This is a genomic window from Colwellia maritima (assembly GCF_022669015.1).
In the GTDB taxonomy this organism is placed as follows: domain Bacteria; phylum Pseudomonadota; class Gammaproteobacteria; order Enterobacterales; family Alteromonadaceae; genus Colwellia; species Colwellia maritima.
Genome location: NZ_JAKKSL010000004.1, coordinates 56,101 through 113,771, shown reverse-complemented (window position 1 = coordinate 113,771; position 57,671 = coordinate 56,101). Strand labels below are relative to the sequence as shown.

Annotated in this window: 39 protein-coding genes, 2 tRNA genes, 3 rRNA genes, 1 other RNA gene and 13 pseudogenes (1 of these 58 running past the window's edge); 23 read left to right on the top strand and 35 right to left on the bottom strand. The window is 38.1% G+C overall.

From position 1 onward, the window contains the following. Positions 1–64: 64 nt before the first annotated feature. The 7 genes and pseudogenes from hscB to trmJ form a co-directional block, all read right to left on the bottom strand. On the bottom strand, positions 65–592 hold the full coding sequence (gene hscB / locus L3081_RS19100) for a co-chaperone HscB (protein ID WP_242287796.1): 528 nt from the start codon (positions 590–592) through the stop codon (positions 65–67). A gap of 154 nt (positions 593–746) precedes the next feature. After that, a pseudogene (gene iscA, locus L3081_RS19095) lies at positions 747–1,071 on the bottom strand (iron-sulfur cluster assembly protein IscA). Between the two features lie 51 nt (positions 1,072–1,122). Continuing rightward, positions 1,123–1,503 carry a Fe-S cluster assembly scaffold IscU gene (gene iscU / locus L3081_RS19090; RefSeq protein ID WP_242287792.1) on the bottom strand — a complete coding sequence of 127 codons (381 nt, stop codon included), beginning with the start codon at positions 1,501–1,503 and terminating at the stop codon, positions 1,123–1,125. 54 nt (positions 1,504–1,557) lie between these two features. Next, positions 1,558–2,772, bottom strand: coding sequence for an IscS subfamily cysteine desulfurase (locus L3081_RS19085; protein ID WP_242287790.1), 1,215 nt, complete (start codon positions 2,770–2,772; stop codon positions 1,558–1,560). 78 nt (positions 2,773–2,850) lie between these two features. After that, positions 2,851–3,342 (bottom strand): Fe-S cluster assembly transcriptional regulator IscR, encoded by a 492-nt coding sequence (iscR, locus tag L3081_RS19080; RefSeq protein ID WP_242287788.1) that lies wholly within the window; start codon positions 3,340–3,342, stop codon positions 2,851–2,853. 282 nt (positions 3,343–3,624) lie between these two features. Beyond that, positions 3,625–4,479, bottom strand: coding sequence for a serine O-acetyltransferase (gene cysE / locus L3081_RS19075; protein WP_242287786.1), 855 nt, complete (start codon positions 4,477–4,479; stop codon positions 3,625–3,627). A 27-nt stretch (positions 4,480–4,506) separates the two neighbouring features. Next, complete coding sequence (gene trmJ / locus L3081_RS19070; RefSeq protein WP_420839769.1) at positions 4,507–5,349, bottom strand: tRNA (cytosine(32)/uridine(32)-2'-O)-methyltransferase TrmJ; 843 nt, start codon at positions 5,347–5,349, stop codon at positions 4,507–4,509. 346 nt (positions 5,350–5,695) lie between these two features. On the opposite strand from trmJ, the pseudogene suhB reads away from it, so the two are divergent. From suhB to L3081_RS19055, 3 genes and pseudogenes are all read left to right on the top strand, one after another. Then, a pseudogene (gene suhB / locus L3081_RS19065) lies at positions 5,696–6,496 on the top strand (inositol-1-monophosphatase). Between the two features lie 191 nt (positions 6,497–6,687). Further along, a complete protein-coding gene (cobA, locus tag L3081_RS19060) occupies positions 6,688–7,140 on the top strand; it encodes a uroporphyrinogen-III C-methyltransferase (RefSeq protein WP_242287783.1) in 453 nt (150 codons plus the stop codon). A gap of 34 nt (positions 7,141–7,174) precedes the next feature. Then, complete coding sequence (locus tag L3081_RS19055; RefSeq protein ID WP_420839766.1) at positions 7,175–7,507, top strand: uroporphyrinogen-III C-methyltransferase; 333 nt, start codon at positions 7,175–7,177, stop codon at positions 7,505–7,507. 10 nt (positions 7,508–7,517) lie between these two features. Here L3081_RS19055 and L3081_RS19050 read toward each other — a convergent pair whose 3' ends face one another. The 9 genes and pseudogenes from L3081_RS19050 to queA all read right to left on the bottom strand — a co-directional run bounded on the left by L3081_RS19050 (position 7,518) and on the right by queA (position 18,377). Continuing rightward, positions 7,518–9,665 carry a GumC family protein gene (locus L3081_RS19050; protein WP_242287781.1) on the bottom strand — a complete coding sequence of 716 codons (2,148 nt, stop codon included), beginning with the start codon at positions 9,663–9,665 and terminating at the stop codon, positions 7,518–7,520. After that, positions 9,662–10,180 (bottom strand): polysaccharide biosynthesis/export family protein, encoded by a 519-nt coding sequence (locus tag L3081_RS19045; protein WP_242287779.1) that lies wholly within the window; start codon positions 10,178–10,180, stop codon positions 9,662–9,664. The genes L3081_RS19050 and L3081_RS19045 overlap by 4 nt, the downstream gene beginning before the upstream one ends. Before the next feature lie 14 nt (positions 10,181–10,194). Continuing rightward, positions 10,195–10,701 carry a hypothetical protein gene (locus tag L3081_RS19040; RefSeq protein ID WP_242287777.1) on the bottom strand — a complete coding sequence of 169 codons (507 nt, stop codon included), beginning with the start codon at positions 10,699–10,701 and terminating at the stop codon, positions 10,195–10,197. 234 nt (positions 10,702–10,935) lie between these two features. After that, positions 10,936–12,280 (bottom strand): annotated as a pseudogene (locus L3081_RS19035) (DEAD/DEAH box helicase). Positions 12,281–12,562: 282 nt separating this feature from the next. Beyond that, positions 12,563–13,510: a protein translocase subunit SecF gene (secF, locus tag L3081_RS19030; RefSeq protein ID WP_242287776.1), complete on the bottom strand. Its 948-nt coding sequence runs from the start codon at positions 13,508–13,510 to the stop codon at positions 12,563–12,565. Positions 13,511–13,532: 22 nt separating this feature from the next. Continuing rightward, positions 13,533–15,380 (bottom strand): annotated as a pseudogene (secD, locus tag L3081_RS19025) (protein translocase subunit SecD). Positions 15,381–15,703: 323 nt separating this feature from the next. Further along, positions 15,704–16,040: pseudogene (gene yajC, locus L3081_RS19020) on the bottom strand (preprotein translocase subunit YajC). Between the two features lie 58 nt (positions 16,041–16,098). Continuing rightward, a pseudogene (tgt, locus tag L3081_RS19015) lies at positions 16,099–17,231 on the bottom strand (tRNA guanosine(34) transglycosylase Tgt). A gap of 91 nt (positions 17,232–17,322) precedes the next feature. Continuing rightward, positions 17,323–18,377 (bottom strand): annotated as a pseudogene (gene queA, locus L3081_RS19010) (tRNA preQ1(34) S-adenosylmethionine ribosyltransferase-isomerase QueA). A gap of 255 nt (positions 18,378–18,632) precedes the next feature. Between queA and aceK the strand changes: the two are divergent. The 7 genes and pseudogenes from aceK to L3081_RS18975 all read left to right on the top strand — a co-directional run bounded on the left by aceK (position 18,633) and on the right by L3081_RS18975 (position 26,224). Then, positions 18,633–20,368 (top strand): annotated as a pseudogene (aceK, locus tag L3081_RS19005) (bifunctional isocitrate dehydrogenase kinase/phosphatase). A gap of 219 nt (positions 20,369–20,587) precedes the next feature. After that, positions 20,588–20,664, top strand: a tRNA-Trp gene (locus L3081_RS19000). Between the two features lie 134 nt (positions 20,665–20,798). Continuing rightward, on the top strand, positions 20,799–21,200 hold the full coding sequence (locus tag L3081_RS18995; RefSeq protein ID WP_242287775.1) for a hypothetical protein: 402 nt from the start codon (positions 20,799–20,801) through the stop codon (positions 21,198–21,200). Between the two features lie 41 nt (positions 21,201–21,241). Next, positions 21,242–21,709 (top strand): ribosomal protein S18-alanine N-acetyltransferase, encoded by a 468-nt coding sequence (rimI, locus tag L3081_RS18990; RefSeq protein ID WP_242287774.1) that lies wholly within the window; start codon positions 21,242–21,244, stop codon positions 21,707–21,709. A gap of 156 nt (positions 21,710–21,865) precedes the next feature. Continuing rightward, positions 21,866–23,458, top strand: a pseudogene (gene prfC, locus L3081_RS18985) (peptide chain release factor 3). A gap of 168 nt (positions 23,459–23,626) precedes the next feature. Beyond that, positions 23,627–25,387 (top strand): arginine--tRNA ligase, encoded by a 1,761-nt coding sequence (argS, locus tag L3081_RS18980; protein WP_242287771.1) that lies wholly within the window; start codon positions 23,627–23,629, stop codon positions 25,385–25,387. 160 nt (positions 25,388–25,547) lie between these two features. Then, positions 25,548–26,224 (top strand): annotated as a pseudogene (locus L3081_RS18975) (nitroreductase family protein). A 39-nt stretch (positions 26,225–26,263) separates the two neighbouring features. On the opposite strand, the gene L3081_RS18970 reads toward L3081_RS18975, so the two are convergent. From L3081_RS18970 to L3081_RS18960, 3 genes are all read right to left on the bottom strand, one after another. After that, complete coding sequence (locus tag L3081_RS18970) at positions 26,264–26,650, bottom strand: VOC family protein (RefSeq protein WP_242287769.1); 387 nt, start codon at positions 26,648–26,650, stop codon at positions 26,264–26,266. 1 nt (position 26,651) lies between these two features. Next, a complete protein-coding gene (locus L3081_RS18965; RefSeq protein ID WP_242288214.1) occupies positions 26,652–26,945 on the bottom strand; it encodes a helix-hairpin-helix domain-containing protein in 294 nt (97 codons plus the stop codon). Positions 26,946–27,317: 372 nt separating this feature from the next. Then, positions 27,318–27,665: a ribonuclease E inhibitor RraB gene (locus tag L3081_RS18960; RefSeq protein WP_242287768.1), complete on the bottom strand. Its 348-nt coding sequence runs from the start codon at positions 27,663–27,665 to the stop codon at positions 27,318–27,320. A 54-nt stretch (positions 27,666–27,719) separates the two neighbouring features. Between L3081_RS18960 and L3081_RS18955 the strand changes: the two genes are divergently transcribed. Then, positions 27,720–28,679 (top strand): pseudouridine synthase family protein, encoded by a 960-nt coding sequence (locus tag L3081_RS18955; protein ID WP_242287765.1) that lies wholly within the window; start codon positions 27,720–27,722, stop codon positions 28,677–28,679. Here L3081_RS18955 and L3081_RS18950 read toward each other — a convergent pair. From L3081_RS18950 to L3081_RS18940, 3 genes are all read right to left on the bottom strand, one after another. Beyond that, positions 28,668–29,282 carry a DUF2238 domain-containing protein gene (locus L3081_RS18950; protein WP_476728558.1) on the bottom strand — a complete coding sequence of 205 codons (615 nt, stop codon included), beginning with the start codon at positions 29,280–29,282 and terminating at the stop codon, positions 28,668–28,670. The genes L3081_RS18955 and L3081_RS18950 overlap by 12 nt on opposite strands. A gap of 84 nt (positions 29,283–29,366) precedes the next feature. Then, positions 29,367–30,275, bottom strand: a complete 909-nt coding sequence (dapA, locus tag L3081_RS18945; RefSeq protein ID WP_242287761.1) for a 4-hydroxy-tetrahydrodipicolinate synthase — start codon at positions 30,273–30,275, stop codon at positions 29,367–29,369. A gap of 49 nt (positions 30,276–30,324) precedes the next feature. Further along, positions 30,325–30,717 (bottom strand): hypothetical protein, encoded by a 393-nt coding sequence (locus L3081_RS18940; protein WP_242287759.1) that lies wholly within the window; start codon positions 30,715–30,717, stop codon positions 30,325–30,327. A gap of 280 nt (positions 30,718–30,997) precedes the next feature. On the opposite strand from L3081_RS18940, the gene L3081_RS18935 reads away from it, so the two are divergent. The 4 genes from L3081_RS18935 (at position 30,998) to L3081_RS18920 (ending at position 35,331) form a co-directional block, all read left to right on the top strand. Continuing rightward, complete coding sequence (locus L3081_RS18935) at positions 30,998–32,212, top strand: CinA family nicotinamide mononucleotide deamidase-related protein (protein ID WP_242287757.1); 1,215 nt, start codon at positions 30,998–31,000, stop codon at positions 32,210–32,212. A gap of 222 nt (positions 32,213–32,434) precedes the next feature. After that, entirely contained in the window at positions 32,435–32,764 is a 330-nt protein-coding gene (locus tag L3081_RS18930) for a hypothetical protein (protein WP_242287756.1), read from the top strand. A gap of 93 nt (positions 32,765–32,857) precedes the next feature. After that, positions 32,858–34,546 (top strand): DUF342 domain-containing protein, encoded by a 1,689-nt coding sequence (locus L3081_RS18925; protein ID WP_242287755.1) that lies wholly within the window; start codon positions 32,858–32,860, stop codon positions 34,544–34,546. 5 nt (positions 34,547–34,551) lie between these two features. After that, positions 34,552–35,331, top strand: coding sequence for a DUF2884 family protein (locus L3081_RS18920; RefSeq protein ID WP_242287753.1), 780 nt, complete (start codon positions 34,552–34,554; stop codon positions 35,329–35,331). A 121-nt stretch (positions 35,332–35,452) separates the two neighbouring features. Here the strand turns inward: L3081_RS18920 and L3081_RS18915 are convergent. Continuing rightward, positions 35,453–37,115: pseudogene (locus tag L3081_RS18915) on the bottom strand (electron transfer flavoprotein-ubiquinone oxidoreductase). 378 nt (positions 37,116–37,493) lie between these two features. Between L3081_RS18915 and L3081_RS18910 the strand changes: the two are divergent. The 4 genes and pseudogenes from L3081_RS18910 (at position 37,494) to gdhA (ending at position 41,292) form a co-directional block, all read left to right on the top strand. Beyond that, entirely contained in the window at positions 37,494–38,246 is a 753-nt protein-coding gene (locus L3081_RS18910; protein ID WP_242287752.1) for an electron transfer flavoprotein subunit beta/FixA family protein, read from the top strand. Beyond that, complete coding sequence (locus L3081_RS18905; protein ID WP_242287751.1) at positions 38,243–39,169, top strand: electron transfer flavoprotein subunit alpha/FixB family protein; 927 nt, start codon at positions 38,243–38,245, stop codon at positions 39,167–39,169. Before L3081_RS18910 ends, L3081_RS18905 begins: the two co-directional genes overlap by 4 nt. A 136-nt stretch (positions 39,170–39,305) precedes the next feature. Beyond that, positions 39,306–39,707 carry an SUI1 family translation initiation factor gene (locus L3081_RS18900; RefSeq protein WP_274620649.1) on the top strand — a complete coding sequence of 134 codons (402 nt, stop codon included), beginning with the start codon at positions 39,306–39,308 and terminating at the stop codon, positions 39,705–39,707. Positions 39,708–39,939: 232 nt separating this feature from the next. After that, positions 39,940–41,292, top strand: a pseudogene (gene gdhA, locus L3081_RS18895) (NADP-specific glutamate dehydrogenase). Between the two features lie 307 nt (positions 41,293–41,599). On the opposite strand, the gene rrf reads toward gdhA, so the two are convergent. The 4 genes from rrf to L3081_RS18875 form a co-directional block, all read right to left on the bottom strand. Then, positions 41,600–41,714, bottom strand: a 5S ribosomal RNA gene (gene rrf, locus L3081_RS18890). A gap of 179 nt (positions 41,715–41,893) precedes the next feature. Next, positions 41,894–44,784 (bottom strand): 23S ribosomal RNA (locus tag L3081_RS18885). A 658-nt stretch (positions 44,785–45,442) separates the two neighbouring features. Further along, positions 45,443–45,518, bottom strand: a tRNA-Ala gene (locus L3081_RS18880). A gap of 86 nt (positions 45,519–45,604) precedes the next feature. After that, positions 45,605–47,145, bottom strand: a 16S ribosomal RNA gene (locus tag L3081_RS18875). The 16S, 23S and 5S rRNA genes sit together here with 1 tRNA gene alongside, the layout of an rRNA operon. Before the next feature lie 790 nt (positions 47,146–47,935). Here L3081_RS18875 and ssrS point away from each other — a divergent pair. After that, a non-coding RNA gene (gene ssrS / locus L3081_RS18870) (6S RNA) lies at positions 47,936–48,116 on the top strand. A gap of 533 nt (positions 48,117–48,649) precedes the next feature. Beyond that, positions 48,650–49,840, top strand: a complete 1,191-nt coding sequence (gene metK / locus L3081_RS18865) for a methionine adenosyltransferase (RefSeq protein WP_242287750.1) — start codon at positions 48,650–48,652, stop codon at positions 49,838–49,840. Positions 49,841–50,108: 268 nt separating this feature from the next. On the opposite strand, the gene L3081_RS18860 is transcribed toward metK, so the two are convergent. Continuing rightward, the gene (locus L3081_RS18860) at positions 50,109–50,870 is read right to left on the bottom strand and encodes a LysR family transcriptional regulator (protein ID WP_338027416.1); all 762 of its coding nucleotides are present in this window, start codon (positions 50,868–50,870) and stop codon (positions 50,109–50,111) included. Between the two features lie 242 nt (positions 50,871–51,112). Between L3081_RS18860 and L3081_RS18855 the strand changes: the two are divergent. Continuing rightward, positions 51,113–51,190 (top strand): annotated as a pseudogene (locus tag L3081_RS18855) (LutC/YkgG family protein); the annotation flags it as partial. A 46-nt stretch (positions 51,191–51,236) separates the two neighbouring features. Continuing rightward, positions 51,237–52,133, top strand: a complete 897-nt coding sequence (locus L3081_RS18850; protein WP_242287749.1) for a DMT family transporter — start codon at positions 51,237–51,239, stop codon at positions 52,131–52,133. Between the two features lie 140 nt (positions 52,134–52,273). Here the strand turns inward: L3081_RS18850 and L3081_RS18845 are convergent, their stop codons facing one another. The 7 genes from L3081_RS18845 to L3081_RS18820 form a co-directional block, all read right to left on the bottom strand. Continuing rightward, the gene (locus tag L3081_RS18845) at positions 52,274–52,600 is read right to left on the bottom strand and encodes a YbaB/EbfC family nucleoid-associated protein (RefSeq protein ID WP_242287748.1); all 327 of its coding nucleotides are present in this window, start codon (positions 52,598–52,600) and stop codon (positions 52,274–52,276) included. Between the two features lie 219 nt (positions 52,601–52,819). Further along, entirely contained in the window at positions 52,820–54,940 is a 2,121-nt protein-coding gene (gene dnaX, locus L3081_RS18840; RefSeq protein ID WP_242287747.1) for a DNA polymerase III subunit gamma/tau, read from the bottom strand. A 57-nt stretch (positions 54,941–54,997) separates the two neighbouring features. Next, positions 54,998–55,549 carry an adenine phosphoribosyltransferase gene (apt, locus tag L3081_RS18835; protein WP_242288209.1) on the bottom strand — a complete coding sequence of 184 codons (552 nt, stop codon included), beginning with the start codon at positions 55,547–55,549 and terminating at the stop codon, positions 54,998–55,000. A gap of 108 nt (positions 55,550–55,657) precedes the next feature. After that, positions 55,658–56,059, bottom strand: a complete 402-nt coding sequence (locus L3081_RS18830) for a response regulator (RefSeq protein WP_242287745.1) — start codon at positions 56,057–56,059, stop codon at positions 55,658–55,660. Between the two features lie 180 nt (positions 56,060–56,239). Beyond that, the gene (gene pgi, locus L3081_RS18825) at positions 56,240–57,322 is read right to left on the bottom strand and encodes a glucose-6-phosphate isomerase (protein ID WP_338027415.1); all 1,083 of its coding nucleotides are present in this window, start codon (positions 57,320–57,322) and stop codon (positions 56,240–56,242) included. Then, positions 57,286–57,636, bottom strand: a complete 351-nt coding sequence (locus tag L3081_RS27285; RefSeq protein ID WP_338027430.1) for a hypothetical protein — start codon at positions 57,634–57,636, stop codon at positions 57,286–57,288. Before L3081_RS27285 ends, pgi begins: the two co-directional genes overlap by 37 nt. After that, positions 57,594–57,671: the final stretch of a hypothetical protein gene (locus tag L3081_RS18820; protein ID WP_242287743.1), read on the bottom strand. 201 nt of this gene lie beyond the right edge of the window; the window shows 78 of its 279 coding nt (coding positions 202–279); its start codon lies beyond the right edge, outside the window; its stop codon occupies positions 57,594–57,596. Before L3081_RS18820 ends, L3081_RS27285 begins: the two co-directional genes overlap by 43 nt.

Genomic DNA, 57,671 nt, shown 5'->3' with positions numbered 1-57,671 from the left:
ACGCTTGATTAAATTATTTCGTCTATAACAGTCTTTTCGCGCGACTAAACCTGCCTTCGTCACGTTAATCGTCAAACAGACTCTCTTCTAGACGTTCTATTTCAATATTAAGCTTTTGATAAAATTTTAATTTACGTAAATTATCACAGGCAAGGGCATTACCTGCTTCACTGTTTTCAAGCATTTGCGCTTGCAGTAAACTAAAGTGTTGCTGATATTCTTGTTCAAGTTCTTGCTGTGCATTTTCTAATGCTGCATCAACATCTTCAGCCATCTTGACCTCAGCTAACATTTCTCTGAGTTCCATTTGTCTCATTAAAAAACTGGTATCACCAAATGTATGCTGTTCGTTGGGCAAATCAACACCGCGTAAAACAAGTATATATTCTGCTCGTTTTAACGGGTGTTTTAACGTTTGGTAAGCATCATTAATTTCGGCCGATTTTTGCACGGCTAGAAGTTGGTCTTGACTTGATGCATGTGCAAATTTATCGGGGTGAACCTTTTTTTGCAGGGTTTGATAAGTTTGTGACAATTGATTTAAATCGACATCGAAGTTAACGTCAATGCCGAATAATTGAAAGTAATTCAAAATAGTTTTGCTCTACTATATCTAAAGTAACAGAGGCTTTTCGTTTAGCCCCACACTATTCTATCAAGATTCATGGAAAGTGCAGCGTTGACGCCAGTCAATAAGCACAATAGATACTGAAGCTGTTTAAAATAGCACAGAGTTAAATAAAAAATTATACGTTAAAGCTCTCTCCGCAACCACACTCACCTTTCGCATTAGGATTGGTAAACTTAAAGCCTTCGTTCAAGCCTTCTTTCACAAAATCTAACTCGATACCATCAAGGTAAACTAAGCTTTTGGTGTCGATGATAATTTTTACATTTTCAATATCAAATACATTATCATCTTCATTTAAATCATCAACAAACTCAAGCACATAAGCCAAACCAGAACAGCCGGTTGTTTTAATACCTAAACGTAAACCAAGGCCTTTACCTCGGTTTACCATAAAAGATTGAACTCGCTCTGCCGCTGCTTGGCGTCATGGTAACTGACATACTACTTTTCCTGTTTAGCGTCTTGGTGTAAATTGTGTATTGCTGTAAAAATTAGCCGTTCTTGCTTTTGTAATCTTCAATTGCCGCTTTTATTGCATCTTCCGCTAAAATTGAGCAATGAATTTTTACTGGAGGTAACGCTAATTCTTCAGCTATGGCGGTGTTTTTGATTTCGCCTGCTTCCTCTATAGATTTACCTTTCACCCATTCGGTTACTAATGAGCTTGATGCAATAGCAGACCCACAACCATAGGTTTTAAATTTAGCATCTTCAATAATACCATCGGCTGAAATTTTAAGTTGTAGCTTCATTACGTCACCACAAGCGGGTGCGCCAACCATACCAGTAGCTACAGATGGATCATTTTTATCCATAGAGCCAACGTTACGCGGGTTTTCATAATGATCGATTACTTTTTCACTATAAGCCATAATAATTTCTCCTAGCAGTTTCACATTTTTTGGGGCTAATAAACGAATAAAAAGTTAGTGAGCTGCCCATTCAATTGAGTCTAAATCAATACCGTCTTTGAACATTTCCCAAAGCGGTGACATATCACGTAAGTGACCAATAGATTTCTGTATTAATTCAATAGCATAATCAATTTCTTCGCTTGTAGTGAAACGACCGAAACTGAAACGAATAGAACTATGTGCCATTTCATCATTTAAGCCTAATGCACGTAGTACATAAGAAGGCTCTAGGCTTGCAGAAGTACAAGCACTACCTGAAGATACAGCTAAGTCTTTCAATGCCATAATTAATGATTCACCTTCAACAAAGTTGAAGCTTACATTTAAATTACCAGGATAACGTTTGTCAAAATCACCGTTAACAAATACTTGTTCCATAGCATTTAATCCTGCCCATAAGCGATCACGCATGGCGGTAACATGTGCAAGATCTTGTGCCATTTCTTCTTTCGCTATACGGCAAGCTTCACCCATACCAACAATTTGATGTGTTGCTAACGTACCAGAGCGCATACCACGTTCATGGCCACCACCGTGCATCTGTGCTTCTAAACGTATACGAGGTTTACGACTTACGTATAGTGCACCGATACCTTTAGGTCCATACATTTTATGGGCAGAAATAGATAACAAATCTACTTTTAAATGTTGCATATCAATGTTGATTTTCCCTGCACTTTGCGCAGCATCAACATGAAATATAATTTTACGGACACGACACATTTCACCAATTTCAGCAATATCTTGAATCACGCCAATTTCATTATTAACATGCATGATGCTAACTAAAATAGTGTCATCGCGCATCGCTGCTTCAAGTTTATTTAAATCAATTAGCCCGTTATCTTCTGGGTCAAGATACGTTACTTCAAATCCTTGACGTTCTAATTCACGACAAGGATCTAATACGGCTTTATGCTCAGTTTTACAGGTAATAACATGCTTGCCTTTTTTGCTATAAAAATGAGCAGCACCTTTAATGGCAAGGTTATCCGATTCGGTAGCACCTGACGTGAAAACAATTTCACGTGGGTCAGCATTAATTAATTCAGCTATCTGGTTACGAGCAATATCAACCGCTTCTTCAGCTTGCCAACCAAATTTGTGTGAACGTGATGCGGGATTACCAAAATGACCTTCATTAGTCATATACTGCATCATTTTTTCTGCAACACGTTTATCGACTGGGGTCGTTGCTGAGTAATCAAAATATATAGGAAGCTTCATTGGCTTTCTTTCTCCACTTGTACGAGTTATCTGGTATTAAGTTAATAACAATCTATGATTACTATTAACGTGATTACATTATAAGTTAATGGGGATAATCGTTTCTAACGATGGCGCTTTATTTACGGATATGTAAATATCATCCTGTCGTTTAGAAACGGTTTGTACATCATTTTTAGCCACAAGCTCTGCCAAAGAAATACTTTGTAAGAATTCTTCAATACGCCTGCTTAAACCATCCCAAAGGGAGTGTGTTAAACATTGCTCCCCTCCTTGACAATTGCCTTTTCCATGACATTTTGTAGCGTCAACACTTTCGTTAACAGCACTGATAACGTCAGCAATAGCAATTTGTGCTGAACATCGTCCTAAACGATAACCACCACCTGGTCCGCGTACACTTATGACTAAACCGTGCTTACGTAATTTAGAAAATAATTGCTCTAGATATGACAGAGAAATCGCTTGTCGCTCTGAAATATCAGCTAATGAAACTGGTCCGTGTGCAGCATGCATAGTAACATCAAGCATTGCAGTTACAGCATATCGACCTTTAGAGGTTAATTTCATAATTTGCGCCTATATGATCTATTTTAATGACAGGCATTATTAACAATTTTTTTAGTTGTAAGCAGTGCGTGACAATTAATTGCGCGCAATTTTACATAACCCTATAAAATAGTCAAATATATACCTGAGTAATATAGTCAAGTATTTTACACTAAGAAAAGTAAATGAGAAAGCAATACTTGACTATTTTAATCAACTATTGCTTATACTGAATTTATGTTAGTAGTTTTTTGTGCTATTAATGGGTTAATTACATCGCTAAATCTAAAGAGTGATTAGCCTTTATATTTCAGGATCAAAACTTTCAACCTTCGTTTGTCTTCGTTTCGCCGCTGCTTTTTCATCTTCAACAAACTCACCCACTTTCAACTCAGGCAAATCTTTAGGGCAAATATTCCCCCCAAGTTGATTCACTTCTTTGCAAAGTGAAGATACACGCGCATCCATTAAATGCATGTGATCTAACAAACGACCGATTGCTTTTGCAACAGGATCGGGACTATCGGCAGACACAGCATAAGCATCAAAACCAAATTTTCTTGCTGCTTCATCACGAGATTCTTTGTCTAAATGACCATTAAGTTTTTCGTTTAGTTCACTGTCTAATAAGGAGTTAGCATTTTTATTACTATTCACTATACGTGCAGGAATCCCCACTGCCGTTGCATTTTCAGGTAAATCTTTTACCACAACAGAATTAGAGCCAACTTTCCCGCCTTTCCCTATCGTAATAGGGCCAAGCACTTGTGCCCCTGCACCAATAACAACATTATCTTCTAGCGTTGGGTGACGTTTACCAAAGATTCCGCTTGTACCACCGAGTGTAACACCATGATACAAGGTGACATCGTCACCTATTTCAGACGTTTCTCCTATAACAACACCCATACCATGATCAATAAAGAAGCGACGACCAAGTTTCGCACCTGGATGAATTTCCACACCAGTTAACCATCGAGAAAAAGTGGATAATACTCTCGCTAATAATTTCCAATTTGCACGCCATAATCGATGACTAAGACGGTGTATCCAAATAGCATGCAACCCAGGGTAATTAAGCAACACTTCAAATGTTGTACGTGCTGCAGGGTCTCTGTCAAAAACACTGTTAATGTCTTCTTTCATGCGGTCGAACATAGTCTTTCCTTTCCTTTACATTTTTGTTTATTTATCTGAAGTTTTTTCTGTTGGGGCTTTTTCAATAGACGCCCTTTCAATTGATGCAAGAATGCCACGCATCATTTTTACTTCTTTTACATCAGGACGAGCACGATTAAATAAGCGTCTCAACTTAGTCATCACTAAACCAGGGTGACTATCAACAATAAAACCGGTAGAGATTAGTGCATTTTCAAAATGTTGATAAAAACGTTCTGTTTCTTCCGTTACCGGGTAAACTTCATCATCTTCACTTTTCGCGTTTATCTTCTTGCCTATATATTGACCATTACCTGTGCTTCGCTCTTGTTGTTGGTTATCAATAGATAACAAATAACTCGTACGAACTTCGTAACTCAGTGTTTGCACCGCCATGGCTAAATTCAATGAACTGTATTCTGGGTTAGCAGGTATCTGTACATGAAAATGACATAGTTGCAGCTCATCATTAGTTAATCCGCTACTTTCACGGCCAAAGACTAATGCAACAGGATATTCACACGCTTCTACTATTAACTTTTCACCGCAGCCACGTGGTTCGAGCATAGGCCAAGGTAGTGTGCGTGAACGTGCACTTGTACCCACCACTAAACCACAATCTTCAATGGCTTCACTCAGCGTGCTAACCACTTTTGCATTCGCTAGTACATCTGTTGCCCCTGCCGCGAGGGCTTGAGCCTGGCCATTTGGCATTTCGATTGGATCAACTAATATTAATTGACTTAAGCCCATCGTTTTCATTGCTCGTGCCGCACTACCAATATTTCGGCAATCAGAGGTATTAACCAGTACAATACGTACTTGATCTAATAAATTATTTTTCTGTGAATGTGACTTCGGATCTGACATGTTACTTTTGCTCATACTTAGCGTTATCTTTGAGTTACTTCTTCGTAACTCCTCATTTATATGCCTGTGATCCTAACATAGAAGAATACTGCTGTGCCTAATAAAAAGCACGTAAAATCAATAAACCAAGTTTGCTTAACTTAGTTTGTTTTTCTATATAAAAGAGTAACGGCTATTTAGTGAACAATTTTATTTAATATCTCGCTCGCTAAAAACATCCATGTTTGCTATAATCCGCGCGCTTAAATTATACAAGGTGTATTCAAAGCTTAACAAAGCAAATACTCACTGGTAATTTACTAGCTACTCGTTCTTTTAAAAGCCATTTACAAATAGGTACATTATTATGCATCCCATGCTAAATATTGCCGTGCGCGCTGCGCGCAATGCAGGAAAAGTTATTATTCGCTCTTTTGAGCAACTTGAAAAAGTCGAAGTAGAATCAAAAGGTTCTAACGACTTCGTCACTAGTGTTGATAAAGCAGCCGAAGAGACAATTATTGAAACTATTCGTAAATCTTACCCGACTCATACCATTATTGGTGAAGAGTTTGGTTTATCTACTGGCTCAGACGATGATTATCAGTGGATTATTGATCCACTAGATGGTACAACAAATTTCATTAAAGGTATTCCTCACTTTGCCGTATCTATTGCGCTGAAAGTTAAAGGAAAAATCGACCAAGCAGTCATATTTGACCCAATTCGTGGTGAGCTATTCACCGCTAGCCGTGGTAAAGGTGCACAATTAAATGGCATGCGCATCCGTGTAAAAGCACATAAAGAGCTTTCTGGCACTGTATTAGCGACAGGCTTTCCTTTTAAACATAGACAACACACGAATGCTTATATGGCTATGTTTTCTGCTTTATTTCAAAAAACATCAGATATGCGCCGCGCCGGCTCAGCTGCCCTTGATCTAGCCTATGTTGCCGGGTCGTGTAGATGGTTTTTTTGAAATTGGCTTAAAACCTTGGGATACAGCCGGTGAACTATTAATAGTTGAAGGCGGTGGTTTAGTGACAGATTTTGCTTTGGTGGTCATAATCACGCAACATCGGGTAATATTGTTGCTAGCAATACGCGTTTGCAAAAAGAAATTTTAAAAGAAATTCGTCCTTTTTTAGGTGATGCATTAAATAAATAATTTATAACGTGATTTCTTTGAATTAAGCGAAATTAAGCGGGTTTAGGGTTTTGCTGTAAAAACTCTTGGCTTGTTACTTTTATATTTTAGTTCAACAAAGAATAAGTTATATTTTAAAAAAAGCGCCTTTTGGCGCTTTTTTTGCTTTAATAATACCAGTAATATCAATCTTAACCCATGCCTGAGTAACAATGACTTTTTCATCTCACTATATACCACCTCAACACAAACAGTCCTTTAAATATGGGGAGGTTGCCTTAGTAGGTGCAGGCCCTGGCGATCCGGATTTACTAACTTTGCAGGCATATCGCTTCATTCAACAAGCCGAAGTTGTTGTTTATGATCGGCTAGTAAGCGAAGAAATAATGGCATTATTGCCAACTAATTGTGAAAAACTTTATGTTGGCAAAAAACAAGCAAACCACCGTGTACCGCAAGATGAGATAAACCAACATTTAGTCGATTACGCTAAACTGAATAAAAAAGTTTTACGATTAAAGGGCGGCGATCCCTTTGTGTTTGGACGCGGAGGAGAAGAGGCTCAATTTTTATTAGACCATGGTATTGCCTGTCACATTGTGCCTGGTATAACAGCTGCTTCAGCTTGCACAGCTTATCTTTGGTATTCCATTAACACATCGTAAAGTAGCACGTAGTTGCACCTTTATTACCGGAAATGTGCAAGATAATGGTGCCCTTGATTTACCTTGGCAAACACTAAATGACGAAGAGCAAACCGTCGTATTTTATATGGGGATAAAAAGTTTACCTATAATTACCCAACAATTAGTCAAGGTCGGACGCGCTATGAGCACGCCTGCTGCATTAATTCGCAAAGGAACACATGCTAATCAACAAGTCATAAAAGGAACAATAGAGACATTAGAAAGCTTGGTCATATTGCATCACATTAAACCACCTAGTTTAATTGTTATTGGCAATGTAGTTGATACATTTGCTGATTCACAATTGAAAAATTTAGGTTATTTAAGCCCTATTGATAACAAATAAAGAAATGGATTTAAGCGCGCTTAAACTTTTGCATTTTCACATACTTGTTAGCGCCTTTATAATACTTCTCTCGGTAACGCTCAGTACTTTTCACTCTACTTTGATTAATAACAATACCTTCGATATTTGCATTAACCTGTTTTAATAACTTTAAACCTTGCCTAATTTGTTCTCGTTTGGTCTTATTCTCATCAACAACATAAAGTACGCTTTCAACTAATTTTGAAATGACTAGGGCATCACTCACTATGTTAATCGGTGGCGTTTCTATAATGATACGATCATAGTGATTTCCAAAATATTTCAATAATAGCTCAAATCGCTTCATTGATAGAAAAACCAATGGGTTTGCAGGAGTTATTCCAGACGTCAACAGATCTAATTTACGATCTACACCTCTAATGATACATTGTTCAATTGAATGAGTGTCCGCTAATAAATTTGACAAACCGGGTCGATGAACACTTAAATTCATTTTTTTTGCTAAGGTGGGCAACCTCAAATCAGCTTCGATTAATAGTACTTTTTCCATTTCACCAAAAGATCGAGCTAAATAAGATGCAACCGTGGATTTTCCTTCGCTTGAGCTCGAAGATGTCACGGCTAAAATTTTAGGCGCTTTTCTGACCCGATGATACAATATTGACGATCTAAGCGCGTTGACTGATTCGGCAAAACTAAGATCATTACCAAAAAGACCTGCCTGCTTTTTATCAACTTTAAATATCGGTAAAATAGCGATAATATTAGCTTCGGTAAAGTTAGCCTGTTTATACTGTGAGCTTAGAGTATCTCTTAAAAAATCACGTATAATAACAATGACAACAAGCACCATCAAAGACAATATAAAAGCGATGAGTAATGTGAGTTTTTTTCTGGGCGCAATGGCGGTTTTAGGCGTTGTTGCTCGGTCAATAAATCTAACATAGAGATTAGCTTTATAATTACCCATGGCATCCGCTTCTTTAAAACGTATTAAGTACGAGTTATATAATTCTTTATTGGTTCTAACTTCTCTTTGCAATTGAGAAAATTGGTTATCTAGGCGGCTTAACCTTAAATAATTGGCCTTCGCCTCTTTTAATCGATTCTGAGTTGCTTTTACTTTTTCTTTAAGAATTGAATATTCCTCAACAATAGACTGACTTAACGTGACAGCCTTATTCTGTATTCTTTCTTTTACTGCATCTAGCTCTGCTTGGATGGCGATAATTTTAGGATGTTTTGGACCATAACGTCTTGATAATTCGTGCTTCTTTTGCTCAATCGCATCCTCAATACTGCGAAGTTTTATAAAAGCGTTATTATTGCTAATTTCGTTTAATTCAACCAATTTAGAGGGGGCAGCTTGATTTTCAATAATATATTGATAAGTAATTTTTAAGTCATCATGTGTTCGCGTTATTCTGAGTAATGATGAAGTTAACTCTGTCAATTCTCCATCAACAAGTCCCACAACACTTTTTATATCAACAATATTTTCATCTTCTCTGAATTTTTGCAGACTACGTTCTGAAGCTTGCAGTTTCAATTCCAGACCGGTAAGTTGTTCAATTAACCATGTAGAAGTATTTTCTTGTGAGGAAAGATAAATATCGTTTTGATACTCAAGATAGGTTTCTCCTATCTGATTAGCTATTTTTTTAGCTCGCTCAGGACTATTAGATGTATAAGAAATTTTAACTAATTCGGTTTTTGCTAAAGGTTTGATAAGCAAGCGCTGCTGAAAAGTTGAGATTGCACTTTCTAGTAAGATCGTCTTATTACTATGATCACTATTTAAGAAACCGACACTATCTCTAAACTTGTTTTCAATAAACTCATCGCTATCGAGCAAGTTTAGCTTTTCAATCACACGAGCAGCGAATTTTCTTGATTTTAATAATTCAAACTGAGTTTCAATTTGTACAGAACTGACATTAGATTCTTTAAAAGCATCTTTAATAGTTAACGTAGCACTAGGTTTGGTGCTGCCAATCTGTAACGTCGCGGTTGCCTGATATGAGGGTTTTAATAAAGATAAGTAGACAAATACAAGCGCAGTGATAACAAAAGATAATAAAAATATTTTCCAAAGTCGTTGAAAGACCGGCTTAAAGAGTTCATCTAAGCCTAAGCCATCTTCATTATTATGTTTATCTAAACTTTGATTATTCAAAAAAAACTTTGCTCAATTTTTATTATATCATCTGGTTGTATGAGCGTGGCAATACTTGCTTCTATTGTCACTGTCGTCCCTTGAACAGTCCTTGTTATTATCCAATCTTCTTTTGATGCTCTATTTGTTAAACCACCCGCAAGGGCAATGGCTTTATCTAAACGTAAATCCTCTTGGTATGGAAACCCGCCAGGCTTCACCACTTCACCGTGAATGAAAAAAGGTCTGTATTCTACAATTGAAACAGCCACTTGTGGGTTAATTAAATAATCGCCCAACAAACCTGTATAAATTTTATTTTTTACCTCAGTTACAGACAATCCAAGTACACTTATTGGCTCTAAAAAAGGAAAAGAGACCAAGCCAGACCGCCCTATTTTTACTTTAGTTGTTAGATCCTTTTCACCATAAACAACAATTTCTATACTATCGCCTGCACCAAGTAAATAATCACCTGCAGCGACAATTGACGAATTACTGTACAATAAAAAAAACAATAAAGCTAATAAACGCATAAATGTTATCTCAACTAAAAGTTTCCAACTACGTCTGCAGAAAAAGCTTGCAGATCATAATCATGCATTAACTGAGTAATATCGAAAGTGCTATAATTAAATCTTGCATAGTTCGATAGCCAATCACGCCTTTTATAGGCTAAGCCTAGTTTGATTCCAACGTGCTTTTCTTCCATCGACCTAGTTCTATCAACTAAATCGTCATAGGCAAATTTTGAATAAAACGTAAAAACGAGTATATCGTGTAAATCATAATAATCGTCACTAGAAAACTTATCTAAAGAAGAATCCCTCGCTTTAGCTTGAAGTTGACATAAATTGTCAGAGCCTTGGGTTTGCAAAAATAACTGGGGGTATGCTTTAAGAAAACGAGTCTCTTGTCGATTTTCATAATGACGCAAATAGTTATCTATTTGGTCAAGTTCATTTGTTATTTTAGTCGAGAAAAAGTTACCTTCCGAAAAAGGAGACGCACCATTTATATTGCTGACAGCACCATAAACGGCTACAGAGAAAAGCATTAAAGAGCAGCCTACAAAGGCTACTACTGAGAGTAAAAATCGCATTATTATTATTATTTTTCGTTTATTGTTATTATGTTTCTTTATATCAAAAAATATTTTTTACATAAAGAAACATAATATTAACGGAAAACCAACTTGAAAGCGATTTTTCTATTCAAAATAAAATCAATTGTTTAATTAACTTGAAATTGGCTTAATAAATATTTGAAAATTCTTTCAACCGAATTCAGCCTAACTAGCCTTATTTCTTTGTCCATTTGCTACAGCAGGTTTACCTTTGGCACGCTTTGGTTTCGAATTATTTACACCTGTACGTTTTGCCGCCGGACGTTGTCCATCCTTATGGTCAACTTTTCCTTGGCCGCCTACTTTAACCTTTTGGGGTTTTTTGGCTTTTATTGGCCTAATGGCTCTTGACTCCCCTAGTGCATTTACTGGGATGAAATTCTCTAGCATTTTACGATCAATATGTTGTTGAATAACATGTTCAATATCCCACAACAAGTTTAGTTCATCAGCACAAACTAATGAAACGGCTTGCCCAGTATTACCTGCACGAGCAGTACGTCCAATGCGATGAACATAATCTTCTGGTACATTAGGTAAATCAAAATTGACTACATTCGGAAGTAAGTCAATATCAATACCGCGTGCCGCTATGTCTGTAGCAACCAAAATTTGTACTCGTCCATCTTTGAAAGACGCAAGTGCTTTAGTGCGAGCACCTTGACTTTTATTACCATGAATTGCTGCAGCAGTTAATCCTTCTGCTTCTAAATATTTAGTTAGCTTATTTGCCCCATGTTTAGTTTTTGTAAACACGAGTACCTGTTTCCAGGCATTTTCTTTAATGAGGTGTGTTAATACGGTCGGTTTACGTTTCTTATCCACGGGGGTTAACCATTGTGTCACTTTCTCCGCAGTAGAATTTTCAGGATTTACTGAAATTTCAAGTGGATTATGGACCAAGCCTTTCGCTAGTGCGCGAATATCTGCCGAAAATGTTGCTGAGAAAAGTAGATTTTGACGTTGCTTGGGTAATACCGAAATGATTTTTTTAATATCGCGAATAAAACCCATGTCTAACATTCGATCGGCTTCATCAAGAATAAAGACTTCTAACTGAGAAAACTTAACGGCATTTTGATTATATAAATCCATTAAACGTCCAGGAGTGGCGACTAATACATCGACACCCTGTCTAAGACGAAGCATTTGCGGGTTAATCTTAACACCACCAAAAACAACGGTAGAATGTAAGTCTAAATATTTACCATAAGTTGCAATGCTGTCACTCACTTGTGCGGCAAGCTCTCTTGTTGGCGTTAATACTAATGCTCTAACATTGTTTGATTGAACTCGACTTTTAGCCGTTCCGCCTTTAGAAAGCTTTTCTAATAAAGGTAATGTAAAACCAAAGAGTTTTTCCTGTACCTGTTTGGGCTGCGGCCATCACATCTCTACCTGCAAGAACAGCAGGGATAGCTTGTGCTTGTATTGGTGAAGGAATGTCATAGCCTTTATCTCGAACCGCTTTAAGTAGTGGTTCTGATAGACCTAGATCGGTAAAATGGATGACAGTGGTGCTCATAAAAAATCTCTTGGGGTGGTATTACGGGTTACGACTGACGAGTGGTAAGTGACGAACAACAAACCTCTGCTGATTATAAGTAACCTGACAGTTAAGGCCGTGCAGCATACAGTATGGCCATCTAAATTGGTATAAGTATAGCGAATAAATATCTTTGTTCATAAAAAAACACATCGAAACGGAAAGGAAAAAGCCGAACAAAAGACTGTTCGGCTCCTAACAATTCACCTGTGATTTGCAAGTCTCACTAGATTGATAATACCATAATTACGGCATCATCTGTTCTTGATCTTCGCCTTCTTTTTCAATTACTTCAGGTATTAAATCTTCTCTTGAAACCCCTAATGCTAATGCAACTAATGAAGCAACATAAATGGACGAATACGTACCAACAAAAACACCAAATAATAAGGCTGTCGCAAAACCATGAATAAGTACGCCACCTTTTAAAAATAATGCAGCTAACACTAATAAGGTAGTAATTGACGTGATAATAGTTCGGCTTAATGTTTCTGACAATGATATGTTAATGATATCTTCTGGTAACGTATCCCTTATTTTCATAAAGTTTTCGCGAATTCTATCAGAGACAACAATAGTATCATTAAGTGAGTAACCAATAACAGCCAAAATAGCGGCAAGTACTGTTAGGTCAAACTCTAGTTGTAGAAAGGAAAAAAGCCCTAAAGTTAACAAAACATCGTGAAATAATGCGACAACAGAACCTACAGCAAAGCGCCATTCAAAACGAAAAGCAACATACATCAAAATACAGATAAGTGCTGTTAACATTGCTAAACCGCCCTGCTCGGCTAATTCATCACCAACACTCGCGCCAACAAATTCGATACGACGCATGTCGACTTTTTGACCTGTTCCCGTTTCAAGAATGGTTAGGATTTCATTGCCCAACATTTCTGCTTTCACGTCTCCTCGTAAACCAAGACGAATGACCACATCACGACTACTACCATAAAACTGAACTTTGGCATCATCATGATTGTTGTTTTGCATCAGCTCACGTAATTTTTGTAAATCAGCAGCTTGTTCGAAACCCACTTCTATGAGTGTGCCGCCAGTAAAGTCTAGCCCGAAGTTCAATTTATTGACGACGAGAGAAGCAACTGACGCAAGCATTAACAGCGCACTAAAGACCATCGCAATTTTGCGATACTTCATAAAACTGACGGTTTCTTTTAATTGTAAAATTTGCATTGTTTTTAAATTCCCGTCTTAACTATATTGATAGCTTTTCAAGGCGTTTTCCACCCCAAATAGCATTAACTATGGTTCTTGAACCAACTACTGAGGTGAAAATTGAAGTAATAATACCGATAGATAAAGTTACTGCAAAACCTTTTACTGGCCCTGTCCCTACAGCGAATAAAATTAAAGCTGCAATTAGCGTTGTAATGTTAGCATCAATAATGGTTGAAAAAGCGGCTTCATAACCTTGATGAATTGCTTGTTGAATCGTTTTTCCTTCGCGAATTTCTTCACGAATACGCTCAAATATCAATACATTGGCATCAACCGCCATACCAACAGTTAATACAATACCCGCCATACCCGGTAAGGTTAATGTGGCGCCAGGAATCAAAGACATAATACCAACAATTAGAACTAGGTTAGCGCCCAAGGCAACATTTGCTACCACACCAAAAGCGCGATAATAAATAATCATAAAGAGAAAAACTAGGCCAAAGCCCATCAAAATAGCTTGAAAACCTAACTGAACATTTTCAGCACCTAGTGTTGGTCCAACAGTACGTTCCTCAACAATAGTGATGGGTGCAATCAACGCACCCGACTCGCAGTAATAACGCTAAGTTATGCGCTTCTGCTTGAGAGCCGCGCCTGTGATTCTAAAACTCTTACCTAAGCGCGCTTGAATTGTGGCAACTGAAATAACTTCTTGCACTTTTTCGAAAACAATATTCCCTTCAGGATCACGTCGGTCGGTTGGTTTATATTCTATAAACACTGTCGCCATTGGCTTACCAATATTGCTTTTAGTGCCATTAGACATTTTACTGCCACCAAGACTATCAAGTGAAATATTTACTTGTGGACGAGAATATTCATCAAAACCTGATTTAGCATCGGTGATATGATCACCAGTTAACATAATGCGTTTTTTCAATAAGGTTGGTTTGCCGTCTTTATCTGTTAACAAGATTGAGCTTGGAGGAATTCGACCATTTAGCGCCGCAGATAAATCACCTTCCGTATCAACTAAACGAAACTCGATGGTGGCAGTGGCATTAAGAATTTCTTTCGCTTTTGCCGTGTCTTGAACGCCGGGTAATTCAATAACAATATGTTTCTTACCTTGGCGTTGTACTAAAGGTTCAGCAACACCTAATTCATTCACACGGTTACGAATAATGGTAATGTTTTGTTGTAAAGCATATTCCCGAATTTCTTTTAACTTGGCATCAGTCATTTTAGCTGAAAAAGTTAACGTATCTTCGTCAGTTGTAAATAACAAATCACGGTAGCGTTTTTTCAGTAAAGACTCTCCTTGTTCTAAGTCTTCAATTTTACGGAACTTAACAACGATAGCGTCACCGTCTTCTTTTACACTGCGATAACGAATTTTTTCATTTAATAAGTCACCTCTAAAATCACCAACCATGCCATCTTTCGCTTTGTTGATAGCCTCTGCCATGTTCACTTCCATTAAGAAGCTAACACCACCACTTAAATCTAAACCTAACTTCATTGGTGTACCACCAATACCTGATAACCAATCAGGAGTTGCTGGCGTTAAATTAAGGGCTACCGAGTATTTGTCACTTAAGCTATCATCGAGCACATCACGGGCTTTCAACTGATCTTCAGTATTCTTAAAGCGTGTTAACACTTGTCCTTGCTCTAAAATGATACTGGCGTAATCAATTTTACTATTACTTAAATGCCCTTTAATTTCGTCAAGGGTGGTAACATTTGCTTCTACACCACGTAAACCAGATACTTGCACGGCGGGATCTTCACCATATAAGTTAGGTGTGGCATAGAGCGCACCTAAAGCAACGATTAACGCTACCATCAGTGTTTTCCATAAAGGGTATTTGTTTAACACAAGCTGTCCTTTTTTTGTATCTATTGTGTTTGTGCTTTATTTTTATAATTACTGCGTTGAAAGTGCTCATTGACATTCGTCAACACCGCGCTTTCGTCTTGTACTTATTTCAATAAAACTCAAACAAAACAGCTACTAATTCAGTTATTAAAATATTTTCTGTTTTTAGTTTAAGCGCGAATACATTTTATAAGTTAACCCGCCGATGTAGTGTTTAAACTCGAAGCTAGTTAACGCTGTAGCAAAAAGGAAACACGGAGTTGACGCTAGTCAATGAGTATTTCCGATGCTGCTACAGTGTTAAATAGCAAAGAGATTAAGTGCTACAAACTTTTCATTGTGCCTTTCGGAAGTACTGCGTTTATTGCGCCTTTTTGCACCGTTACTTCTGTACCTTCGGAAATACTCACGACAATAAAATCTTTTTCATCAGACACTTTAACAATTTTACCCACTATGCCGCCCTGCGTTAGTACTTCATCACCTTTTGACAAAGCTGACATCAAGCTTTTATGCTCTTTTACGCGTTTAGCTTGTGGACGGTAAATCATAAAATAAAATACCAAACCAAAAACCGCTAGCATTATCATCATTTCCATTCCACCACCGGCTGCGGTGCGGAGCGGCTGCGGCATGCGCTGTACTTATAAATAAACTCATAATTGTTATTCCTTACTTCTTTTTATAATTGGTAGGCCGAATTAAATTCTACCTACAGTTAAACTTGCGTGCTACCTTTTGCCAAAGGCGGTACAGGTAATCCCCGCAGGGCATAAAACTCTTCTACAAAGGCGTCTAATTTACCTTGCTCTATTGCGTCACGCAAACCTTGCATGACTTTTTGATAAAAATGCAAATTATGCAATGTATTTAATTGTGAACCTAAAATTTCTTTACATTTATCTAAATGATGCAAATAAGCCCGCGAGTAATTTTTACAAGTATAACAATCACACGTTGCATCTAAAGGGCCAGTATCTGTTTTATTGCCGGCATTGCGAATTTTGATTACGCCGGTATTGACAAATAAATGACCATTTCTCGCATTTCGAGTTGGCATGACGCAATCAAACATATCGATCCCGCGACGAACACCTTCAACTAAATCTTCAGGTTTTCCTACTCCCATCAAGTATCGGGGCTTATTTTTAGGAATCAAGGGGGCTGTGTGATCTAAAATGCGGATCATGTCTGCTTTTGGTTCACCAACAGATAACCCGCCAATAGCATAACCATCGAAGTCTATAGCTTTTAAACCATTTATTGATACTTCACGTAAGTCTTCAAACATACCACCTTGGACAATTCCAAATAGGGCATTGGGACTATCACCGTGCGCGTCTTTTGAGCGCTGTGCCCAACGTAACGATAACTCCATTGAATCTTTCGATTCTTTATGTGTCGCAGGATAAGGGGTGCACTCGTCGAATATCATCACAACATCTGAATTTAAACTACGTTGTACTTCCATTGAACGTTCAGGGGTTAACATAATTTTCTCACCATTTACTGGTGAACTAAAACGTACTCCTTCTTCCGTGATTTTACGCATTTTTCCTAAGCTAAATACTTGAAATCCACCAGAATCAGTTAAAATAGGTTTATCCCAATTCATAAACCCATGTAGACCACCATGTTGTTCAATAATGTCTGTACCTGGGCGTAACATTAGATGGAATGTATTACCTAAAATAATCTGTGCACCAGTTTCTTCAACTTCTTCAGATTTCATACCTTTAACTGTGCCATAAGTACCTACAGGCATAAAGGCGGTGTTTCTACTATGCCTCGTTCAAACGTTAAACGACCACGACGTGCTTTGCCATCTGTATTGATTAACTCATATGTCATTCTTTTTTTCATAAATAATATTTCCTACCTACCGAAACAGGCTGATGGTTGCATTCAAAAAAAGCTAAAACGTATCCGCATCAGCTCAAGGTTATTTAGTGTTATTTTGTTTTGTGAGGAACATCGCATCACCGTAACTAAAAAAACGATATTTTTCGCTAATGGCCTGTTGATACGCTTTCATAATATGCTCATAACCTGCAAAGGCACTGACCAAAAGATTAATAAGGTTGATTCAGATAAATGAAAATTCGTTAACAGTGCATCCACTAATTGAAACTCATAACCTGGTGTAATAAAAATATCTGTATCACCATAAAAAGCAGTAAGGGCTGTACCTTGGGTTTGCGCTGATTTAGCCGCACTTTCTAATGAACGAACTGACGTTGTTCCTACCGCAATAATACGGCCACCATTGACTTTAGTTTTATTAATTTGCGCCACAACCTCAGTTGAGACCTCAACATACTCTGCGTGCATAATATGGTCAGCAATTTCATCAACTTTTACTGGTTGAAAAGTACCCGCACCTACATGTAATGTAACAAAAGCTAATTCAACCCCTTTGGCTTGAATTTTTTCTAATAAGGCATCATCAAAGTGCAATCCTGCTGTTGGTGCCGCAACAGCGCCAGGTTTTTCATTATAAACTGTTTGATAACGTTCACGATCGCTATTTTCATCAGGTCGATCAATATACGGCGGTAATGGCATATGTCCTATATCATCAAGTATTGATAATACTGACTGTTCACCATGAAATTTCAACTCAAACAAAGCGCCATGACGAGCAACCATGGTTGCTTTTGCCTTCCCTTCTAATAATAATTCAGCACCTACTTTGGGTGACTTACTCGCACGAATATGAGCTAAAACAGTATTCTTATCGATTAAACGTTCAACTAATACTTCAATTCTACCCCCACTGGATTTTTGACCAAACATACGGGCAGGGATAACACGGGTATTATTAAAGACTAATAAATCACCTGCTTTTAATTGCGCAAGAATATCGGTAAAGCCAAGGTTTTCTATATCGCCTGTATTACCGTTAAGCGTCATTAATCGACTACTTGTACGCTCAGGCGTAGGAAAACGAGCAATCAGCTCTTTGGGTAAATCAAAAGAAAAGTCGGATACACGCATGATAAAAGTTCAGGAAAGCCTTGCTTGAGGTGAATGGTAAAATAAAACGCGTAATTTTAGAGATCCGAAGCTTTGATAGCAAGTTAAATAAAAACTTTACCTTTAATTAGTACCTTAATACGGTACTAAACTGATACACAACAACATAATTGTTAATTATAGTGACTATTTAGCGATAATTAATTAAAAGAGCCTGTTTAAATAGTTTTTTTCAAGTATGATTTTCTTAAACTTTACTCAATAGTTGCATTGAAAATGAATGAACTTGCCTTGGCTATAGCTAAAACGATTATTAACGGCTTTGACCGTCATATACACCTTTTCATTGAAATAACACAATCAGCCCAACAACGCTTCCAACAATGCCAATGGGCAGAAGTTCAAAAAGCGGCAAAAGCTAGAACCACTTTTTATGAACAACGTGTAGAAGAGTCATTTAATACCATCAAACAAGATTTTCATATTGAGTCTCTTGATGATGATTTATGGCTACAAGTTAAAAAAATATATATCAACTTACTTGCTGAGCATAAACAACCCGAACTAGCCGAAACATTCTATAATTCTGTTTTTTGCCATCTATTTGAACGTAAGTATTATCACAATGATTATATTTTTGTTGAAAGTACTGCTCAACGACTTGACAATAGACCGACGCCAGTCATTTACACCAGTTATAAACCTGCTAAAAAAGGCTTAAAGTCAACTATTTTTGACATTATGAATGCGCATAAAAGCTCAGTTCCCTTTGTTGATCTTAATAGCGACGTAGATATATTAATTAGGGCTTTTCGCCGTAAAGCTCACAAAACTCGATTTAAAGTAGAAGATTTACAGTTTGATATTTTAAATTTTACTTTTTACCGCAATAAAGGTGCATATTTAATTGGTAGGGTAATATCCCCGCCGGCATAACACCATTTATTGTGTCTGTATTAAACAATGAAAAGGGTGGCTTATACATTGACGCCCTTCTCACAAACAGTGAAGATATGGCGGTTGTTTTCGGCTTTGCTCGTGCATACTTTTTTGTTGATTGTATTCATCCCTATGCATTAGTTAACTTTTTGCAACGCTTAATTCCTCACAAAACAACAGCTGATTTATACTCAGCTATCGGATTTCATAAGCAAGGAAAAACCCAGTTTTATCGAGATTTTCTAAACCACCTTGATAACAGCGATGATAAATTGATGTTAGCTCCCGGAATAAAAGGCATGGTAATGTCAGTATTTACACTACCTTCTTACCCTTATGTTTTTAAAATTATTAAAGATAAATTTTCACCTAGCAAAAACATGACACGTGCTGATGTTAAGGCTAAATATCATTTAGTTAAACTTCATGACAGAGTCGGTCGTATGGCCGATACCATGGAATATTCCGAGGTTGCATTTCCTAAAGATAGATTTAACGAAGAACTACTAGAAGAATTAAAAAAAGTTGCTCCGTCTTTAATTCGTTATGAAGATAATCTATTGATCATTGAGCATTTATATATAGAACGTCGCATGGTGCCATTAAATTTATATTTAGCAAAAGCCAATGACAAAGAGATAGAAGAAGCCATGTTTGGCTATGGCCAAGCTATCAAGCAGTTAATCTCTGCCAATATATTTCCTGGTGATATGTTGTTAAAAAACTTCGGGGTTACTCGTCACAACCGCGTTATTTTTTATGATTATGATGAAATTACCTATATGAACGAGGTTAACTTCAGAGTAAAACCAGTAGCCGTAACTGAAGAGCAAATTTATGCTGCTGAGCCATGGTATTCTGTCGATCCTGGTGATATGTTTCCCGAAGAATTAGCCACATTTGCTTTAGCAAACCCCAAATATTTAAAAGCGTTTAAAATTCATCACGAAGATTTATTAACCGCAAGTTATTGGCAACAATGTCAGAAAAATGTCGCTAAAGGCATCTACGAAGATGTTTATCCCTACCCTGATAAATTTAGATTTTGTGAAATGCGTAAACGAATGAAATAGCATATCAAACAATACATTGAGAAAATAAAGCTTCAGTCTCTAAGACTCATAACATAACCTTAGAGATTGAAGCTTGCTACTATACTTATAATTGTTAATTATCTTGTTGCTAGTTATTGCATTTTGGCTATTAAATAGCCGAACGACCCAAATATTTATAGTTTTTAACAATTTGTTCTTTACCTTTGGCTGTGCATCAGTATAATTCGAATCCGTTGCAGGGGTGTAGTTCCAATTGGTAGAACAGCGGTCTCCAAAACCGATGGTTGGGAGTTCGAGTCTCTCCACCCCTGCCATTTTCTTCTTAGTTTATCTGTATTTCCTTTTCAAAGTTTACTTCTCAGTTTCCACTAATTCTGGCATTATATTTAAGTTATCTAAAAATTCAGTATTCAACAGGAATCACTTAAGCCTTTTATGAGTCTATTTTATGCCAGTTAATCAAAGACAATACGATCAACTCACTGAAATGGGTATTAATCTATGGCAGCACAAAATTGTAAGTACTGAAGATGACAAATCAAACCTGCATAATGAACAACATGAAGCGCTCTATACATCCCAAGACAACTTATCATTGTCTGATTTGACCAAACAAACCCTATTTACCGATATATTGTCTTCGTGTGGCGTATCCATTGGTGAGATAACAGCTAAAAAAGATCACCTTGATTTAGGGGTGTTTAATTGGTATTTCACTGATAAACCTCATGATATATCTCCTATTCAGTATAAACATAACACTTTATTTAGTCCTAGCATTTCCTTAATTAGCCAGTCACCTGCTTTGAAGAAACAATTATGGCTAACCATAAGCACTAACTTACTCTAATAAACAAATTAACCGTTACTTAACCGCAATTACATCCAATTATGACTAATTATTTAAAGTTTACCCCCATTTCTAACGTAGACATAAACATATTAATGCCTATAGAAAACGCCTGCCATTCTCATCCTTGGAATGAAAAAACCTTTACTAGTTGCATTGGTAATCGTTATTTTGGTGAGAAACTTTGCGATAATTCCAACGATTCTCCGAAAATTATCGGCTTTTATGTAGGCGAATTGGTTATTGATGAAGCCACTTTAATGGATATTTGCGTTGAACCTACTGAACAAGGCAATGGGTTTGGGAAAAAACTATTGAATCAGTTTATTCAACAAGCAAAAGCCAAAGGTGCCTTGAAAATATGGTTAGAAGTACGCGCTAAAAATATCAGCGCACAAATGATGTATATCAACGCGGGGTTTATTGAAATAAGCCGACGAACAGGTTATTACCCTAGTAGTAGTGGTTTTGGCTATGAAGATGCCATCGTGATGTCATTTAGTATTTAGTTATCCCGAAAAAAGCCTATAAAAAATGCATTTAAAAGAAAAAGTCGCTTAATGCGGCTTTTTTATTTGTGCTACAATGCGCCCAATTTTTTAAACAACGAAAATCCATTATTATTTATATTTGGATTTCATTTTGTGTGTACCAAGGCAATATCAATGACAGTCAATACCTTACAGGCAGCAGCGGTAGATATCCGTAGAACCTTTGCCATCATTTCTCATCCTGATGCAGGTAAAACGACCATCACCGAAAAAGTATTATTATTCGGGCAAGCGTTACAAAAGGCAGGCACAGTAAAAGGTAAAAAATCTGGTCAACACGCAAAATCAGATTGGATGGAAATGGAGAAAGAACGTGGTATTTCAATAACCACCTCCGTTATGCAATTTCCTTACAATAACTGCTTAGTTAACTTACTAGACACTCCTGGACATGAAGATTTCTCTGAAGATACTTACCGTACTTTAACAGCGGTTGATTCTTGTTTAATGGTCATTGATGTCGCTAAAGGTGTTGAAGCACGTACTATAAAATTAATGGAAGTTACACGTTTACGTGATACGCCAATCATTACCTTCATGAATAAAATGGATCGCGACGTTCGTGATCCAATGGAAGTAATGGATGAAGTTGAAGACGTATTAAAAATTAAATGTGCACCAATTACTTGGCCAATAGGTATGGGTAAAGAATTTAAAGGTGTTTACAACATTTTAACAGACGAAATATTTTTATATAAATCAGGTCAAGGCCATACTATTCAAGAAAAACGTATTATCAAAGGTATTAACAATCCTGAACTTGATACGGCGATTGGCAACTATGCAGAAGACTTACGTGAAGAACTTGAATTAGTTGTAGGCGCATCCCATGAATTTGATATTGAAGAATTTCTAAAAGGGGAATTAACCCCAGTATTTTTTGGCACTGCACTAGGTAATTTTGGGGTTGATCACATGCTTGATGGCCTCACTAAATGGGCTCCAAAACCTTTACCTCGCGTAACTGATACGCGAGAAGTTATTGCAACGGAAGAAAAATTTTCTGGTTTTGTTTTTAAAATTCAAGCCAATATGGATCCAAAACATCGTGATCGCATTGCCTTTATGCGTATTTGCTCTGGTAAATATGAAAAAGGCATGAAAATGAAACAAGTCCGCCTAGGTAAAGACGTTAAAATTGCCGATGCAGTTACCTTTATGGCCGGCGATCGTGCGAATGTTGAAGAAGCTTTTTTGGGTGACATTATAGGATTACATAACCACGGTAGTATTCAAATTGGTGATACATTTACTGCGGGAGAGATGATGAAGTTTAGTGGTATTCCTAACTTTGCTCCTGAAATGTTTAGACGAATACGCCTGCGCGATCCGCTTAAAGCTAAACAATTACAAAAAGGCTTAATTCAATTATCAGAAGAAGGTGCGGTACAAGTATTTAGACCCTTTATCAATAACGATATGATTGTTGGTGCTGTTGGGGTACTACAATTTGAAGTGGTCGTACAACGCCTAAAAACTGAATACAATGTAGATGCTATTTATGAACCTATTAGTGTTATGCCACAGCAAGATGGTGTACCTGTGATGATGAGCGAACTTTAGAGCAATTTAAGAAAAAGGTCAGGTGATAACCTTGCTTTAGATGGTGGTGATAATTTAACTTATATTGCCCCGACAATGGTGAATTTATCATTGGCACAAGAGCGTCATCCGGATATTGAGTTTCACTCAACCCGTGAACACTAACTTTTACTTTCTATATAGAATTTTTACGGCATTGTTTTCGCTTTTTCATTTCGTCACTTAGTAAACTAAGCTCTTTATGAAAAAGCTCGACGGCTTTGCTAAAATCCAATCTAGTTTGCACAACAAGTACTGATTGGAAAAGAAACAGACTAAAAAAGATTAAATATTATGAATATTAAACAGATACTTGCAGAAAAAGTCAGCACAGCAATGGTAGCAGCAGGTTTACCTGAAGGCACCAATCCGGCGGTTAGTATATCTAGTCGTGCAAATTTTGGTGATTACCAAGCCAATGGCGTGATGGGGGCAGCAAAAAAATTAAAAACTAATCCTCGCGAATTGGCAACTAAAGTGGTTGAACAACTTTCTATAAGCAAAGCCTTAGATGGCATCGCTGACAACATAGAACTTGTCGGCCCTGGCTTTATTAATATTCACTTAAGCCAAACATGGCTTGCAACTCAGCTTAATAACATACTTAACGATACACATATTGGTGTAACGCAACGTGGTGGCACTGAAGATGATAAGCAACAAACCGTTGTTGTAGATTACAGTGCCCCCAATTTAGCTAAAGAAATGCATGTGGGTCATTTACGCTCAACCATTATTGGTGATGCCGTTGTTCGAGCCTTAGAATTCAGAGGCGATAAAGTTATTCGCCAAAACCATATGGGTGACTGGGGTACGCAATTTGGCATGTTAATAGCCCATTTAAGCGATAAACTTGCAAGTAATGAAGTGGCTGAAACCGCCCTTGCCGATTTAGAAAATTTTTATCGTGAAGCTAAAATTCGTTTTGATAATGAAGATGGTTTTGCCGACAGAGCACGTGCTGATGTCGTCAAACTACAAAGTGGCGATGAGCATTGCGCCAAACTATGGCAACAGTTTATTGATATTTCAATTGCTCACAGCGAAGAAATTTATAATAAATTAAATGTTTCACTTAAGCGCTCAGATATTATGGGTGAAAGTGCCTACAACGATGATTTATCAACAGTTATTGATGAGTTAATGGCAAGTGAAATTGCCGTGGAAGATCAAGGTGCCAAAGTAGTTTTCATTGATGAAATGGCCAATAAAGATGGCGAGCCATCGGTATTTATTGTACAAAAATCTGGCGGCGGTTTTTTATATGCCACCACAGATCTATCTGCTTGTCGTTACCGTAGCGGTAAGTTAAAAGCCGATCGCATTATTATTTTTACTGATGCGCGCCAAGCACTTCACTTTAAACAGGTTGAAATAGTTGCCCGTAAAGCCGGTTTCTTACCAGAACATGTTGGTTACGATCATTGTCCCTTTGGCATGATGATGGGTGATGATGGCAAACCATTTAAAACCCGTACTGGGGGCACTATTAAATTGGCCGAATTACTCGATGAAGCGATTGCACGTGCCAGTGAACTCATTAAAGAAAAGAACCCTGATATAAGTGCTGACGATCTCACTGATATCTCAAAAAAAGTGGGCATTGGTGCAGTTAAGTTTGCTGATTTATCAAAAAACCGTACCAGTGATTATATTTTCAGCCGGAAAACCATGCTTAGTTTTGAGGGCGCAACTGCTCCTTATTTACAATATGCTTATTCACGTATTCAAAGTATTTTTAGTAAAGCGAATGTAGGGCAGTTACAAACCCAAATTAACATTGTAGAGCCGCAAGAAAAAGCGCTAGCTTTAAAATTATTACAGCTTGAAGATGTTATAGATGCAGTAATTAGTGAATGTACCCCTAATTTGCTATGCAATTATTTATACGAATTAGCGAGCCTTTACATGAGTTTTTACGAGGCTTGCCCTATTCTAAAAGAAGGTATTGCTGTTGAAGTGAAAGAATCACGTTTGGTTTTATGCCAATTAATATCACAAACGTTAAAACAAGGTTTAGATATTTTAGGTATTGAAGTCATGGAACGCATGTAGTTTTCACGACCTTTACCTTCAGGTGCATGATAAAGACACCTGCAAAGAAAAACCGACATTTTCATGTCGGTTTTTTTGTATTTTTTTAATAACTTCTACCTGAAATGCTGTGTAACTCTGTTAAAGTAATTAAAATCAAAATAATAAAGCAAAGTAAATTATGCAACAACATGACTGTTCACCGTTAAACGATTACATTGAATACTCAGAATCCGAAATGCTAGCGCGTTCAGAAAAATTCTATCAAGATATTAAACGTCGTCACTCCATTCGCAGTTTTAGCAATAGAACGGTTGATAAAACCATTATTGAAAACTGTTTGAAAGCAGCAGGAACAGCGCCAAGTGGAGCAAACCATCAACCTTGGCACTTTGTCGCAGTAAGTTCACCTGAAATCAAGAAGCAAATTAGAGAACAAGCAGAGCACCACGAGCGTGGCTTTTATGATGGTAGAGCAGGAGAAGAATGGTTGGAAGCATTAAAAGAACTCGGCACCGATGCTAATAAACCCTACCTTGAACATGCGCCATGGTTGATTGCTATTTTTAGTCAGAAAAAGGGCGGTATCAATGAAGCCGATAAAAACACCAACTACTACGTACATGAGTCTGTTGGTATCGCTACCGGCTTTTTAATTAATGCCTTGCACAATGCCGGGTCAAGGTTACCTTAACTCATACCCCAAAACCCATGTCGTTCTTAAATAAAGTGTGCAACCGAGGCGAAAATGAGCGTGCTTATATGCTATTGATTGCGGGTTACCCTGCCGATAATGCTACAATTCCAACCCATGCTCAAACGAAAAAATCATTAGCTGACATAGCAACATTTTTATAGCCATAGGATGACAGCCTTTGGCGAACCAATTCGCGTTGGTTACATTGGTGAACAAAGTTCAACAATAACACCGTCAGCGTCCCGTACATAGGCAACTGTTTGACCCCAAGGTTTTATAATAGGCTCTGAAATTGAAGTTGCACCAAGAGATATAGCCTTTGAATAAGCCTCAAATACTTCTTCGGTCACGAATGCCAATTCAATACCCAAGGGTGAAGCACTGCTATCTGTTTTTTGATACCCGTTAACAAAATTCATTTCACCCATGGTATGAGAAGCAAAGGCTAAAACTGTTTCGCCTGTGTTTAACTCACCATATTGTTCTGATTCATGGAGAAAACGAGTTTCAAAGCCAAAAGCTTTTTTGTAAAATTGGAGTGTGTTTGTAACTGACGAGACATAAACAATTGTATAGCCAAATTTCATGTTATTTTCCTTCGCTTAGAAAATTTTTACGTTCTTGTGTGTATTCCCACCAAGGTAATGGCTCTTCACCGTTCATAAAACGTGTAATTGAAATAAAGACATCAATAACACAGGGATCGTGACTTTCGCCTGTTGCGAAACAAAGTGAATAGTACATTTCATAAGGGCATTTACCAACTAATTGCTCCGATTGATGTATACCAAGTAAATTTAAATCCTTTGCGCCGGCTTTACCGATATTCGGTAAGTCGGTTAATTTGCTTAAATTATCACGTTTAACTTTGGTTGGGTTCATAGGAGAAAACAGATTTTTCAAAGGAATAGATTCTGATTTAACATGGGAATTATTCCTTAGCTTTTTTAGTTGTCGCCGAAATTAACTGAAATTAACGTAGTTATCAATTGTTAAATCCTAGCGATATATCACACGAAATCTAGCTGAATATCAGTACAGCCTTTTTTACAACGAATGCCTGAATTTTCATTACTTGTAATAGCGCCTTGCTTAGGCGTTAATAAATACAATGGTTCTTTGGCAAGTTGTGCAAAGTACTTCTTGCCCTGCCATTACTTTTTCAGCAACTGCTTTTGCTCCGCAAAAGAACGCTTACTTGTTTTTTGTAGTGTCGCAAACTGTTTAATATCAATCATTTTCCCAATGCCTTTTTTACGTTTGCAGTGATAAACAGTAAAAGCCGTCAAATTTCCCTTTTAAAGGTTCACTACTCGTTTCTAATAGCTCCTGATAAGCACTAATATTTTCATAGTTCAAAGGCATTTCTGGGTAAGCTGTGATTTCCCACGGATACGCTTCATCGCCATCAAAAGGGGTAAATGAAAGCTTTTGATTATTTTCTAGCAGTAGCTGACCAAATTGCAGTGCTAATGCTTGTGTAGGAAACAAAACTGAAAACTCTACTTCCTTTGGTTCATCTAATTCCTTACCCGTTTGATGTATTTGCCACAAAAAATCACCAATAGGATCGTTTGGGTAAAGCGTTAAATCTCGACTCATAGCGCACTCAGTAAACATTTATCATTAAAGTTATATATTACCTGATAACACCCGTTGCGTAAAAGTGTTAAACTTGACGCTGTTTTTTTACTCTACATTTATACCACTATGACCGCTATTTTTGAACATCATGTAAAATTTGACCAGACAAGCAATGATGATACTAATACGGTATTTGCTTTTTTAAGCAAGAGCTTAGCAGGTACAGCCTCTAACCTGAATAATGCTCAGCTGAAACAAGCTATCAATAAAGGCGCATTATGGCTAACAAGAGGTAAAAGCACACAGCGGTTAAGGCGTGTAAAAAAAAGATTACAACCTAATGATGAATTACACTTTTACTATAATGAAAGCGTACTTTCAAACAATGTATTAGAGGCCACGTTAATCAGCGATGAAACTGAGTATAGTGTTTGGTACAAACCTTATGGCATGCTTTCTCAAGGCTCAAAATGGAGCGACCATTGCACTATCGCTCGTTTTGCTCAGCAGAATTTAACGCCTGAACGGCCTGTATTTATTGTACACCGATTAGACCGAGCCGCCACAGGCTTGATCCTCATAGCGCACAGTAAGAGAGCAGCTAGAGCCTTAACGGCAATGTTTGAAAATCGTACCCTACACAACAATACACTTAAAAAGCATTACCAGATTATTGTGCATGGAGATCATAGTAAAAATGACCAACCACAAGTGATCACGACTGACATAGACGGTAAAAAAGCGCACAGCACTTTTACTTGTTTAGCCTATAACCAAGAAAAAAATCAATCGCTTATCGATGTTAAAATTGATAGCGGTAGAAAGCATCAAATACGCATTCACGCCGCAAGTATTGGCTTGCCTGTTGTGGGTGATAGGCTGCATGGTATTGCTGATGAAACTGAAACAAAAGACCTACAGTTATGTGCAGTAAGCTTAAGCTTTACTTGCCCATTATCTGTGAATAAAGGTAATGCAATAAAGAAACAATTTGAACTCGATAACCCTCTTAAACCACAATTATTTAGCTAAAGTCCGCTTAGATAATGAAAATAACTGCTTATCATGATATTTAGCAAGAAATACAATGGCAAAAATAGCACCGAATAAAGCTAAAGCCATATCGGACTGCGTATCCCAAACATAACCTTGAGTCCCTAAAAAGGCTTCTGCATCTTCTCCCGAAGAAACAGCAACCCACCATTCAATCAGTTCATAAAAAGCACTAAAAGCTAAACAAATAGATACCACAAATACGTTAAGCCAAGCCCTACCATTGACAATATTTTTGCGTATTAATATTTCTCTAGCGATAATAGCAGGTACTAAACCTTGGGCAAAATGCCCTACTTTATCGTAGTTATTTCGCTCAAGATTAAACAGCGTTTTAATGGTGTCAAATAATGGTACTTCAGCGTAGGTATAATGCCCACCAACCATCAGTACAACACAATGAAAAAGAACCAAGGAATAAAGTAAGGGAGTTAATCTAAATGACTGGTAAGTGAAAAATAAAATAACCGCACCAATCATCGGTATTACCTCTAAAAACCACGTAAACGTATCTTTAGGGGCAATACCCGACCATATAAGTACTGCTAAATAAATTGAAACCCATACAAATTTTAAAATAATATCTACCTTAAACCATCATCCAGAGAGTTAAAAACATAGTTACATAAAGTGAATACTAAACTAAAAAGTAAACTAAAGGCTAAATTAAATACAATACTTGAATACTTCATCTTCAAGAACAGATAACGAGTCTCCGACCAAGTCACTAGAATCAAGATCACTCAATAAGTCGAACCCTCGTTGACGCTGCGTTTTTGTTAAAGCTAGATAAGGTAAACGGAAATTAGTAGGCACAGCACCCGTCATCATTAAGGCTGTGTTAATAGCAATAGGGTTAGGCTCACAAAAAAGCCACTGCATTAGCCCTTGCAAACGAGTGTTTAATTCAGTATTTTCATTATCCATTAACTGGCGCATCAGTTGCGGTATAATATTTGACGTAACAGAAATGACACCATGTGAACCATGTTGATGACGTGCATCATGGCATTCATCATCATTACCAGACCAACAAGCAATACCCTGTTTTTCATAATGGGCAATTCGTTCATTACCACCACATTCTTTCACACCAATAAAGTTTTTATGTTTAGCTAATTTTTCAATAATATCAGGTGTAAGATCTTGCCCTGTACGGCTTGCCACATTATAAATAAAGGCAGGTCCAATATCCAAAGTGTGCTTAAAATGTTCAATTACACCGGCAATGGATGTACGACCATAATACGGATTAATTTGTAGCGTGGCATCCATACCTGCGGCGAAACCATGTTGCGTCGCTTTAATTGCTTCACTGGTATTATTACTACCTGTGTTACCAACAATCAGTAATTTATCACCAAACTTGTGTACACTATGTGCAATTAAAATTAAGTGTTCTTCCCAACTTAATAAGTGTCCTTCACCTGTTGTTCCACCAACAATAATACCGTCTACCCCGCCTTCAATTTGTTTTTTTACAAGTATATCGTATGTATTTAAGTCAACTTCACCTTCGGCTGTATAAGGTGTTTTTATCGCGGTAATTAAACTTGCTGCTTTGAACTTATTCATTATTTTCCTAATATTTTTATAGACTTAATGGTTACATGCGTTTTACAAACTAACAATGACCAACATTGTCAGTAACTTTACGCATTATAAAAATTTCATGGGTGGTAATATGTTGATACTCGAAAATATGATGATCTAATTGTAAAACCTTATAAGCATGGTAATTATTACTATTATTAAGATCTGCAGCATATAGCTGCTTACCAACAATTTCATCTTTGGTTATCGTAAAATGAATGTCACCTACTAACCCCCAATCACCTAACTCTGTTACTTGTTCAATAATTTTATCTGCTTCACTCACATCGGTCTGTATCGTTACAAAAGTAAATTCATAACTACCATCGGCACTTAGTAGAGCATACTCAACCACTTTTTTATTGGCGCCAATTTTTTCTTCTCTAAACCATCGCCCAAAGAGTAACTCTCTTTCATATTTCACTTTATTTTACTCATTAAAAAATACACATATAAAAATATAATTAACTAAAAATAACAGACAAAAAATTAGCAACATAACGTGGGTAAACATACTTGGGTTATTTTAATGCTAATCTAGATTAAAGCCAATTCAAATAATGTATATATCCTTCATAAAATTGGTTAATAATGGTAAATATAGTGCCATGATACAACTATTTAATGGTAACACTTCTGAAAAGTAGTTAAATTGCAGCAAATAAAAACTAAACGCCTAAATAAAACACAATGAGATAATCAAAATGAACAAACCCAATGTGCAATTGTTATTAACTGGTAATGAATTAATGACAGGTGATATTGTTGATAGTAATTCAGCGATGATCGCACAACAGTTAAAAGAACTAGGTTTAGAAATATCCCGTAAGATCACGATTCCTGATGAGATAGACCTTTTAGTACAAGAAATAAATGCATTAGCAGCATCCGCTGATATTTTAATTATCAATGGCGGATTAGGACCCACTATTGATGATCTAACAGCTCAAGCTTTGGCTAAAGCGACTAATGTTGAATTAGTTGAACACCCAAAGGCGTTGGAACACTTAGTTGCATGGTGTGAAAAACGAGGAGTTCAATTAAATGGACCTAATTTAAAGCAAGCTATACTCCCCAAAGGTTGTAGCATAGTTGCAAACAATCAAGGAAGTGCTGTTGGTTTTAAAATGAGGCATTTAGAGTGTGATATATTTTGTACTCCTGGCGTACCTAGAGAATTGAAAGTTATGCTATCTGAACAAATAGCGCCCGATATTGCCTCTAGACTTCCTACCGAGCTTATCTCAGATGTCACTCGCTTACAGGTATTTGGCTTAGGCGAATCGACGCTGCAAAAACTTATCGATGAAAAACTGCCTGATTGGCCCGATAACATAGAACTCGGTTTCCGCGCCGGTATGCCTATATTAGAGGTGAAACTAACCACAACGAATCAAGAAGCACACACCCAAAAGCAACTTTGGCAAACCAAACTACTTAATATACTAGGCGATCATGTAATTGCTCAAATAAATAAAGAGCCTTTATCATTAGCGCAGCATGTATTATCAACGCCGGCTAAAGATAAATTAACAATAACTACCGCCGAATCATGTACAGGTGGCTTAATTGCTAGCATGATCACTCAGGTTTCCGGTGCTTCGGAATTTTTTGAAGCCGGTTTTGTCACCTACAGTAACGCAATGAAAACAAAGTTGTTAGGTGTACCAGAACAATTACTCAATGAATTTGGTGCTGTAAGTCAAGAAGTTGCCATTGCCATGGCACAAGGTGCATTAAAACAATCATCGGCTGATATGGCCATTGCAGTAACCGGTATAGCAGGCCCTGATGGTGGTAGCGATGAAAAACCTGTTGGCACCGTATGGCTAGCTTGGGGAAGTAAAGAAAATTTAAAATCAATTTGCTTATTAATGCCATTGCCTCGACTTTATTTCCAAAAATATGTTGCCGGATAGGCTTAGATTTGATCCGAAGAGACTTAATAAATAGCCAAGAAGTTCCTAATTATATTATCGAACGTCAACGAAAGTAGGAATCAATAGAGTATTTGTTAACAACGCATTGCTAAGTATAGAAAAAATTTATATATTTAAACAAGTAAACAATTATTTTTAGTGTGCTGAAGCTATAATAGAAAAATACTATACAAAAGCACTACATTTATATCGGAGTCTACTTTGGCTGAAAAAAACTTTATTACCAGTGGCCGTAACACTATTATTCACAAAATAAAAAAGTTTGATTTACTAATTATTAATGGGGAAGATAATCCTGTTGTAATTGTTAGTCACAGAGGTATTGGCATATACAAAGGCGCTATGCCTGAAAAACGTTCTTTAGCAAAAAAAGCTTATCAAGATATTGTGCATATTGAATCAAGTGAAGTGTTTAGCGAAGAAAAAACACTACTTTTTATTCAGTCGCTTGATGGTAGGGAATATAAGATTGATTACAGTAAAGTCGATACTAAAAGTTTTATTAAAATACACCAAGATAATTATATTTAATTCAACAAATAACCATTTGAAAACAAGCACAGTTCTTAGGGCCGTCAATGTAGTTCAAAAAATATAACAATAATGATGTCGGAGTAAACTTTCATGACTCAGCTCAATTTAATTGCTAATGCAAAAAATAATATTGATTTGCATTTAACACCAATAAAAAATGGCAATGAGGTTACCGAAGCAACTATTATTGAATTAATAGAAAAATCAGAATACTCCAAATTACGCTGTATCTCTGTCAATGTTAAAAATGCGGTTGCTGAATTAAATGATGTGCTAAAACCGCTACAAGACAATCAAACTGGCCGAGAAATAACTTACCAAGTGTTGGAACGTATTGATGCGACTATTTCAATATCAATTGATGATGATGAAATGGGAGCAACAGCTGAAATAACAGCAGCGCAAGGTGGAAAACATTTAACAGCAAAAGCTATCCTAGAAGCAGCTCAAACCGCAGGCGTAAAAAAGGGTTTTAGCAAAGAAGAGCTAGTCAAACTTGCTCAACTAGCAGCTAGAGGTGAACCAAGAAGTCAAATTACATTACAAATCGCAACCGGCAAGTTACCTATAAATGGAAAAGATGCCACCATTGAACCGCTTGTTGAGAGTGCCCAATCTCGTATTTTGCGTCCCAAAAAAGGGGAAGATGGTAGTGTAGATATGCGTGATTTAGGTGACATTATCTGTGTCAGGGTTGGCGAAGCAATAGCAAAAAAAGTGCCACCGACTGCCGGCAAACAAGGTTATACAGTTACGGCTAACCCTTTATTACCAGAGCCAGGTATTGATGTATCCTTAGTCTCAGGTGATGGTACAGCTATCAGCCCTAAAAATAATAATGTTTTAATCTCTCAAAAAGTTGGTTTGCCTAAGGTTATTCCTAATGGTATGGAAGTTGACGAAGTTTACAAGATCAAAGATGTGAGCATCGCTTCTGGCAACATTAACTTTACCGGTAGTGTTATTATTGATGGTGATGTGAATGAGGGCATGAAAGTCATTGCCGGCGGTGATATTACGATAGGAGGCTTTGTCGAATCAGCCATGATTGAGGCCGGAGGGGATATCACTATCTCTGGCGGTATTATAGGCAGAAAGCATGATATTGAAAAGACTAAAATTACGGATGTAAATATGAGCGTTAGTGTCAATGCTAAAGGTAATTTATACGCCAAGTATTGTCAATATGCTCAAATCAGTTGCGGTAAGGATATGCGTATTGAAAATCAATTACTTCATAGTCAAATTAACGTTAATGGTAGTCTGAAAGTTGGGACAGAAGAAAAATCAAATGGCACACTTATTGGTGGTTATATTAAGGTCGGAAAATTTGTGACAGCAGGTATGGTTGGTGCTACTGCAGGTAGTAATACCATCATCAATTTTGATCATGAGTTGATGAAACTGAAAGAGGAATTGCAAGATATTGAAGCACGTCTAAAAATTGACAATGACAAAACTACCGAATTAAAAACTGCCAGTAATAAATTAAAGAAACTCCCAAAAACCAAACAAACTTCGGACATGTTAACAAAAGTGATTTCAACCTATCAATTTCATGCAAATCGTATGGGTGAAATATTACTTGAGAAGGAAAAGAATGAAATCACTACTCAAGAATATATGGAAAGTGTTTACGTAGAAGCAACAGAAAAATTATATCATGGTGTTCAAATGATCGTTGGTGAATATAATGACAGATCTAGACGAGAATATGGTCCAAGTAAATTGATCTACAAAGAACGAAAGATTCATATAGAACCCCTTGTTAACACTTAACTTCTATGACTAAACTACTCCTACAACTATTGGTATTTTACCTGCCTAGCTTTTATATTTTAGCTGAACCTTGCTCTGTAAATTTCAATTATGGTGTCATTATCGACCCTCAACATATCCGCATGACCGACCACGGTAAAACAGTTGTGCAAATTAATAACGAAATACAATTGTTTGTAGAAGGTAGAGAAATTGAATTAACCCATGAGCAACAACAACTCATTAAACAATTCTCTCTTGGCATACGAGCGCAATTACCTGAGATAGTCTCTATTGCCATTGAAGGCGTCGATATTGGCTTAAAAGCCGTCAATAAAGCCATAGGGGGTTTAACAGGCGAAAATAGTGCTTCTCAACAAAAAATTCAAGCAAGTTTTGATGAACTAAAATGGCGAATTCGAACCCGGTTTAACCAAAGTGCAAACAATTACTATATTGCTCCGCAAGATTTTGCAGATTTTGATGATATTTTTACAGGTGAATTTGAACAAGAAATTGAAGAAATAATATCTGAGTCTATCGGCACGATATTATTAGCCGTTGGTGAGGCCATAATAAGTAACAACTCTGAAAGTAATAGCACAGAACAACGTCTTTCAACTTTTGACGATCGTATGGAAATTATTGGAAAAGATTTAGAACTAGAAATTAGCGCAAGTGCAAACGCCTTAGAAGGTAAAGCAGAAAAGTTTTGCCTAACATTAGCCGCATTAGATGAAATTGAAAATAAAATTCATCGTACTATCAAGCCCCTTAAACAATTCAATTTAATAGAAACTAATTAACGTTAAGTTACCGATAATACGAGTGAATCGCTATATTCATTATTTAATACAAGGCAATTAGTCACGAACATCATCCTACTTTTAATTCGCAACTCAAAGCCAAAACGTCAAAGACGACTACCTACATGTTAGGGTAATTAGGACCACCGGTTCCTTCTGGTGTGACCCAAGTAATGTTCTGGCTTGGATCTTTAATATCACACGTTTTACAATGAATACAGTTTTGGGCATTAATCACAAACTTATCGCCCTCCTCCGTTTTCTCCACTTCATAAACACCTGCCGGACAATAACGCTGAGCGGGTTCATTGTATTTAACTAAATTCACACTAATTGGAATACTGCTATCCCCTAATTTCAAATGACAAGGCTGCTCTTCTTCATGATTCGTATTAGATAAAAAGACTGAAGAAAGTTTATCAAAACTAAGTTTATTGTCTGGTTTAGGATACTTAATCACAGCAACTTCAGAAGCGAGTTTAAGTTGGTCGTAATCTAACGTGTCATCTTTAAAATTAAAAGGTAATTTACCGCCAAAGAAGTTTTGGTCAATCATATTATAAGCCCCACCTAACATGGTGCCAAATTTATGCATCGCGGGACCAAAATTACGTGTGCTATATAATTCGTCGTATAACCAAGAGTTTTTATATTTATCGGTATACAAGGTTAAATCTTGTTTCCCTTCGTCACTAACTCCGTCAGCGGTGATTAAGGTTTCTATAATAGATTCGGCTGCCAACATACCTGATTTCATCGCTGTATGATTACCTTTGATTTTTGCAAAGTTAATCGTTCCTGCATCGCAACCAATTAACAAAGCACCAGGCATAGTCATTTTAGGTAACGAATTAAAGCCACCTTTGGCCATAGCTCTTGCACCATAAGAAACACGTTTGCCACCCTCAAGGTACTGGCTTATTTTAGGATGATGTTTATAACGCCGAACTCATCAAATGGACTCAAGTGTGGATTACTGTAATTTAAATCTACAATTAAACCGACAAACACTTGATTATTTTCAGCATGATATAAATAACCACCACCCGTTGTATCCTTGTCTAACGGCCAACCTGCAGTATGCACTACCAAACCTTCTTGATGTTTAGCCGGGTCAATATCCCAAATTTCTTTAAAGCCCAAACCATAGTGTTGAGGAGAGGCATCTGCATCTAAAGCATATTTTGAAATGAGTTCTTTACCTAAATGGCCACGACACCCTTCAGCAAAAACCGTATATTTGGCGCGAAGTTCCATACCCGGCATAAAAGAATCTTTTTCATTACCTTCTGCATCTAACCCCATATCACCAGTAATAATACCACCAACGCTACCGTCATCATTGTAGATAACACTTTGTGCGGGGAAACCTGGAAATATCTCGACACCTAGTTGTTCTGCTTGTTCCGCAAGCCAACGACAAACATTACCCATACTAACAATGTAGTTACCATCATTATGCATCGTCTTAGGAACTGAAAATCCTGGTAGTTTTATACCGTTACTTTCACTATTCAATAAATAAATATCGTCGCCAGTCACTTGCGTTTGAAGCGGCGCACCTTTTTCTTTCCAATCGGGAAATAACTCGTTTAACGCTCTTGGTTCAAACACAGCACCAGACAAGATATGTGCACCAACTTCAGAGCCTTTTTCAACTACACACACCATTAGCTCTTGTTGTTTTTCTTGCGCTAACTGCATTAAACGACATGCTGTTGATAAACCAAAGCAGGGCCTGCGCCAACAATTACTACGTCAAATTCCATCGATTCACGTTCCATGGTATCTCCCAATATTATTTATTTATAGATATTTATTATAAAAATTCAAACAGGTGTTTGATATTCAAACAGGTGTTTGATAGTATCTCATTAGTGGTTACCAAGCAAGATGATATTTCCAGTATAGAATCTATTAAATATCACCTTAGCGTAGTTAAAATAACAATTTATACTATGCTTTATTGGTTACCTGTTTAAAACAAAACCGTAATTACTTATGAAAGTACAGATATTGTATCTTACTTTGAAAGTTTTCACCAAGATTACATTGACGTTTACGTAAAGCAATAGTAATCTTTTGCGTAATAATTAATTTTGATATAGCTTAGTTTTATACTAAATGAGTTTTTTACTAAATAAACAACCCCAGAGGCAACGATGAAAGTATTAGTTCCTATAAAACGTGTTATTGACTATAACGTCAAAGTTCGCGTAAAACCCGATAATTCAAATGTAGATCTTGCTAACGTAAAAATGGCAATCAACCCTTTTTGTGAAATTGCTGTAGAAGAAGCTGTTCGTCTTAAAGAAGCAGGTATTGCAACAGAAGTTATCGCAGTATCTATTGGTGATAAATCTTGTCAAGAACAGCTACGCACTGCACTCGCTTTAGGAGCTGATCGTGCTATTCAAATTGAAACAAGCGAAACGTTAGACTCATTAAATATTGCTAAACTTTTACAAAAAATTGTTGAAGAAGAGCAACCGCAATTAGTTATTTTAGGCAAACAAGCTATTGATAGTGACAACAATCAAACAGGTCAGATGCTAGGCGCACTTACCGGAATGCCACAAGGCACTTTTGCTTCTGAAGTTAAAATTGAAGGCGATAAAGTCAATGTTACGCGTGAAGTAGACGGTGGCTTACAAACACTAGCACTAAACATGCCTGCTATAGTAACAACTGATTTGCGCTTAAATGAACCTCGCTATGCATCTTTACCTAATATAATGAAAGCAAAACGTAAGCCGTTAGATGTTAAAAACGCCGCTGATTTTGGCATTGATTTATCGCCACGTACCAAGTTACTAAAAGTAACACCTCCGGCAGAGCGTCAAGCAGGTATTGTTGTTGAAACAATTGATGAATTAGTAGAAAAATTAAAAAATGAAGCCAAGGTGATCTCATGAGTATTTTAGTATTTGCAGAACACGATAACAGCACATTAAAGGCTGAAACACTTAAAACAGTTGCCGCAGCTCAAGCTATTGGCCAAGATATTACCATATTAGTTGCCGGCTATAATTGCCAAAGCGTTGTTGATGCTGCAGCTAAGGTAAATGGTGTAAGTAAAGTTTTAGCTGCTGACAATGCCGCTTATGAGCACCAGTTAGCAGAAAATATCAGTTTACTAGTTGTTGAACTTGCTGCTGATTATGAGCATATTATCGCGACAGCACTAACAACAGGCAAAAACTTTATGCCACGTGTAGCAGCACTTCTGGACGTAACTCAAATTTCAGATATCATTGGCGTAGAAAGTAGTGATACTTTTATTCGTCCAATTTATGCCGGTAACGCTATTGCAACGGTTCAAAGTTTAGATAGTAAAAAAGTAATTACAGTACGTTCAACAGGTTTTGATGCTGTCGCAACCGATGGTAATGCCGAAGTAGTCGTATTAAATATTGTCACTGACGCCGGAAATTCTAGCCACGTAAGTGATGAATTAACTAAATCTGAACGACCTGATCTAGGTGCTGCTAGTGTTATTATCTCTGGTGGTCGTGGAATGCAAAATGGCGATAACTTCAAATTACTTGATGGTATTGCAGACAAGTTAGGCGCTGCTATTGGCGCTTCTCGTGCTGCAGTAGATGCAGGCTTTGTACCTAACGATATGCAAGTAGGGCAAACAGGTAAAATTGTTGCTCCTGACCTATATATTGCTGTTGGTATTAGTGGGGCAATTCAACATTTAGTCGGTATGAAAGATTCAAAGATCATCGTAGCGATCAACAAAGATCCTGAAGCGCCTATTTTCCAAGTTGCTGATTACGGTATTGTTGCTGATTTATTCGATGCACTACCAGAGCTTGAAGCTAAATTATAGATTTAGAAACGGGTTGTATCCACACTTTAAGGTAATGGTAAAACTGTTATAATAAAGCCACTCTTGTAGTGGCTTTTTTCTTGATCAATATCCCAAAAGCATCACTGCACATATGTATTAACTAGGTAAAAATTTTATGAGTGATAAATTAACTAGCCTTGCCGATCTCGCAGCCGCCTTTGGTAAAGAGCCACTAAAAAAAGAGAATAGCGCTGATGATACGGATCAATCATTAGTTTATTCTACAAACACAGGCCGTATCAAACCTAAACAACAAACTCAGCCATTTTCGTCAAGTGATGGCTTTGCTCACGTGCGCAGAGAAACAAAAGGTCGTAAGGGCAAAGGCGTAGTCACAATAAGTGGATTAGGGCTTGATACAAAAGCATTAAAAGAGTTAGCTAAAAAACTAAAAAAAATCTGTGGTACCGGAGGCACAGTAGTTAATGAAGTAATCGAAATTCAAGGTGATAAACGAGAAGTCATTAAAGGTGTTCTTGAAAAGGATGGATTCAAAGTTAAGTTTATTGGTGGTTAATCGTAAAATCTTAACTATTTACATTGTTTAAAGCCATTGTAACTTAATCACTAGATGATATAACACTAAGTAAATTTCTTGCTCAAAATAGCATTACAGCGGCGATCATATCTTTGATAATATGAACATCAAAATTGGATCTTACCTAGTTAAACAATTTTTTTAACCGTATATTAAAACACGAACAATTATTCGATATCTCTATATTTATTGAAAATGGAAAGGAAAATACATGTCTTATATTCATGGAACCATTGCTGATTTAAAAAACACTAGCCCACTCAGTGTGAATTCTACCAAGCTGTTGAAGAAGTGCTTGAATCCTTAGCGCCTATATTAGAAAGCAATAAAACATATCAAAAACAAGCAATTATTGAACGACTTGTAGAGCCAGAAAGACAATTAATGTTTCGTGTTCCCTGGATAGATGATGAAGGTAAAATCAGAGTCAATAAAGGCTATCGTATTGAATTTAATTCAGCATTAGGTCCTTATAAAGGAGGGTTAAGATTTCACCCTAGTGTTAATGCAAGTATTATAAAGTTTTTAGGTTTTGAGCAGATTTTCAAAAACGCATTAACAGGACTACCTATTGGTGGTGGTAAAGGGGGATCTAATTTTGATCCAAAAGGTAAATCTGATGGCGAAATTATGCGCTTTTGCCAATCCTTCATGACTGAATTATACCGCCATATAGGACCAACCACAGATGTTCCTGCTTGGTGATATTGGCGTAGGAGCAAGAGAAATAGGTTACTTATTTGGTCAATATAAAAGATTAACAGGTCGTTATGAAGGCGTGTTAACTGGGAAAAGTTTATTATGGGGCGGTTCATTAGTTCGTAAAGAAGCAACTGGTTACGGGGTAGTTTACTTTGCTCAGAATATGCTTTCAGTTAAACAAGATACGCTAAAAGATAAAAGCTGCTTAATTTCAGGATCAGGTAATGTGGCAATTTACGCAATGGAAAAACTTTATCAACTTGGTGCGAAACCGATAACATGCAGTGATTCTACTGGTTGTATTTATCATGAAACAGGTATTGATTTAACATTAGTCAAGGAATTGAAAGAAAAATCACGAACAAGTCTTAAAGCCTATGTAAAAACACATAAAGACGCCCAGTTTATACCAACATCAGAATACCCAAGTGGTGGTCACTCTGTATGGCATTTTGTGGCTGACGCTGCTTTTCCATGTGCTACTCAAAATGAATTGACGTTAACTGATGCTCAAGCATTAATTTCAAACGGCTGCAAACTAGTCAGTGAAGGTGCAAATATGCCTTCAACACAAGAAGCAGTAAACACCTTTATTGACGCTAAGATCTGTTATGGTCCAGGTAAAGCAGCTAATGCAGGTGGTGTAGCTACAAGCCAATTAGAAATGGCACAAAACTCAAGTATGCAAACCTGGTCATTCGAAGAGGTAGATCAAAAACTGCAAGTGATTATGAATAATATATTTAAAGCGGCACATCAAGCGTCAATAGAATTTGGCCAACCAGGTAACCTAGTGCTAGGCGCTAATATAGCAGGATTTAAACGTGTTGCTGATGCCATGTTAGAACAAGGTGTGGTTTAACAACTCTTCTCTTAGTTAGAATAATAAATTTTAAAGCCCGACTTTTTCGAATCGGGCTTCTCATGAGCTTTCATTCGAATAGAAGTTTAGCGATGTCCTAATCTCACCTAAAGAGAAGAACACCCACACGCTTTGCACCATCCGGCGCTACTGCGTTTCACTTCTGGGCGCCGCGGCAGTATATGCGAATGGAGTCAGGTGGTGCCACTGCGCTATTATTGCTGCTGTGCAATTGTCGTTAATTTTATTTTAAATTCCCACACAGCAAAAAGCCCGACTCTTTCGAATCGGGCTTCTCTTAATAGAAGTTTAGCAATGTCCTACTCTCACATGGGAACTCCCACACTACCATCGGCGCTACTGCGTTTCACTTCTGAGTTCGGAATGGAGTCAGGTGGTACCACAGCGCTATTGTCGCTAAACAAAAACTTTTTAATCACTCAACTTACGTTGGTAATTAGCAATCTTGGAAAGCACTTAAGCAAGAATATTTCTCACCTACGATATAAATACATTTATTCATTCAAGTCTCACGTGCGTGATATTGCTATTCTCATAGCCTTTATTTGTCAGTCTTCACACAAAACCACTTGGGTGTTGTATGGTTAAGCCTCACGGGTAATTAGTATCAGTTAGCTCAAGGCCTTACAACCCTTACACACCTGACCTATCAACGTTGTAGTCTCCAACGACCCTTTAGGGAGCTTAAAGCTCCAGTGAGAACTCATCTCAAAGCCTGCTTCCCGCTTAGATGCTTTCAGCGGTTATCAGTTCCGAACGTAGCTACCGGGCAATGCCATTGGCATGACAACCCGAACACCAGTGGTTCGTCCACTCCGGTCCTCTCGTACTAGGAGCAGCCCTCTTCAATTCTCAAACGCCCACGGCAGATAGGGACCGAACTGTCTCACGACGTTCTAAACCCGCTCGCGTACCACTTTAAATGGCGAACAGCCATACCCTTGGGACCGACTTCAGCCCCAGGATGTGATGAGCCGACATCGAGGTGCCAAACACCGCCGTCGATATGAACTCTTGGGCGGTATCAGCCTGTTATCCCCGGAGTACCTTTTATCCGTTGAGCGATGGCCCTTCCATACAGAACCACCGGATCACTATGACCTACTTTCGTACCTGCTCGACGTGTCTGTCTCGCAGTTAAGCGGCTTATGCCATTGCACTAACCGTATGATGTCCGACCATACTTAGCCAACCTTCGTGCTCCTCCGTTACTCTTTGGGAGGAGACCGCCCCAGTCAAACTACCCACCAGACAGTGTCCCCAAGCCCGATCAGGGCCCTAGGTTAGAACATCACGCATACAAGGGTGGTATTTCAAGGTTGACTCCACTCCATCTGGCGACGAAGTTTCAAAGTCTCCCACCTATCCTACACATGTAGGAGCAATGTTCACTGTCAAGCTATAGTAAAGGTTCACGGGGTCTTTCCGTCTAGCCGCGGGTATACGGCATCTTAACCGCAAATTCAATTTCACTGAGTCTCGGGTGGAGACAGTGTGGCCATGATTACGCCATTCGTGCAGGTCGGAACTTACCCGACAAGGAATTTCGCTACCTTAGGACCGTTATAGTTACGGCCGCCGTTTACCGGGGCTTCGATCATGAGCTTCGTCCGAAAACTAACCCAATCAATTAACCTTCCGGCACCGGGCAGGCGTCACACCGTATACGTCATCTTTCGATTTTGCACAGTGCTGTGTTTTTAATAAACAGTTCCGCCCACCTGGTTACTTCGACCCTCCATCGCTTAGGAAGTAAATTCCATCACCATTGAGGGCGTACCTTCTCCCGAAGTTACGGTACTATTTTGCCTAGTTCCTTCACCCGAGTTCTCTCAAGCGCCTTAGTATTCTCTACCTAACCACCTGTGTCGGTTTGGGGTACGGTTCCTATATATCTGAAGCTTAGAAGCTTTTCCTGGAAGTATGGCATCAATGACTTCAACTCCTTGGAGTCTCGTCTCGTGTCTCAGCCTTAAGGGAGTCCGGATTTACCTAAACTCCCGACTACGCACTTTCACACAGATTACCAACACTGTGCTCACCTAGCCTGCTCCGTCCCTCCTTCGCAATATATAGAAGTACAGAAATATTAATCTGTTTCCCATCGACTACGCGTTTCCGCCTCGCCTTAGGGGCCGACTTACCCTGCCCTGATTAACATGGGACAGGAAACCTTGGTCTTTCGGCGGGGGAGTTTTCACTCCCCTTATCGTTACTCATGTCAGCATTCGCACTTGTGATACCTCCAAAGAAACTTCTCAATTCACCTTCAACGGCTTACACAACGCTCCCCTACCACTCATAATAAATTATGAATCCGCAGCTTCGGTGACTAGTTTAGCCCCGTTACATCTTCCGCGCAGACCGACTCGACTAGTGAGCTATTACGCTTTCTTTAAAGGATGGCTGCTTCTAAGCCAACCTCCTAGCTGTCTATGCCTTTCCACATCGTTTCCCACTTAACTAGTACTTTGGGACCTTAGCCGGCGGTCTGGGTTGTTTCCCTCTTCACAACGGACGTTAGCACCCGCAGTGTGTCTCCCGGATATCACTCACTGGTATTCGGAGTTTGCAAAGGGTTGGTAAGTCGGGATGACCCCCTAGCCTTAACAGTGCTCTACCCCCAGTGGTGTCCATCCGAGGCTCTACCTAAATAGATTTCGGGGAGAACCAACTATCTCCCGGCTTGATTAGCCTTTCACTCCGACCCACAAGTCATCACCGCATTTTTCAACATACGTGTGTTCGGTCCTCCAGTTGATGTTACTCAACCTTCAACCTGCCCATGGGTAGATCGCCGGGTTTCGGGTCTATACCCTGCAACTAAACGCGCAGTTAACACTCGCTTTCGCTACGGCTCCCCTAATCGGTTAACCTTGCTACAGAATATAAGTCGCTGACCCATTATACAAAAGGTACGCAGTCACCAAACTAAATTTGGCTCCCACTGCTTGTACGTATGCGGTTTCAGGTTCTATTTCACTCCCCTCACAGGGGTTCTTTTCGCCTTTCCCTCACGGTACTGGTTCACTATCGGTCAGTTAGTAGTATTTAGCCTTGGAGGATGGTCCCCCCATATTCAGACAAAGTTTCACGTGCTCCGTCCTACTCGATTTCACTTAAAGGTTGCTTTAGTGTACGGGACTATCACCCTGTATCGTGGTCCTTTCCAGAACCTTCCACTAGCGCCCAATAAGCTTAAGGGCTGATTCGCGTTCGCTCGCCGCTACTAACGAAATCTCGGTTGATTTCTTTTCCTCGGGGTACTTAGATGTTTCAGTTCTCCCGGTTCGCCTCATTAAGCTATGTATTCACTTAATGATACCTGCCTTATGACAGGTGGGTTTCCCCATTCGGAAATCGTTGGCTATAATGGTTTTTATCACCTTACCAACGCTTATCGCAGATTAACACGTCCTTCATCGCCTCTAACTGCCAAGGCATCCACCACATACGCTTAGTCACTTAACCATACAACCCCAAATTGTTTCATTGTCTTTTGATTGTTATACTGTGTTGCTTACGTGTTTGTGTAGAAGAAACTACACGTCACAAATAAGCGCCTTGTCTAACAAGCCAAAATCCTGCGAAAAATCATTTTTCTTATAATAAGAGAAAAGACATTTCAAACATTTTAGACTACTCGGTGACTAAACCGAGTTAATTGTAAAGTCTGACATTTTCACGCACTTCACTTCATTTATTGCTAAATAAAAGTGATGAGTTACTTGAATAAGAGCTCATAACATTTGTTTAAAAACAAACGTTAAAAACAATTTGATAAGACATTCGAGGAGAACGCCTTATCACCATTATTTACCCACGATATTGGATAAATAACAGCTTGATATTTATAGTTATGCGAGCAACAGCGCGACACCGTGCTTGCCCTATAAATATCGGTATTTATATCAGCTTTCCAGATTGTTAAAGAACTCATCTCTTAGTCGCATTCGCTAAGAAATTTGGTTTAAAAAACCAAATTTAATTTATCAAAAAGATAATTTAAATTTGGCTTCTTTGTTCAATTAAAGAAGATCAGATGGTGATTTTGTTTTTTACAAGGCTTTTGGATACGACGCATAGTGTCTCTTATGCGAGTATTCAAGTAACGCCGTAAAAATCAAAATGGTGGAGCTAAGCAGGATCGAACTGCTGACCTCCTGCGTGCAAGGCAGGCGCTCTCCCGCCTGAGCTATAGCCCCATCAGGGTTTCTTCTAATTTGTTATCATGTAATTTGTGTGAATACTCGTAAAGCCGAGGCTTTCATTAATCGTTTTTACTTCAAGATAAGGAGGTGATCCAACCCCAGGTTCCCCTAGGGTTACCTTGTTACGACTTCACCCCAGTCATGAAACACAAAGTGGTGACCGTCCTCCCGAAGGTTAAACTAGCCACTTCTTTTGCATCCCACTCCCATGGTGTGACGGGCGGTGTGTACAAGGCCCGGGAACGTATTCACCGTAGCATTCTGATCTACGATTACTAGCGATTCCGACTTCATGGAGTCGAGTTGCAGACTCCAATCCGGACTACGACAAGCTTTGTGGGATTCGCTCCACCTCGCGGTATTGCTGCCCTCTGTACCTGCCATTGTAGCACGTGTGTAGCCCATCCCGTAAGGGCCATGATGACTTGACGTCGTCCCCACCTTCCTCCGGTTTATCACCGGCAGTCTCCTTAGAGTTCCCGACATAACTCGGCCGGCAAATAAGGATAGGGGTTGCGCTCGTTGCGGGACTTAACCCAACATTTCACAACACGAGCTGACGACAGCCATGCAGCACCTGTCACAGAGTTCCCGAAGGCACAAGTCTATCTCTAGTCTCTTCTCTGGATGTCAAGGGATGGTAAGGTTCTTCGCGTTGCATCGAATTAAACCACATGCTCCACCGCTTGTGCGGGCCCCCGTCAATTCATTTGAGTTTTAACCTTGCGGCCGTACTCCCCAGGCGGTCAACTTAGTGCGTTAGCTGCGCCACTCACGGTTCAAGACCACAAACGGCTAGTTGACATCGTTTACGGCGTGGACTACCAGGGTATCTAATCCTGTTCGCTCCCCACGCTTTCGTTCCTCAGCGTCAGTATCTGTCCAGGTGGCCGCCTTCGCCACTGATGTTCCTTCCAATCTCTACGCATTTCACCGCTACACTGGAAATTCCACCACCCTCTACAGTACTCTAGTTGACCAGTTCAAAATGCAGTTCCAAGGTTGAGCCCTGGGCTTTCACATCTTGCTTAATCAACCGCCTACGAACGCTTTACGCCCAGTAATTCCGATTAACGCTTGCACCCCTCGTATTACCGCGGCTGCCGGCACGAAGTTAGCCGGTGCTTCTTCTGTAAGTAACGTCACAGAATGCAGTTATTAACTACATCCCTTTCCTCCTTACTGAAAGTGCTTTACAACCCGAAGGCCTTCTTCACACACGCGGCATGGCTGCATCAGGCTTTCGCCCATTGTGCAATATTCCCCACTGCTGCCTCCCGTAGGAGTCTGGGCCGTGTCTCAGTCCCAGTGTGGCTGATCATCCTCTCAAACCGGCTAGAGATCGTCGCCTTGGTGAGCCATTACCTCACCAACTAGCTAATCTCACTTGGGCTAATCAAATGGCGAGAGGTCCGAAGATCCCCCCTTTGGTCCGTAGACGTTATGCGGTATTAGCAGTCGTTTCCAACTGTTGTCCCCCACCATAAGGCATATTCCCAAGCATTACTCACCCGTCCGCCGCTCGTCATCTTCTAGCAAGCTAGAAATGTTACCGCTCGACTTGCATGTGTTAAGCCTGCCGCCGGCGTTCAATCTGAGCCATGATCAAACTCTTCAATTAAAAATCGTTTGTGTAACCTCACCCTTTTTACCGAAGTAATAATGATGTGTTACTGCTCAATGAATTCTGTCGTGTATCAAAAAATTTGATACACATTACATATATAAGTATTACCTTTCCGAAGAAAAGTATTCATTTATGTGAACATCATTCATTAAAGCGTTTTTTTGTTCTCGCTAATAAAAGCTAAAGAACTATGTAAAAACAAGTTAATGTGAGTATCCACACAAATTGCATGATAACTAATTGTTAAAGAACATCTTCTTAAGAAGATAAGTAAGAATCGCATTCGTTCGTTACTTTGGAATTAACCTTTGCTTCGTTGCTGTTGCCCCGAAGCAGGATGCGTATCATACGCTTCCGAGTTTTGATGTCAACGTTTTTTTGAATTTATTTAAAAGTTTTTTTAAACTTCCAAGCTTTTCATTTTAAAACGTTAAGTTAACTTGTTTACTTAAATAAGTAGCGAGATAACTTATCAAAACATCCAGTTGGTTAAGCTTTTTGGCTGAACCCCTTGGAACTGGAGCGCATTGTAGAGATTTATATGCTGACGTCAACTCTTTTTTGTAAAAAAAACGTAATAATTGTTTAACTGCTTAGCATTCGTACAAACCTTACCGATATTGCGGTTTTATTAATCTAAACATTCATCCTTCGCCCAATATCCCTTCTATATAGCAGTGTGTTAGTTTATTTATAATAGAAACATATATAGCTAAATAATAAGCAAACAACTCAAACCAGTTAAAAAAAGCTTATTCCACATTAAAATTCAGCTATAATGGAAAATCTTCTGGGGTGTTTGTAAGTGACTATGTCCCTGAGCCGATAAGTTTTACCCTAGGGAGTTGACTATTAGCTATTGTGCAAGCCCGGCACGTATCGGGAAGCCTACGGTTAACATAATACTTCCGCCCTGAACACACGGTGTTCAGGACTACGGTTTACTGCGGCACCTTGGAAGAACCTTTTAATTCTATATGTAATAATTGCTACCTATAATCTCCCTCGAAACGCTCCTAATAAACGAACGTACAACTCTCATAACTAAATTCTTTCTATACTGCTATATGTCCTACTATATATGTACTGGTATAACTAATTGGCAGAGCTTTTTATGTGTGTAGTGTTATACCATATATGGACCTACTTGCTAAAATCACCAACGACATCGTTATTTATTTAATAATTAGAACAACTCGTTATTCCAATAAATGCCTTGAATTTGGCAATTTTAAATAGATCACTTAATTAATGAAACGGGTATAAATACATGGATAATTTCCCATTTACCCATAGCAGTTTATCTATTATTTTTGTTTTTAAATTTAAGCCATTTAGACGTCTAGGCGTAAAAAAGGTAGATAGTTTATACTTATCAAGGTAAACTCTGCCTATTATTGTATTAAAGTTGATAAATACTATACCTTAACTATCTGGTTTAATTAGGTTATCTATTTATCACAAAGTATTAACATCAAAGTTTAGTTGTTGAGGGTTTATGTCTACACACTTTTTTACTTCTGAGTCTGTTTCAGAAGGTCATCCTGATAAAATTGCCGATCAAATTTCTGATGCGGTTCTCGATGCTATTATTGCTAAAGATAAGTTTGCCCGTGTTGCTTGTGAAACAATGGTTAAAACCGGTGTAGCAATTATTTCTGGTGAAGTCAGTACGGATGCTTGGGTTGATTTAGAAACGATCACTCGTAATGTAATTAGTAATATTGGTTATACATCATCCGATGTCGGTTTTGATGGTGAAACCTGTGGCATCATGAATCTAATCGGTCAACAATCCCCAGAAATTGCTCAAGGGGTAGACCGTTCAAAACCTGAAGATCAAGGTGCAGGAGATCAAGGTTTAATGTTTGGTTATGCTACTAATGAAACTGAAACGTTAATGCCCGCTCCATTATATTACTCTCATCGTTTAGTTGAACGTCAAGCTGAAGCTCGTAAATCAGGTATTCTTCCTTGGTTGCGACCAGATGCTAAATCGCAAGTAACGTTTATCTACGAAGACAATAAACCTATTGCCATTGATACTGTAGTACTGTCAACTCAACACAACCCTGATATAAAGCAAGAAGATCTAGTAGAAGCCGTAATGGAAAATATTATTAGACATGTTCTACCTGCTGAATTGTTAACAGAGAATACAAAATACCATATCAATCCCACTGGACGTTTTGTTATTGGTGGGCCTGTTGGTGATTGTGGTTTAACGGGTAGAAAAATCATTGTTGATACTTATGGTGGCATGGCGCGTCATGGCGGCGGTGCATTCTCAGGTAAAGATCCATCAAAGGTTGATCGTAGTGCAGCATATGCCGGCCGATACGTTGCAAAAAACATTGTTGCAGGCGGCTTAGCTGATCGCTGTGAAATACAAATTTCCTATGCCATTGGTGTTGCAGAGCCTACTTCTATTTCTATTGATACATTCGGTACAGGTAAAATAAGTGAAGTACGCTTGGTTGAGCTTGTACGTGAACATTTCGATTTACGCCCTTATGGCATAACAAAAATCTTGGATTTATTACATCCTATGTATCAGCAAACCGCTGCTTACGGTCATTTTGGACGTGAACCTTATGAAATGACAGTTGGAGATGATACTTTTACTGCATTTAGTTGGGAAAAAACCGACAAAGCTGATGATTTACGTAAATCAGCGGGTATTGCATAATAGCTATAAGGTTCATCCTAGCTCCGCGTTATGAACAAAAGACAATAAAGCACATCCTATTTATGTACTTTTGTTAACATGCCTTGCCAAACGACCATTAGACCAACACACAAAATGTTGGTCTATATCTTAAAAATAGTGCTTTAAATCTTCATATCCTTGCTTAATATGTTCAATCAATAGTCTTATTTTATTAGGTAAGTATTTGGTATAAGGATATACCGCATAAACGCCCACGTTCTTGGTTTATATTCAGACATTAATTCAACTAAATTACCCGCTTGAAGATCTTCATAAACACTGCATCGAGGAATATAGGCAATGCCATAACCGATAACGCTGCTTTACGTAATGCTTGAGCATTATTAGTAGATAAGCTGCCTGATATTCTTACATTATATTGCATTTTGTCGTGAGTAAAACGCCAATCATAAGCTCCTTGATCTTGATAAGTATAAGCCAAACAGTTGTGTTGAGACAATTCATTAGGTGTTAACGGCTCACCATAATGTTCGATATATTTAGGAGAGCAACACACAACCCAGTGTGAGGTGAGTAACGGTTTCGCTATCAGGCTTGAATCCTCAAGTACCCCCGTTCTTATAGCAAGATCTACCCCTTCTTTTACCATGTCAACAAACTGATTTTCAAGCCGTAAATCAACACTGATATCAGGGTACTTATGGCAAAACTCAGCAATAATTTCAGCCAGTAGTAGTTCGCCAGAAATCGTTGGAACCGTTAATTTAATATGTCCACTAATCGTTTCGCTGTAATGGCTTAACTCTGCTAATGCTTGAGAAACTTGTCCATTCACCGTTTTTGCATGTTGGTATAAGTTCGTCCCTGCCTCAGTTAGACTTAATCGCCGTGTTGTTCTATAAAGTAACTGTACGCCTAAGCTTGCTTCAAGTTTTGAAATTCGCTTGCTTAACGCAGGTGTCGACATTTGGGCCAGTTCTGCAGCTTTATTAAAAGATTTAGCCTCAACGACCAAAGCAAAAAGCGATAACTCATTTGCAATCAACATATATTACACCGTTTTTAGAAGCCATAGGTTAGGGGCTTGAACTTTGCTGATTATTTTCACAGCAGATTATTAGCCTTTTATACAAGGCAGAGCAGATGTTAACAATAAAAAAATGGTTATGTTATCGCTAACTGATAATTTTTATAAAAACCCTTGATAACCCATTATTACCCGAAATTATCTCCAGTGCGCAATCATGTATTGCAGCAACTGGCACAATTGTATGAGTCTCAGGCCCATCAAAAACCGTAGATATTCAACAAACTTTAGCTTATGGTGCCCATAGACCGAAAGAATTGATTGTTCTGTTAGTACCATAATGTTCTAATTGAGATAATTTATAGATACTAGGCGCTCTGTTAGCAAATGCTTAAAACAACTTTTTTAACTACCCTCGCGCTTATCGCGTTTGCAGGGAATTCTGTCTTATGTCGCTTAGCATTGAATGATAATATTATTGATGCGTCGAGTTTTACTTCCATTAGGCTGCTCTCAGGCGCTATTTTTCTCCTGTTATTAATCTCTATTAGCGCGCATAAAAGTCCCAAAAAAAGCATTAATATGAAAGGCGGCAGCCGGCTCTCTGCTTTCTTTTTATTTGTCTACGCGGGTGCATTTTCCTATGCCTATATCAGTTTAGATACAGGCACAGGTGCATTAATTTTATTTGGTGCCGTACAGGTCACCATGATTATGTCTGATATATTCAAAGGGAAAAAACTTATTTTAATTGAGTGGCTAGGTCTGGCTATCGCTTTTATAGGGCTAATCATTTTATTGATGCCAAGTGCGAGCGCGCCTTCATTGACTGGATTTTTATTAATGGCAATCTCAGGCATAGCATGGGCTTTTTATACCTTAGCAGGGCGAGGTTCAAAAACGCCGCTTGTTGATACCACTAATAATTTTTTAAGAACACTGCCCTTTATTGCCCTGCTAATGGTATTAACATTGGCGAAAACCCACCTATCAAATCAAGGTATTCTACTTGCTATCTTATCAGGCACGGTAACATCGGGATTAGGGTATGCAATTTGGTACTCAGCCCTTTCAGGATTAACCGTGAAAAATGCAGCAATAATACAACTTTCAGTGCCAATAATAGCGGCAATTGGCGGGGTTATCTTTGCTAATGAAACCATTAATATCGAATTAATGACTTCATCCTTTTTAGTACTTGGTGGCGTATTTATTGTCATTATGGGTAAACAATGTATTGTTGGATTTCAAAGGGTCGGTAAATGGTCAATGAAGCGTTCATAGATATACTAATAGCATGTGTGATAGGTTACAACAATCTCAACCACTAAAAAGCCACTAAAAAGCCGACGTATATGTCGGCTTTAAATTTAATAAACTAAAATGTTTACATCTATTGTTTTCATGGCTATAACTAAACGCCCTTAAAACGGCATTTTCATACCCGGAGGTAATTGCATACCGCCCGTTAACGCACCCATTTTATCTTTATTTTGCTCTTCTACACGACGAACTGCATCATTGACTGCTGCGGCAAGTAAATCTTCAATCATGTCTTTATCATCTTCCATTAAGCTTTCATCAAGCTCAACTTTACGTACATTATGACTACCCGTCATGGTTACTTTAACCATACCGGCGCCAGATTCACCCACGACTTCCATGTTGGCTAATTCTTCTTGCGCTTTTTGCATTTTAGCTTGCATTTGTTGGGCTTGCTTCATTAAATTGCCCATACCACCTTTCATCATTTATTTCTCCAGTAAATTAATTTTAAACTACTCTAAGTAACTTCATCTCGACTTAACAAATCTTTCTAAAATGGCTATTTTTAATAACTTTTTCGTTAAATTCACTTTCAATGAGTTAAAAACTTCTTAAACCGAGTTGAGATTAAGTAAATTTGTTGCCAATAGTATACCAATATGATGCCGTAGCGACAGTATAAAATGTTATGGTAAACAAAACTTTTATAGTGCTGAAATACTTTCATCATCCAAGGTAGCTTGGCATGTATCCACAAGTCCTTGCACTATTTCATCATTATTTAGAACTTCTTTTGCATAATCATAACGCTTGTCATTAATATGCGATTGAATTTGGTATGGATCGGCAATAGTTTGCTCTACAATATTGATATTTACACTAATCTCACGTGATAAATATCCACTAATACTTTGCTGTAATTGCTGTTGTGCAATGTCAGTATATAAATGTTTGGTTGCTTGATCTAAACATAAAATCAAATTATCTTTGCTAGAATTTTCATCAATGGTTGCATGAATCGCCAATTGTCTTAAACGGGCGGTCAACTCCATGGAGTCAATCATATGTGCCCATTCATCAACTTGATTCGCTTTATGAATAACTGCAGGATCAATGTTTTCAGCTTGGTATGCTTGCTCAGGTTTAGGTAAGGTAACCGCTTCCGTGACCGTTTCACTTTTAGTATCCGTTCTTTTAGTTTCAGTCACAGGGTCAGGACGCACAATGGCGTCATTTGACTTTTTTCCTTGTTGCGCCAATTGTTTTTTACGACTACGCAACATATTTCGCGTTGCTAGCACCTTGTTTACAGGGCTCTCAAAAACAGCTTCATTCTTTGATTTTTCTTGTTCTGTTTGTCTGATCTCTTGAGGGCTTTGCTGCAAGGCAGGCACAATTTCATCATCACAGTCAGAAGCAGCCAGGGCATCAGAAGGCTGAAAATCATTTTCACCTGCAATATTAGGGGCTTGCTGATACACAACATCTTCTAAAGGTTCAAATGATTGATATGGTATTTGATTAACTTCTGATGCTTGAATGCTTTCTGCCTGTTGTTCAATTTGCGCAACTTGCTGTGCTAACGCTTGTTCTTGCTCTGTTGGTAATTCATCGATTATATTACCGTCATTCTCTACGTCTGACTCACTTACCATGCTTGAGTTAAAATCTAAATCTACCGTCGCTCGGTCTGCAGGCTCAATTGCTGACTCTCGTATTGACTCTGGTAGTGATTCTCGCTGCATTGGTTTAAAAGCAAACAAGCGCAACAATGTCATATCAAATGCTGCTTGTTCGTCTGAGGCATAGGGTAAATCCTTACGCCCATTCAAACAGATTTGGTAATAGAGTTGTACATCTTCAGCTGACATTGATTGGCTAAATTTTTGTAATAGTTGAGCATGTTCTGGCGGTAAATCAAAATGTTGATCAACCACTTGCACAATAGCAATTTGATGGAATAGCTGTATCAACTCTGCAAATAAACGGCTATAACTGGGCGCACAACTCGCAATATCTTGAGATAATGCCATTAAACTTGCACCATCTTGTTTTAATAGTGCTATCACGATTTTGTATACCCAATTTTGGTCTATACCGCCTAACATTTGCTGAATATTCAGCAAGGTAATATTACCCTGCCCTTGTGCTATCGCTTGATCTGCTAGACTTAATGAATCCCGCATACTACCACGTGCTGCTTTGGCAAGTAGCGTTAACGTTCCACTAGCATGTGTAACCTGCTCGCTAGCCAAAATTTCGGTCAGCTTGGTTTCAATTTGGTTCACCGTTAGCGCTTTTAAATGAAACTGTAAACAACGAGATAACACAGTAACCGGTAATTTTTGGGGATCGGTTGTCGCTAAAATAAACTTAACGTGTTCTGGTGGTTCTTCTAAGGTTTTTAATAAGGCATTAAAGCTATGGCGTGAAAGCATATGCACTTCATCAATCAAATATACTTTATATCGACCTCGGGTAGGTGCATATTGTACATTATCAAGAATTTCTTTGGTGTCATCTACTTTAGTTTTTGACGCTGCATCTATTTCAAGTAAATCAACAAATCGACCTTGATCTATTTCCAAACAAGTATCACATTGCCCACAGGGCGTTGCCGTAATACCTGTCTCACAATTTAAACTTTTAGCAAAAATTCGAGCAATTGTCGTTTTACCCACACCCCGCGTACCAGTAAACAAATAAGCATGATGTAAACGTTGTTGAGTTAACGCATTAACAAGCACTGTAACTACATGCTCTTGACCCATTAGTTCTTCAAAGCACTTAGGACGCCATTTTCTTGCTAAAACTTGATAACTCATATTATTTAATACTCTGATTAACTTGTATGCTACTCGCCACTACCCTAATACTAACATTTATTCACCCGCGTATTGAACAAGTGAGTATGGTGTTAGTCCAATTGCTGCAAGTCGTTTTTCCCCACCTAAATCAGGTAGCGAAATAATAAAACCAAGATCTTTTACTTTGGCACCAACACAGCGAATTAATTTTGTCGTCGCTTCTATCGTGCCACCTGTTGCCAATAAATCATCAATAATTAATACTTTATCGTCAGCAGTAAGTGCATCGCGATGGATTTCTAAAACATCTTCACCGTATTCAAGTTGATAAGCTTGTGAATAGGTAGCTCTTGGAAGTTTTCCTGGCTTACGAACAGGAATAAAGCCAATGCCTAATGCTAACGCTAACGGAGCACCAAATATAAACCCGCGCGCTTCTGTACCAACTATTTTAGTAAAACCTTGGTTTTCATATTTTTTAGTTAGTAAATTTATGGTTAAAGCAAACGCTTCAGCATTTTCGAGTAAGCTAGTTACATCCCGAAATAAAATGCCTTCTGAAGGATAATTAGGGATAGTTTTTATGGCGGCTTTCAATTGCACTATTTGTTGTTCATTCATTACTATACTTATATTTTTTCAAAAATTCATAATGTTGAAGCATAAAACAATTTTACCAATATATATACCCAAACCCATGTCAAATTACTTGATTCAGTTGGCAATTAGCATGTATTAGGAAGACATTGAATTTGATAATGCCAATTTTGAAGAGACATTATTGAGTAAGAACTGTACTGATGAGAGAAATTCTGCCTCATCTAACGGTTTAGTTAAAATATGATTAAACAAATTTACTTCAGGTAAGTTTTCGACACTTGCTTTATCTGTTGTTGTCATAAACAATATAGGCGTTTGAGCACAAAAAGGGGTTTGTTTAAGGTTTTTACTTAACGTAACGCCATTCATTAATGGCATTAAATGGTCAATGATATAAAGATTAAAAGGGTTTTGTTGTGCTTTTTCAAAACCATCTAATCCATTCACTGCAGTACTTACAATATAACCAAGCGGTGTTAACAATTTACTGATGTAATCTCTAACACTTCTCTTGTCATCAACAACTAAAATATTCATATACAACTTTACGCCTATGTCTTTGTCGTAGGGAATGAATTGCTCTTTGTCGAACTACGTCATACGTAAGTGACTTTATAAAACAATACAGAACATCTATTGTTCTGAGCTTCACCTACATGTGATCTTTATTACGTTTTCGGGCGTATTCTACGCTATATATCAACAAGAAAAAAGGCGCTAATGTGTATCGTTTTGTTCTTGTAAAAAAGCTTCAATTAATTTAACACTCGAGGCTGACATACTGTGCTCAGTTGTCTTGTTTTCCATAAAAGCAAGTACTTGCTCACCTAACTGTTTTCCTAGTTCAACCCCCCATTGATCGTAAGAATTCACCTGCCATAATGCCCCTTGTACAAAAATTTTATGCTCATAAAGTGCTAAAATTGCACCAAAACATTTTGGTGTTAACGCCGGCATTAACAAAGTATTACTGGGCGTATTACCTTTCATTATTTTATGAGGGGCTAAAAAGTTTTGTTCCTCAGATGAAAAACCTTGATCAGATAATTCACCAGTAACTTGCGCTAAATTTTTCCCTTGCATTAAGGCTTCACTTTGCGCAAAGCAATTTGCCACTAACACTTTATGATGCTCAACCAACGAATTAGTTCCCTTTAACGCAACAATAAAATCAGTTGGAATAATTTCATCACTTTGATGCATCAATTGCATAAAAGCATGTTGGCCATTGGTGCCTTCTTGTCCAAACACCACAGGGGCTGTCGGCCAATGAAGTTTATCTCCCTGTTTAGACACGGACTTACCATTACTTTCCATATCCGTTTGTTGTAAATAACCCGGCAGCGCTCTTAAAGAATGATCATAAGGGAGTACAGCTAAATTGGAATAATTAAGTCCATTACGATTCCACATACCAATTAATGCCATAAGCACTGGCATATTTTTAGAAAAGTCAGCTGATTGAAAATGTTTATCCATTTCATAAGCACCCGCTTTTAAATCTTTAAAATTATCATTGCCTATCGCCAAAGCAAGTGGCAAACCAACAGCAGACCATAACGAGAAACGCCCACCGACCCAATCCCACATAGGAAGAACATGGCTCGTTTGTAGACCAAAGGCTTGTGCTTTTTCAACATTGCTGCTGACTGCAAAAAATTGCTTAGCAATTGCATTAGAATCTTGCAGTTGCGTTAACATCCATTGCTTTATTGCCTTAGCATTTAATAAGGTTTCTTGTGTGGTAAACGTTTTAGAAATGATCACGACAAGCGTTGTAGCCGCGTGTAAACGTTCCACTTTTCAGTTACCGCAGCACCATCAACATTAGCAAGTACATGTACGTTCAAGCCTTCCTGATGAAAGGGTTGCAATGCACTTAATCCGACCTTAATACCATAATAAGACCCCCCAATACCAACAGCTAACACATCAGTGAATTTTTCATCGGTTACGCTACGTAACTTACCACTGTGAACATCATCAACAATTTTTGCCATACGTAATTCAGTTTCCTGAACCTGTTCAGCTTCATCACCTAGTACGCGTTGTTTGATATGCGCGGGTGCTCTTAAAACCGTATGTAATACAGCTCTATGCTCAGTATTATTAATTTTTTCCCCAAAAACATACCACTAATTTGCTTAGA

Excerpts from the sequence above, each read along its gene's own strand:
- iscU (WP_242287792.1), bottom strand. The coding sequence starts at position 1,503 with ATGGCTTATAGTGAAAAAGTAATCGATCATTATGAAAACCCGCGTAAC.
- L3081_RS19085 (WP_242287790.1), bottom strand. The coding sequence starts at position 2,772 with ATGAAGCTTCCTATATATTTTGATTACTCAGCAACGACCCCAGTCGAT.
- iscR (WP_242287788.1), bottom strand. The coding sequence starts at position 3,342 with ATGAAATTAACCTCTAAAGGTCGATATGCTGTAACTGCAATGCTTGAT.
- cysE (WP_242287786.1), bottom strand. The coding sequence starts at position 4,479 with ATGTTCGACCGCATGAAAGAAGACATTAACAGTGTTTTTGACAGAGAC.
- trmJ (WP_420839769.1), bottom strand. The coding sequence starts at position 5,349 with ATGTCAGATCCGAAGTCACATTCACAGAAAAATAATTTATTAGATCAA.
- cobA (WP_242287783.1), top strand. The coding sequence starts at position 6,688 with ATGACTTTTTCATCTCACTATATACCACCTCAACACAAACAGTCCTTT.
- L3081_RS19045 (WP_242287779.1), bottom strand. The coding sequence starts at position 10,180 with ATGCGTTTATTAGCTTTATTGTTTTTTTTATTGTACAGTAATTCGTCA.
- L3081_RS19040 (WP_242287777.1), bottom strand. The coding sequence starts at position 10,701 with ATGCTTTTCTCTGTAGCCGTTTATGGTGCTGTCAGCAATATAAATGGT.
- secF (WP_242287776.1), bottom strand. The coding sequence starts at position 13,510 with ATGCAAATTTTACAATTAAAAGAAACCGTCAGTTTTATGAAGTATCGC.
- L3081_RS18995 (WP_242287775.1), top strand. The coding sequence starts at position 20,799 with ATGCCAGTTAATCAAAGACAATACGATCAACTCACTGAAATGGGTATT.
- rimI (WP_242287774.1), top strand. The coding sequence starts at position 21,242 with ATGACTAATTATTTAAAGTTTACCCCCATTTCTAACGTAGACATAAAC.
- argS (WP_242287771.1), top strand. The coding sequence starts at position 23,627 with ATGAATATTAAACAGATACTTGCAGAAAAAGTCAGCACAGCAATGGTA.
- L3081_RS18970 (WP_242287769.1), bottom strand. The coding sequence starts at position 26,650 with ATGAAATTTGGCTATACAATTGTTTATGTCTCGTCAGTTACAAACACA.
- L3081_RS18965 (WP_242288214.1), bottom strand. The coding sequence starts at position 26,945 with ATGAACCCAACCAAAGTTAAACGTGATAATTTAAGCAAATTAACCGAC.
- L3081_RS18960 (WP_242287768.1), bottom strand. The coding sequence starts at position 27,665 with ATGAGTCGAGATTTAACGCTTTACCCAAACGATCCTATTGGTGATTTT.
- dapA (WP_242287761.1), bottom strand. The coding sequence starts at position 30,275 with ATGAATAAGTTCAAAGCAGCAAGTTTAATTACCGCGATAAAAACACCT.
- L3081_RS18935 (WP_242287757.1), top strand. The coding sequence starts at position 30,998 with ATGAACAAACCCAATGTGCAATTGTTATTAACTGGTAATGAATTAATG.
- L3081_RS18925 (WP_242287755.1), top strand. The coding sequence starts at position 32,858 with ATGACTCAGCTCAATTTAATTGCTAATGCAAAAAATAATATTGATTTG.
- L3081_RS18920 (WP_242287753.1), top strand. The coding sequence starts at position 34,552 with ATGACTAAACTACTCCTACAACTATTGGTATTTTACCTGCCTAGCTTT.
- L3081_RS18910 (WP_242287752.1), top strand. The coding sequence starts at position 37,494 with ATGAAAGTATTAGTTCCTATAAAACGTGTTATTGACTATAACGTCAAA.
- L3081_RS18905 (WP_242287751.1), top strand. The coding sequence starts at position 38,243 with ATGAGTATTTTAGTATTTGCAGAACACGATAACAGCACATTAAAGGCT.
- L3081_RS18900 (WP_274620649.1), top strand. The coding sequence starts at position 39,306 with ATGAGTGATAAATTAACTAGCCTTGCCGATCTCGCAGCCGCCTTTGGT.
- metK (WP_242287750.1), top strand. The coding sequence starts at position 48,650 with ATGTCTACACACTTTTTTACTTCTGAGTCTGTTTCAGAAGGTCATCCT.
- L3081_RS18860 (WP_338027416.1), bottom strand. The coding sequence starts at position 50,870 with ATGTTGATTGCAAATGAGTTATCGCTTTTTGCTTTGGTCGTTGAGGCT.
- L3081_RS18850 (WP_242287749.1), top strand. The coding sequence starts at position 51,237 with ATGCTTAAAACAACTTTTTTAACTACCCTCGCGCTTATCGCGTTTGCA.
- L3081_RS18845 (WP_242287748.1), bottom strand. The coding sequence starts at position 52,600 with ATGATGAAAGGTGGTATGGGCAATTTAATGAAGCAAGCCCAACAAATG.
- dnaX (WP_242287747.1), bottom strand. The coding sequence starts at position 54,940 with ATGAGTTATCAAGTTTTAGCAAGAAAATGGCGTCCTAAGTGCTTTGAA.
- L3081_RS18830 (WP_242287745.1), bottom strand. The coding sequence starts at position 56,059 with ATGAATATTTTAGTTGTTGATGACAAGAGAAGTGTTAGAGATTACATC.